This is a genomic window from Acinetobacter sp. ANC_7682 (assembly GCF_056779795.1).
The window spans coordinates 113,816-161,261 of sequence record NZ_JBWYIQ010000002.1 but is presented as its reverse complement, the minus strand read 5'-3'; the positions used below and the strand labels follow the sequence as shown (position 1 = coordinate 161,261).

Annotated in this window: 44 protein-coding genes and 1 pseudogene (1 of these 45 only partly in view); 14 read left to right on the top strand and 31 right to left on the bottom strand. The window is 40.0% G+C overall.

From position 1 onward, the window contains the following. The first annotated feature begins 309 nt into the window (after positions 1 to 309). Positions 310 to 783: pseudogene (locus AC1M9D_RS01605) on the top strand (tetratricopeptide repeat protein). A gap of 219 nt (positions 784 to 1,002) precedes the next feature. On the opposite strand, the gene gspE reads toward AC1M9D_RS01605, so the two are convergent. Further along, positions 1,003 to 2,490: a type II secretion system ATPase GspE gene (gene gspE, locus AC1M9D_RS01600; protein ID WP_035268540.1), complete on the bottom strand. Its 1,488-nt coding sequence runs from the start codon at positions 2,488 to 2,490 to the stop codon at positions 1,003 to 1,005. A 99-nt stretch (positions 2,491 to 2,589) separates the two neighbouring features. On the opposite strand from gspE, the gene AC1M9D_RS01595 reads away from it, so the two are divergent. Then, on the top strand, positions 2,590 to 3,408 hold the full coding sequence (locus AC1M9D_RS01595) for a hypothetical protein (protein ID WP_092768367.1): 819 nt from the start codon (positions 2,590 to 2,592) through the stop codon (positions 3,406 to 3,408). A gap of 9 nt (positions 3,409 to 3,417) precedes the next feature. Next, positions 3,418 to 4,335, top strand: a complete 918-nt coding sequence (locus AC1M9D_RS01590; RefSeq protein WP_180028502.1) for a mechanosensitive ion channel family protein — start codon at positions 3,418 to 3,420, stop codon at positions 4,333 to 4,335. Between the two features lie 29 nt (positions 4,336 to 4,364). On the opposite strand, the gene AC1M9D_RS01585 is transcribed toward AC1M9D_RS01590, so the two are convergent. Further along, complete coding sequence (locus AC1M9D_RS01585; protein ID WP_481611362.1) at positions 4,365 to 7,076, bottom strand: DUF2339 domain-containing protein; 2,712 nt, start codon at positions 7,074 to 7,076, stop codon at positions 4,365 to 4,367. Positions 7,077 to 7,236: 160 nt separating this feature from the next. On the opposite strand from AC1M9D_RS01585, the gene polA reads away from it, so the two are divergent. Further along, a complete protein-coding gene (polA, locus tag AC1M9D_RS01580; protein WP_481611361.1) occupies positions 7,237 to 9,996 on the top strand; it encodes a DNA polymerase I in 2,760 nt (919 codons plus the stop codon). Positions 9,997 to 10,074: 78 nt separating this feature from the next. Here the strand turns inward: polA and AC1M9D_RS01575 are convergent, their stop codons facing one another. The 5 genes from AC1M9D_RS01575 to ppx all read right to left on the bottom strand — a co-directional run bounded on the left by AC1M9D_RS01575 (position 10,075) and on the right by ppx (position 15,200). After that, a complete protein-coding gene (locus tag AC1M9D_RS01575; RefSeq protein ID WP_481588726.1) occupies positions 10,075 to 10,623 on the bottom strand; it encodes a YggT family protein in 549 nt (182 codons plus the stop codon). Between the two features lie 23 nt (positions 10,624 to 10,646). Beyond that, a complete protein-coding gene (proC, locus tag AC1M9D_RS01570) occupies positions 10,647 to 11,477 on the bottom strand; it encodes a pyrroline-5-carboxylate reductase (protein ID WP_035268555.1) in 831 nt (276 codons plus the stop codon). A 21-nt stretch (positions 11,478 to 11,498) separates the two neighbouring features. Next, positions 11,499 to 12,851 (bottom strand): tRNA lysidine(34) synthetase TilS, encoded by a 1,353-nt coding sequence (gene tilS, locus AC1M9D_RS01565; RefSeq protein WP_481611360.1) that lies wholly within the window; start codon positions 12,849 to 12,851, stop codon positions 11,499 to 11,501. Beyond that, positions 12,788 to 13,612, bottom strand: a complete 825-nt coding sequence (locus AC1M9D_RS01560; RefSeq protein ID WP_092768357.1) for an acetyl-CoA carboxylase carboxyltransferase subunit alpha — start codon at positions 13,610 to 13,612, stop codon at positions 12,788 to 12,790. The genes tilS and AC1M9D_RS01560 overlap by 64 nt, the downstream gene beginning before the upstream one ends. Before the next feature lie 67 nt (positions 13,613 to 13,679). Then, the gene (ppx, locus tag AC1M9D_RS01555) at positions 13,680 to 15,200 is read right to left on the bottom strand and encodes an exopolyphosphatase (RefSeq protein ID WP_481611359.1); all 1,521 of its coding nucleotides are present in this window, start codon (positions 15,198 to 15,200) and stop codon (positions 13,680 to 13,682) included. A 269-nt stretch (positions 15,201 to 15,469) separates the two neighbouring features. Here ppx and trxA point away from each other — a divergent pair, with 269 nt between their 5' ends. The 3 genes from trxA (at position 15,470) to AC1M9D_RS01540 (ending at position 18,070) form a co-directional block, all read left to right on the top strand. Next, the gene (trxA, locus tag AC1M9D_RS01550) at positions 15,470 to 15,796 is read left to right on the top strand and encodes a thioredoxin (RefSeq protein ID WP_035268564.1); all 327 of its coding nucleotides are present in this window, start codon (positions 15,470 to 15,472) and stop codon (positions 15,794 to 15,796) included. Positions 15,797 to 16,115: 319 nt separating this feature from the next. Then, positions 16,116 to 17,384: a transcription termination factor Rho gene (gene rho / locus AC1M9D_RS01545; RefSeq protein WP_035268567.1), complete on the top strand. Its 1,269-nt coding sequence runs from the start codon at positions 16,116 to 16,118 to the stop codon at positions 17,382 to 17,384. A gap of 401 nt (positions 17,385 to 17,785) precedes the next feature. After that, entirely contained in the window at positions 17,786 to 18,070 is a 285-nt protein-coding gene (locus tag AC1M9D_RS01540) for a hypothetical protein (protein WP_035268570.1), read from the top strand. A 144-nt stretch (positions 18,071 to 18,214) separates the two neighbouring features. Here AC1M9D_RS01540 and AC1M9D_RS01535 read toward each other — a convergent pair whose 3' ends face one another. The 3 genes from AC1M9D_RS01535 to pheS all read right to left on the bottom strand — a co-directional run bounded on the left by AC1M9D_RS01535 (position 18,215) and on the right by pheS (position 21,990). Continuing rightward, a complete protein-coding gene (locus AC1M9D_RS01535; RefSeq protein ID WP_035265376.1) occupies positions 18,215 to 18,511 on the bottom strand; it encodes an integration host factor subunit alpha in 297 nt (98 codons plus the stop codon). Beyond that, positions 18,508 to 20,889: a phenylalanine--tRNA ligase subunit beta gene (gene pheT, locus AC1M9D_RS01530; protein ID WP_481611358.1), complete on the bottom strand. Its 2,382-nt coding sequence runs from the start codon at positions 20,887 to 20,889 to the stop codon at positions 18,508 to 18,510. The genes AC1M9D_RS01535 and pheT overlap by 4 nt, the downstream gene beginning before the upstream one ends. A 120-nt stretch (positions 20,890 to 21,009) precedes the next feature. Next, the gene (gene pheS / locus AC1M9D_RS01525) at positions 21,010 to 21,990 is read right to left on the bottom strand and encodes a phenylalanine--tRNA ligase subunit alpha (RefSeq protein WP_035265373.1); all 981 of its coding nucleotides are present in this window, start codon (positions 21,988 to 21,990) and stop codon (positions 21,010 to 21,012) included. Between the two features lie 169 nt (positions 21,991 to 22,159). Between pheS and AC1M9D_RS01520 the strand changes: the two genes are divergently transcribed. After that, positions 22,160 to 23,185 carry a hypothetical protein gene (locus AC1M9D_RS01520; protein ID WP_481611357.1) on the top strand — a complete coding sequence of 342 codons (1,026 nt, stop codon included), beginning with the start codon at positions 22,160 to 22,162 and terminating at the stop codon, positions 23,183 to 23,185. On the opposite strand, the gene AC1M9D_RS01515 is transcribed toward AC1M9D_RS01520, so the two are convergent. From AC1M9D_RS01515 to AC1M9D_RS01490, 6 genes are all read right to left on the bottom strand, one after another. Then, on the bottom strand, positions 23,170 to 23,709 hold the full coding sequence (locus AC1M9D_RS01515; RefSeq protein WP_481611356.1) for an AAA family ATPase: 540 nt from the start codon (positions 23,707 to 23,709) through the stop codon (positions 23,170 to 23,172). The genes AC1M9D_RS01520 and AC1M9D_RS01515 overlap by 16 nt on opposite strands. A gap of 83 nt (positions 23,710 to 23,792) precedes the next feature. Next, positions 23,793 to 24,152: a 50S ribosomal protein L20 gene (rplT, locus tag AC1M9D_RS01510; RefSeq protein WP_004867327.1), complete on the bottom strand. Its 360-nt coding sequence runs from the start codon at positions 24,150 to 24,152 to the stop codon at positions 23,793 to 23,795. Between the two features lie 11 nt (positions 24,153 to 24,163). Next, complete coding sequence (gene rpmI / locus AC1M9D_RS01505) at positions 24,164 to 24,358, bottom strand: 50S ribosomal protein L35 (RefSeq protein WP_004278281.1); 195 nt, start codon at positions 24,356 to 24,358, stop codon at positions 24,164 to 24,166. A gap of 158 nt (positions 24,359 to 24,516) precedes the next feature. Then, entirely contained in the window at positions 24,517 to 24,942 is a 426-nt protein-coding gene (locus tag AC1M9D_RS01500; RefSeq protein WP_035265367.1) for a YqaA family protein, read from the bottom strand. After that, positions 24,939 to 25,238, bottom strand: coding sequence for a hypothetical protein (locus AC1M9D_RS01495; protein ID WP_481611355.1), 300 nt, complete (start codon positions 25,236 to 25,238; stop codon positions 24,939 to 24,941). The genes AC1M9D_RS01500 and AC1M9D_RS01495 overlap by 4 nt, the downstream gene beginning before the upstream one ends. A 72-nt stretch (positions 25,239 to 25,310) precedes the next feature. Further along, positions 25,311 to 25,928, bottom strand: a complete 618-nt coding sequence (locus tag AC1M9D_RS01490) for a glutathione S-transferase family protein (protein ID WP_035265364.1) — start codon at positions 25,926 to 25,928, stop codon at positions 25,311 to 25,313. Positions 25,929 to 26,209: 281 nt separating this feature from the next. Between AC1M9D_RS01490 and AC1M9D_RS01485 the strand changes: the two genes are divergently transcribed. Next, positions 26,210 to 26,680 (top strand): Hsp20 family protein, encoded by a 471-nt coding sequence (locus tag AC1M9D_RS01485; protein ID WP_481595065.1) that lies wholly within the window; start codon positions 26,210 to 26,212, stop codon positions 26,678 to 26,680. 507 nt (positions 26,681 to 27,187) lie between these two features. Here the strand turns inward: AC1M9D_RS01485 and infC are convergent. Next, complete coding sequence (infC, locus tag AC1M9D_RS01480) at positions 27,188 to 27,739, bottom strand: translation initiation factor IF-3 (protein ID WP_081403231.1); 552 nt, start codon at positions 27,737 to 27,739, stop codon at positions 27,188 to 27,190. 5 nt (positions 27,740 to 27,744) lie between these two features. Next, on the bottom strand, positions 27,745 to 29,667 hold the full coding sequence (gene thrS / locus AC1M9D_RS01475) for a threonine--tRNA ligase (protein WP_092768341.1): 1,923 nt from the start codon (positions 29,665 to 29,667) through the stop codon (positions 27,745 to 27,747). 325 nt (positions 29,668 to 29,992) lie between these two features. Here thrS and AC1M9D_RS01470 point away from each other — a divergent pair, with 325 nt between their 5' ends. Together AC1M9D_RS01470 and AC1M9D_RS01465 are read left to right on the top strand one after the other, a co-directional pair. Continuing rightward, the gene (locus tag AC1M9D_RS01470) at positions 29,993 to 30,583 is read left to right on the top strand and encodes a Rieske (2Fe-2S) protein (RefSeq protein WP_481593333.1); all 591 of its coding nucleotides are present in this window, start codon (positions 29,993 to 29,995) and stop codon (positions 30,581 to 30,583) included. Continuing rightward, positions 30,580 to 31,611 (top strand): FMN-binding glutamate synthase family protein, encoded by a 1,032-nt coding sequence (locus AC1M9D_RS01465; RefSeq protein ID WP_481611354.1) that lies wholly within the window; start codon positions 30,580 to 30,582, stop codon positions 31,609 to 31,611. Before AC1M9D_RS01470 ends, AC1M9D_RS01465 begins: the two co-directional genes overlap by 4 nt. 58 nt (positions 31,612 to 31,669) lie before the next feature. Here AC1M9D_RS01465 and AC1M9D_RS01460 read toward each other — a convergent pair whose 3' ends face one another. The 3 genes from AC1M9D_RS01460 to AC1M9D_RS01450 are packed head-to-tail and all read right to left on the bottom strand — an operon-like array spanning position 31,670 to position 35,901. Continuing rightward, positions 31,670 to 32,869, bottom strand: a complete 1,200-nt coding sequence (locus AC1M9D_RS01460; RefSeq protein ID WP_481611353.1) for an alanine racemase — start codon at positions 32,867 to 32,869, stop codon at positions 31,670 to 31,672. Positions 32,870 to 32,872: 3 nt separating this feature from the next. Beyond that, the gene (locus AC1M9D_RS01455; protein ID WP_481611352.1) at positions 32,873 to 34,162 is read right to left on the bottom strand and encodes a D-arabinono-1,4-lactone oxidase; all 1,290 of its coding nucleotides are present in this window, start codon (positions 34,160 to 34,162) and stop codon (positions 32,873 to 32,875) included. After that, positions 34,159 to 35,901, bottom strand: a complete 1,743-nt coding sequence (locus tag AC1M9D_RS01450; RefSeq protein WP_481611351.1) for a neutral/alkaline non-lysosomal ceramidase N-terminal domain-containing protein — start codon at positions 35,899 to 35,901, stop codon at positions 34,159 to 34,161. Before AC1M9D_RS01450 ends, AC1M9D_RS01455 begins: the two co-directional genes overlap by 4 nt. A gap of 264 nt (positions 35,902 to 36,165) precedes the next feature. Between AC1M9D_RS01450 and AC1M9D_RS01445 the strand changes: the two genes are divergently transcribed. Then, entirely contained in the window at positions 36,166 to 37,806 is a 1,641-nt protein-coding gene (locus AC1M9D_RS01445) for an acyl-CoA synthetase (RefSeq protein WP_481611350.1), read from the top strand. Positions 37,807 to 37,864: 58 nt separating this feature from the next. On the opposite strand, the gene yjgA is transcribed toward AC1M9D_RS01445, so the two are convergent. The 9 genes from yjgA to mazG form a co-directional block, all read right to left on the bottom strand. After that, positions 37,865 to 38,398 (bottom strand): ribosome biogenesis factor YjgA, encoded by a 534-nt coding sequence (yjgA, locus tag AC1M9D_RS01440; protein ID WP_035265351.1) that lies wholly within the window; start codon positions 38,396 to 38,398, stop codon positions 37,865 to 37,867. A 2-nt stretch (positions 38,399 to 38,400) separates the two neighbouring features. Then, positions 38,401 to 38,670, bottom strand: a complete 270-nt coding sequence (locus tag AC1M9D_RS01435) for an HPr family phosphocarrier protein (protein ID WP_035265349.1) — start codon at positions 38,668 to 38,670, stop codon at positions 38,401 to 38,403. Continuing rightward, entirely contained in the window at positions 38,667 to 39,518 is an 852-nt protein-coding gene (gene rapZ, locus AC1M9D_RS01430) for an RNase adapter RapZ (protein ID WP_035265345.1), read from the bottom strand. Before rapZ ends, AC1M9D_RS01435 begins: the two co-directional genes overlap by 4 nt. Positions 39,519 to 39,557: 39 nt before the next feature. Next, entirely contained in the window at positions 39,558 to 40,397 is an 840-nt protein-coding gene (gene panC / locus AC1M9D_RS01425; protein WP_179998617.1) for a pantoate--beta-alanine ligase, read from the bottom strand. A gap of 2 nt (positions 40,398 to 40,399) precedes the next feature. Then, positions 40,400 to 41,209 carry a 3-methyl-2-oxobutanoate hydroxymethyltransferase gene (panB, locus tag AC1M9D_RS01420; protein ID WP_481611349.1) on the bottom strand — a complete coding sequence of 270 codons (810 nt, stop codon included), beginning with the start codon at positions 41,207 to 41,209 and terminating at the stop codon, positions 40,400 to 40,402. Positions 41,210 to 41,249: 40 nt separating this feature from the next. Then, positions 41,250 to 41,738: a 2-amino-4-hydroxy-6-hydroxymethyldihydropteridine diphosphokinase gene (gene folK / locus AC1M9D_RS01415; protein ID WP_481611348.1), complete on the bottom strand. Its 489-nt coding sequence runs from the start codon at positions 41,736 to 41,738 to the stop codon at positions 41,250 to 41,252. After that, positions 41,735 to 43,192, bottom strand: coding sequence for a polynucleotide adenylyltransferase PcnB (gene pcnB, locus AC1M9D_RS01410; RefSeq protein ID WP_481611347.1), 1,458 nt, complete (start codon positions 43,190 to 43,192; stop codon positions 41,735 to 41,737). Before pcnB ends, folK begins: the two co-directional genes overlap by 4 nt. Before the next feature lie 154 nt (positions 43,193 to 43,346). After that, complete coding sequence (locus AC1M9D_RS01405; protein WP_481611346.1) at positions 43,347 to 43,760, bottom strand: helix-hairpin-helix domain-containing protein; 414 nt, start codon at positions 43,758 to 43,760, stop codon at positions 43,347 to 43,349. Then, entirely contained in the window at positions 43,753 to 44,547 is a 795-nt protein-coding gene (gene mazG / locus AC1M9D_RS01400) for a nucleoside triphosphate pyrophosphohydrolase (RefSeq protein WP_481591536.1), read from the bottom strand. The genes AC1M9D_RS01405 and mazG overlap by 8 nt, the downstream gene beginning before the upstream one ends. 107 nt (positions 44,548 to 44,654) lie before the next feature. Between mazG and AC1M9D_RS01395 the strand changes: the two genes are divergently transcribed. After that, complete coding sequence (locus AC1M9D_RS01395; protein WP_035265333.1) at positions 44,655 to 45,431, top strand: SDR family oxidoreductase; 777 nt, start codon at positions 44,655 to 44,657, stop codon at positions 45,429 to 45,431. A gap of 79 nt (positions 45,432 to 45,510) precedes the next feature. Further along, a complete protein-coding gene (locus AC1M9D_RS01390; RefSeq protein WP_092768319.1) occupies positions 45,511 to 45,942 on the top strand; it encodes a hypothetical protein in 432 nt (143 codons plus the stop codon). Between the two features lie 55 nt (positions 45,943 to 45,997). Here AC1M9D_RS01390 and AC1M9D_RS01385 read toward each other — a convergent pair whose 3' ends face one another. Beyond that, positions 45,998 to 47,446, bottom strand: partial view of a RelA/SpoT family protein gene (locus AC1M9D_RS01385; RefSeq protein ID WP_179998623.1) — the 3' portion only. Its footprint extends 858 nt past the window's final position; only the last 1,449 of its 2,307 coding nucleotides appear in the window; its start codon lies beyond the right edge, outside the window — the gene reads right to left on this strand; it ends in the stop codon at positions 45,998 to 46,000.

Sequence of the window (47,446 nt, the reverse complement as noted above, 5' to 3'; positions counted from 1 at the left end):
GAACGTCTTGCAGAACTGCAAGACGTTGAATTTCTTTGTCAGACATAGTGATCAGCATCTATATTTTATATCCAGTCCATGGTGATAAAAATCATCATAAACCAGACATTTTTATTGGTGAGAATATAGACACTTTAAATGGGTTCTAACAGTTCAACTTCGCATAACTACAATTATGTTCAATGGGATTAAAAATATACTCTAATCTTAGAATTTTGTTTTAGATGAGATATAAAAGCCTAACAGCTTAATTTAAAGTTAAAAATTGAATAAATTAAAAATATTGATGGCTTTAGAGCTTGCCTTTCAATGGAAAAATTTGCAGAACCTGTTTTTTCTAATGACTTACTAGAGAAAGCAGAAAGTAGAGATACTTCTGCCCAGCTAGAATTAGCTTAGATTTATCTAGATGGTTATGGTATTGATTCAGATGAAAATCAAGCTGAAAATGGAAATAGAGCAGCAATGTTTTGGTTAGCTGATGGATATGTTACCTACGCTCGATTAATGGAAGATGATGACAAAAATGATTCTTTAGAACATTTTCAAAAAGCTTTTCACTGGTTTTAAAAAGCCTCAGAAAATGGCCGCTCTGAATCAATGGTTGAATTAGCTGATCTATATAGTCGCGCAGATAGCGGAATAGAATTAAATATTAATAAAGCTTTTGAACTACGTAAAAAGGCTGCAAAGCTAGGTAATAAGAAAGCAATACGAAGACTTTCCGTTATGTATCGTGATGGTATAGGTATGCCTAAACATACTGATTTAGCTCAAAGCTAGCGGAATAAGTCTGAAAATTAGTTTTAATATTTCCTAAAATTAACATCATACAGCTTATGCGTAATAAAGTTGCCTTTCCAATTTAAAATCAGTTGTTTAACCATAAAAAAAAAGCCCTTTCATCTCCGATTGGGCTCTTTTGTTGAATCCTCAGCTTTCGGGCTTAATTTCAAATCAGCGCTTCTTCGTTTTATCGAGAATTATTAAATAATCTCTAAATCACTCCGCCGCTTCATTTGTAACTCGAAGCACTTCCTCTAAAGTACTCTTACCTTCAAGCACCTTTCGTAACCCATCATCACGTATCGAACCTGACTGCTGACGAGCATAGTTTTCAACTTCAAACTCTGCAGCATTCCCGTGAATCAGACGGCGCATTCCATCATCAACAGGGACGATTTCATAAATGGCGGTACGACCACTAAAACCTGTATGCGCACAATGTTCACATCCCTCTGGTTGAGGCAGATTGAGTGCAGTACCATCATGGACATTCTTAAAAATTTCTTTTTCAAAATCATCCGCGGCACGCCAACTATGACAATGCGAACACAAAGTACGAACCAATCGTTGCGCAATCACACCAATTAAAGAACTCGATAGAAGGAATGGCTCAATTCCCATGTCTTTTAAACGCGTCACTGCACCAATCGCAGTATTGGTATGCAACGTCGACAATACCAAGTGACCCGTCAAAGATGCTTGCACAGCAATTTCTGCAGTTTCTAAATCTCGGATCTCCCCCACCATCACCACATCTGGATCTTGACGAAGCATCGCTTTCAATGCACGCGCAAATGTCATATCCACTTTAGTGTTAACCTGAGTTTGTCCAATACCTTCAAGTTGATATTCAATTGGATCTTCCGCGGTCAAAATATTCTTAGATCCGTCATTTAAATCCGAGAGTGCAGCATAAAGTGTCGTCGTTTTACCAGAACCTGTCGGCCCGGTAACGAGAATGATACCGTGTGGACGATGTACTAATTGAGTTAATCGCTCGTAATCATCTTTCATCAGACCCAAATGGGTCATATTTAAACGACCTGCTTGCTTGTCTAAAAGACGCATTACTACGCGCTCACCATGTGAAGAGGGTAAAGTCGAAACACGGACATCCACCTCACGACCTGCCAGTCGTAAAGAGATACGACCATCCTGAGGAATTCGCTTTTCAGCAATATCAAGTTTTGCCATTACTTTAATACGTGAAACTAACAATGGGGCAAGTTCACGACGTGGTTGCACGATTTCTCGAAGTTGCCCATCAACACGTAAACGAACCGATAACTTTTTTTCAAAAGCTTCAATATGTATATCTGATGCACTCACTCGAATGGCTTCGGACAATAATGCGTTAATCAATCTAACAATCGGAGCATCATCTTCCTGATCCATTAGATCTTCTGCTTCAGGTACTTGATCAGCTAAACTTAACAAGTCAGGATGATCTTCTAAACCAGCAGCCACTTGCTGAGACTCGCCTGTTTCACCAGCATAACTTGAACTGAGTAACTGACTAAAATCTTGTTCAGTCGCCAATTGATATTGGGCTGTACGCCCCACGTAACGGCGTGCTTCTTGCAAAGCAACCAAAGCAGTATCTTGACGACGGACAATAAAAACTTGATCCCCTTCATAACGCAACAAAACGCCATGCTTTTTTGCAAAACTATACGGTATTTGTATTTGTTTAAGTACTTGCATAAGGGATGATAATCATGATTAAAATTACCTCGAGTGTACTCTAAGCATTTGACAGCGTGAAGACAGTTTTTTAATGAATTTATTTAAGGATATTCCCTATTGTCACTAGATCAGAAACTTGAGCAAAACCCTTCGACTTTAAGATGGTGGGGTGAGCAGCATTTTGAACTCAATCAAGTGCGTGCTTGGCAATTTGGTTCATTGCTCTTTCGACTCACTCGTGGCTTACAAGAATGGCGCATGGAGTACTACCGTCCTCAAATTCAATACGACTACGAACAAAAGTGGCAGGAAATGGATGACCCCCATTTTTCATTTCCTCGTCCAGTGCATGTAGAACGTTACATGTTCAGGGAAACTCACCCTAAAATTCAATTGATACCACGTCTTGCAGATCGATCTGTGGTGATCCGTCCTGTAGACCCAATTTACATTCCAGCTGGTCAACGTGGCACGCTTTATATTAGTACCCCTCTGTGGCTTTCAGGTTATGTCGAAAGTCAAAAGACCCCATTATTCGATATACCGGTCATTATGCCTAAAGATACATGGTTCGGACCTGATCAACGCAGTGGTGAAATGTGTTACGCCACTTCAGTTGATGGTCGAACAGAACTCAAACAACTTCGTCCACGTGCATTTCGTGCAGTCACTCCAATTGACTTTCACAATGTCAGTGGACATCAACTCCGTTTCGATCGAATGAATGTACCTGTTCCTGCCCTGCCTTTGTTTTATAGTGAAAGTACAGAGCGATTATGGACGTCACAAATTAAAGTCATTCACGAAGGGATGGATCGACCAGCACGTATTCGTATTGAAAATCGCACCCCACCATTGGCTGGTGATGTAATTTATGTCAATCCAGCACGTGCCCCAGGTAGTACTTTATTTAACATGTTTGATTCATTCTTCTAAGGGGGGCATATGGCAGATAGTCTTACCGGCACCATTGCTGATAGCCTCAAAAGTATATTTACCAATATCAATACGGATCGCCTAACTGAAATTATTATTGCGATTGTGCTTTGCTTTATTGGATTCCTTTTTGCTCGAGTCGTTTCCAATACTTTTGTGAGAACGATCGGCGCCAAATTTAATGCTCATCAGCGTTTGGTATGGCGGCGCGGTATTTTTTATTTTATTTTCCTCATCTTTGTGATGGCTAGTTTAAAAGAAGCAGGTTTTAAATTAAGTGTATTTCTAGGTGCCGCTGGTATTTTGACCGTAGCGCTGGGTTTTGCATCTCAAACCTCTGCGACGAACTTGATCAGCGGTTTATTCTTGATTGGTGAAGGTTCTTTTGAAATTGGTGACACCATTCAAATTACGTTAATTCGTGGACATACCATCGAAGGTGAAGTGATCTCCATTGATTTACTGTCTGTCAAATTACTGACTCAAGATAATGTCTATGTCCGTTTACCTAATGAGCAATTAATTCGTGCTCCCGTACACAACCTTTCTAAATTCCCGATACGGCGCATTCCTATTACACTTGCAATCAACTTTCATGAAGACATCATTAAAGTACGAGAAGTTTTATTAAAGGTGGCAAACAGCTATCCTTTGGTGTTAGCAGATCCTAAACCTGCTGTGACGGTAACCGCATTCCGTGAATCTTCAATCGAATTGTTATTCGCCATTTGGTGCCAACAGGAAAACTTTTTGAAAGTGCGTGATGAAATGCAAGAACGCATTCGAAATGGTTTTGTTGATCACCATATTGAAATTCCTGTACCTAAAATGGGCTTTGTTGATCGCCCTCCACAACCCTCGTTGACAGATGAGGAAATAGACCAATACGCCAATGATAAGGAAATCAAAAGAGAGCCTAAATTATAATGAATTAAGGTTAATGCTTGATCTCAGGATCAAGCATTAGTCTCTTCTACTCGTTTTTGCTCTGGCGCTGGAGCGATGTACGCAATAATCAACATTAATCCTCCCGCGCCTAAAAATGATAAAACTCGACTTAGAGTGCCGATATGGGATAAATCTAACAACACCAACTTAAAAGTCACGATCGCCAAAATACTTGCACCAAACATCCATACCACTCGATTATGGATGATAGCGGCATATTTCATCACAATGAATGCCATGACCACCCACAATAATGTCAACGCCAATTGCACTGCAGAATCTTGCCAAATGATCCACTGGTTATAAGGTGTAGCAAAATAAAAATGTAAGGCTCTAAGAAGTACATAACTACTTACCCATAGCACAGCGAGTAAGATCAAGAATGCGCCAAGTGTTCGCTCTAGCCCCATTCTGATTTGACTGCGAAGCACCTGAATAAGCACCCACAAACCAGTCAGACTGACGAAATCAATAGGGTTTAAGATTGGGATAAAATATTTCCAAAAGGGTTCTATCACCCAAATTTGTGAGCTGACAATCCAGCACAACAATAAAATGAGGCTAGTCTTAGTTAACCAAAGCTTATTCAAGTCTGTTGTTTTAGAAACACTATAGCCATAAAGTATCAACGGTAAAAGAACAGCTCCCATCATAGGTGACATTGAAACTACACCCACACTGGCACAAGCTAAAGAAGCGAGTCCACCAAAGGCGATCCATTCATTTTCGTACTGAGCATTTGAAATTGGTTTTAACCACAGATAGCTCAGGCCCAAGCAAGCCAAGATAAACAAGCCTTGCTCACCAAATGACTGCCAGACGATGACTCCTTGAGTGTATTGATCGATCAGCATAATAGTTGCGAACACTACAATAGGAATCAGCCCCAACCATTTTGGTAATAACCATGACCATGAGACTACTTGGCGCGGTTGCAACACAAAATTGGCAGCAAAATAAATCGCAGTTGTGAATGCAAGTGTGTAGATTAATCTCATCGGTTCACTAAAACTTTCCACACCTTGATAAAGCAGTAAAAGACTCGCAAAAAAAGAAAAAATAGACAGGAAAATTTTATCTGACAGTGTCAGCTGTTTTTGATAATGCATCACAACATTGGAGACCACAATCGCAAGGATATAACTTAGACCTAGTAACCATGGGATGATATTTGGAATTGATGCTAACTCGATCAAATAGTATAAATACGAAAATAATCCAACTGTTAACAACGCATAACCTAATGTTCGCCCTACCCTTAACTCACGATGCAAACCCCACATTAAAATAAGAAGTCCTTCAATGATCCACCCGATCACACTCCATACTTGTTGGATCAAGATCGGCGGGACAAAACTTAGAAAAATAAAACCTAACATTAAATAATTTTGTTTAATCGCCGTATCAAATTTCGCATGCTGCACAACTTTAAAAATCGCAAAGTGAGTCAATGCAAAACCCAAACACAAGGCAATTTGAACCGATGTTTGATCTAAATACATGAGATGTAAAAATGCATATGCGACCAAGGGACTGACATACATCAATGCGGAGTCAATAATACGCTGACCTAAATGAGCTTGATTTTGATGTGTAGCGAGCTGGTTAAATCTGAAACCCGACCAAATAAATACACTCGCATGTGCAATAACTAGACAGGATAAAACGAATCTCTCTGCAACACCGCCATTCAAAAAGGCATAACCACCACCGATAACAATAATGAGCAGCAACGCTATTTGAGTGAGTATTTTCCATGGATGTAATGTACAAATTACACCTACAACACAATTGACCGCTAGATAATAAGACAGTAATTGAGCTGAGGAAAAATCTGCATGAGGTAATGTGAACGGTGCAATATAAGCAACCAAAACTCCCATCAGGGAAAGCTCCACTGACCGCTGTTTTAAAATCAGCATGACCAACGACAGCATGCTCAAGCTGTAAAGCGTAATCGTATTAATGAGATTTAACAGATTATAGTGATAAGCAAATAGAATACTTAATAACAATCCCGCAAAACCCAGTCCTTGTAAAGCAAGACCAAAGCCGCGGTTTTTTTTCTGTATATGATAACCAAAGGCAACACATATGATCGCGATGACAGCAACAGCCAAAAGTTTGATTGAAAGACTTAAGGTCCAATGTTCAACCATATATCTCAATAATAAGACGACCCCAATCACTAGGACGGTAATCGCAACTTTGAGAACAGGATTCCCATGAAAGATCCATCGTCTGATTTGCATCCCAAAACCCAAATCATGCTGCTGATTTGTCTGGATTCCCTCTGAATCTTGTAAAATACCTGTGGTGCTGGTCTGATCGTCTCGATCTAGTTTTATTAGCTTTTCCTGCAAAGCACCGATTTGAATTAATCGTCCCTCAAGTTGTCGCAACCAGTTTAGAAAAAAATAAATCCAGAGTGTTAAACCTAATCCAACCAACCATGTCCAATCGAACAAGCTGCCAATTAGTGCAAGAAATGACGAAATATATAAGGGCAATCGTGATGTATTCTGCTTCGAATAATGAGTCTGTTGCTCAATGTTGGTAAGCGGTTTTTCAACATGATGGGCATATTGCATAACACTTATGATCAATGCAGCAACACATAAAAACGTAATGATCGGCAACGCTAGAACCCAAGCACTGATCGCTACTATGATGAGTAGCATCAACCAAATCATTTTTATTTCACTATGTTGCTTCAGCATACACATCATTCCTTTTTAACTAGATTGATGATACCTCAGCAAGAATTGGAATTTTGCGTTTTTCATCGCATATTCTGTACACTTGATTGCAAATCTTGTATCAGCGCAACTGCTGAAAATCACGTACAATAAAAAAGTTAATTGGATTAGGAACGTTTCAATGCCACCATTTGTCTTGGTCGATGGGTCATATTTTTTATTTCGTGCTTATCACGCACTACCACCGCTAACGACGTCAACAGGTTTACAAACCAACGCAATTCGCGGAGCTATTTCTGCTATCCAAAAATTAATGCGCCGTGTTCAACCTACACACATGGCTGTCATTTTTGACACACCTGAACCAACTTTCCGTCATCAACTTTCCCCAATATATAAAGGGGATCGACCGAGCATGCCTGACGAACTCGCTCAACAAATTCCATATTTACATAATTTAATACGCGCTTTAGGTATCCCACTCCATGCCATTCCAGGCGCGGAAGCCGATGATATCATCGGTACGCTGGCAAAACGTGCAGAAAAAGAAGGCTATCAAGTCTTGATTTCCACAGGCGATAAAGACATGGCTCAATTGGTCACGGACAAAGTGACACTTGAAGACAGTTTTAAAGACAAGCCCATGGATGTGAATGGCGTTTTTGAAAAGTTTGGTGTTTGGCCGAACCAAATTATTGATTATTTAACCCTCATGGGAGATGCCTCTGACGGCATCATGGGCGTTCCTGGTATCGGGGCAAAGACTGCGGCTAAACTGCTGAATGAATATGGTTCAATAGGCGGAATTCTTGAAAATGTCGATAAAATTAAAGGCAAAGTAGGCCAAAATATTAAAGACAATGCAGATGGTATTGCGCTAGATCATCAGCTAGCAAGTATTGTTTGTGACTTAGACATGAATCTGACCTACGATGATCTTAAACTCCGAGATCCAAATGTTGCAGAGTTACGTCAGCTTTACACCGAACTTGAGTTTAGAAATCAACTTCAGTCTCTAGATCATCCCAACAATCCAAATAGTGCTGCGTATAAACAATCAAGTCAAGTTATCGCAAAACCGAGTACTGCAACATCGAAAATCGAAGACCAAGCGGTTCAAACTAGTGTAGATGATCAGCTTGGCGAGGCAACTTACCATACCGTTTTAACACCAGCGGATTGGGAAAAACTCTTTCAAAGATTGACTACTGAGAAACGCTTTGCTTTCGATACTGAAACCACAAGTTTAGATTATCGTGTTGCAGAGATGGTAGGCTTCTCTGTGGCATTTGATGCCCAAGATGCATATTACGTTCCGCTTGCTCACGACTATGAAGGTGCTCCAGAGCAATTGGATCGCGACGCTATTCTTGCGCAAATCAAACCAATTTTAGAAAACGCTGAGATTGAGAAGATTGGTCATCATTTAAAATATGATGCTCATATTCTCGAAAATCATGGAATTCATTTACAAGGCTGGTACTTTGACACCATGCTTGCCTCGTACGTGCTCAATGCTGTGGCGACGCGCCATGGTATGGATGACGTTGCGCGCGTTTATCTTAGCCACTTAACCACCACTTACGAACAAGTGGCTGGCAAAGGTGCTAAACAAAAAACCTTTAATCAAATTGAAATCGAAACAGCAGCGCATTATGCCGCTGAAGATGCCCATGTAACCTATCGTTTGTATGAGGTATTGGAGCGTAAGCTTAAAGAAATCCCAGAGCTTCTCAATATTCTTCATCAAATCGAAATGCCGACAGCTGCAGTTCTGACGACGATGGAAGAAAATGGAATTCAGCTCGATTTGAGTTTCCTCGATCAATTGGGTCAAGAATTTTCTAATACAATTCTAGAGTTAGAAAATCAGATTATCGAAATCGCGGGTCAACCCTTCAATGTCAGCTCACCTAAGCAGGTGGGTGATATTCTTTTTGATAAGTTAGGTTTAAAAGGTGGTAAGAAAACTTCAACAGGTCAATACAGTACCAGCGAAAGCATTCTTGAGAAAATTGATCACCCGATCGCTGCACTTATTTTAGAATATCGTGGCTTGTCTAAGTTAAAAAGTACCTATACTGATGGTTTAATTAAACAAGCCAATAATGAAAGTCATCGTGTTCATACCAGCTACCATCAAGCTTTAACCGCAACTGGACGATTATCTTCTACTGATCCTAATCTTCAGAATATTCCAATTCGTGAAGAGATCGGTCGTCAAATCCGAAAAGCTTTTGTTGCACCTGAAGGTCGGGTTTTACTTGCTGCCGATTACTCACAAATTGAACTACGTCTTATGGCACATTTTTCACAAGATGAGGCTTTAGTTGACGCGTTTAATCACGGCCAAGATGTTCATCGCCGTACTGCAGCAGAAGTATTAAATATTGCTTTGGATGATGTAACCAATGATCAACGTCGCCAAGCCAAGGCAGTCAACTTTGGATTACTTTATGGCATGTCTGAGTTTGGTTTAACACGTCAGTTGGGATTCACACGCGAAGAATCTCAAAATTACATTAAACAATATTTCCATCGCTATCCTGGCATTTATGAATATATGCAACGCACACGACAAGTCGCATTAGAACAAGGCTTTGTTGAAACCATTACAGGGCGACGCTTATACACCCCAGATATCGATGCGCGCAATATGATGATTCGAAAGGCAGCTGAACGCGCTGCAATTAATGCGCCTCTTCAAGGTTCTGCTGCGGAGATTATAAAAATGGCAATGATCGAAGTAGATAAAATTTTACCTAAAGCTCAGGCCAAATTATTATTGCAAGTTCACGATGAATTAGTGTTTGAGGTAGATGAAGCGATTGCTGACGAGATCGCTATTAAAATCGCAGATGCAATGCAAGGTGTTGTTCAACTCTCTGTGCCACTTGTTGTTGAAGTCGGCAAAGGGAAAAACTGGGGCGAAGCGCACTAATTTCTAAGATTCTTAAATTGTAAAAAAGGACTCAAATGAGTCCTTTTTTATAAAATTGTTAAAATCCGTAATCTAGATTTAACCAATTGATTTCAACATGATTTCAGCAATATAAAGTGTAAAGAATGCAAGGATTGGAGATAGATCAATCATCCCTAAATTTGGCATTACTTTACGGAATGGTGCCAACATCGGTTCAGCTAATTCTTGAATCACTTCAATATAAGGTGAACGTGTTTGTGAAAACATCAAAATCCAACTACATATGATGTAAGCGAACAGTAAATATTTAAGAATTGAAATTAATGCCTGCAACATTGAAAGTACTGTTGAACCAATAAAGTACAATACATCGCCTGTTGGTAAGGCATTTAAATATTTATAGCCAAATACCTTAAGAAAATACAACAACACGATCAGCACTAAAGCTGCTAGATTTACACGCCCCTGTGCCACAGTTGGCAAGATTCGTCCAAACACATCTACAATTTTAGTTGCTTTCACTGTCGATAGCACAACAGGGTTATATGGACTGACTGCCGCCAATTGCATTAAAAAACGGAAAAATACCAATAAAATCGCAACATTAATGATAATGTCAAAAAATAGCGCAGAGTTCGCACCCATACTTCAATTTTCCTAAAATTTAGTTATTTAGAACTATCACTTAATTCCTGAGCGAGCTCCTGACTGCGTTTTTTTGCAGCCGCAAGAGCAGCTTGAATATTCTGTGAAATTTGCGCTCGATCAAAAACTTCCAAGGCCGCTTGAGTTGTACCATTTGGTGATGTCACATTTCTACGCAGTTCAGATGGCGTATTAGAACTGGTGATCGCCATTTGTGCAGCACCGAGAGCTGTTTGTAGCGTTAATGCTGTTGCAGTTTTCTCATCCAAGCCTAAATTTTTCCCAGCACGAATCATACTTTCCATCATATAGAAAAAGTACGCTGGACCTGACCCCGATACCGCAGTTACTGCATCAATTTGCTCTTCTGAGTTTACCCAAAGTGTTAAGCCTGTTGCAGCTAAAATCTGACTTGCCAATTCACGCTTTGCTTGGTCAACAACGTCATGAGCATATAAACCATGGGCACCTGTTTGAACCAATGCAGGTGTATTAGGCATGACACGAACGATAAACTCCGTCCCCGTTAATGCAGCAATCGTTGCAATTTCAGCTCCTGCTACAATCGAAACAATTAACTTATTCTCAAATTTATCTTTTAACGGTTTAAGAACTTGTGCCAGTACTTGTGGTTTCACCGCCAGAACAACAACATCAGCATTTTGGATCGCGTCTTCATTATTGTCTGTAACTTGAATTTCTTTTTCTTTTAATAACTCTCTCACACGTTCTACAGGATCGGAAACTGTAATACGCGTTGTTGGTAAACCACGACTAATCAACCCTCCAATTAGGGCTTGAGCCATATTACCACCACCAATGAAACAAATATTACAGTTTAACGCAACACTCATGAACGACTCTCAACCTTGATTTTATAGCGATGAAACTAACTTTGGCTGCCAACCACCGACTTCACAATATTCTGATTCAGCCAGCCAAAACCCTTTTGGCGTGAAAACACCAAGCATAACATTATCTAAGCTTAAAATTTGAATAGTATGACGCTTCCATGGAAAAATTTGTGCCTCTTGAATTGCTTTTTTTAATGGCCATTTCCCCACACGTCCATGCAAATGGACTTTTTCCCCACCTTGACGATAATGCAATGTCAGAGACTGATTTAAAAGTTCTGTACGCAGACCACACTCTTCATGATGTTGGCAGATCTTAAATTGACCCGAAGCTAAATTAACAACTTGCTGGATTTCAAATTTTATTTCCGAATCAGTTGTGTTTGATTCTGCTAAGTATTCATCCTTAGGAACTCGATATAAGATATTTTGGAAACGAACATAATATTGTCCATTCCAATGCAATGCTGCTTGTGCATCAGGTTTCGCCAAAATAACTTCTTCAGTCAATCGCTCTACCATCTTAAATGCAGGACGGTATTGATCCTTACCTTTCATCCAATTGGATAAAAGTTGTCTTCTTCTTGCTAAACTTAATTGATTGAGTTGTCGTAAATCTAGATGATCATCATCGCCACAGAACGCCAAATCCTGTTGTAAAATCTCTTGCAAAATTTCATCCGCATCTTGCATCAACACACTGGTTCTCACAATCGCATGTTGCATTTTAGGGAATCGGCTTTGCAAAATATTCCAAAGCTCATGACGGCACCAAGCTCGATCATAGTGCGTATCAAAATTGGTCGGGTCATCCACGTAGGGCAATTTGAGTTGTTCTACCCATTGGCAAATCTGCTCACGACTTAGACTCAATAATGGTCGCCAAATAATGATGTCTTCACGTGAATCTAATAATTTCATCGCGGACAACCCCTGTATTCCAGCACCAGAGAACAAACGTAATAATACGGTCTCAGCTTGATCCTGCTGATGATGTGCCAGTACTAAAATATCTGTGTCGGATAAATGATGTTTAAAAGCTTGATAACGTGCTGCTCGAGCTTGCTGTTCCAAATTCCCCTCAGCAACTTGAACTGTCTCGAGAACCACAGGGATGTGCGCTGCTATACAAAATTGATGGACGAATTCAGCCCATTCCTGATTTGCAGATTGCAACTGGTGGTTAATATTAATCGCACGGATTTTTTGGGGAATTAATTGAGACATGAGATACAGCAACAGCATGGAATCCATGCCGCCACTACATCCCACTAAGAACGTGTGTTCATCACCAAATTTGGCAATTTGTTTTAAGAAGCTAGACCTGAATTGTCGCTGCCAAACTTCATTAAACGTTGGTAACGTGCTTCGCATCTTGCATTTGCATCCATTGGAACAAGCTCATCAAGTGCAGCTTGTAACACATGTTTTAATTTATCCATGACTACGTCTGGCTGAAGATGAGCACCCTCACCTTCATCTACAACATACTCAACAATACCAAGTTCTTTCAGTTTATCTGCAGTGAGTGCAAGTGCTTCACTCGCTTGCTCTGCTTTTTCAGCAGTTTTCCAAAGAATTGAGGCACAACCTTCAGGTGAAATCACAGAGTAAATACTGTGAGAGAGCATAATCACACGATCTGCAACGCCAATGCCTAATGCGCCGCCAGAACCACCCTCGCCTAGAACAGTCGCGATGACAGGTACTTTTAAACTTGAGAGTTGAGCTAGACTCGTAGCAATTGCTTCTGCTTGTCCACGCTCTTCAGCACCTACGCCAGGGTATGCACCCATGGTGTCAATAAATGTGAAAACTGGAAGATTAAAGCGTTCAGCCATATTAAGTAAACGCTGAGACTTGCGATAGCCTTCTGGATTACTCATCCCAAAATTATGCTGTAACTTTTCACGTGTACTACGACCACGATGTTGACCAACCACCATCACAGCCTGACCATTAAAACGTGCTAAACCGCCAACCATTGCACCATCATCACCATATAAACGGTCACCATGAAGTGCATCAAATTCTGTAAAAATTTCGCTCACATAATCTAAAAATTGTGGGCGATCTGGATGACGCGCAATTTGAACCGTTTTCCATGCTTTAGATTGAGCAGCTTTATTTTTCATAAGTCGATGAATATCCCTAAATTAACTATGACGTAGTTAACTAATAAAATTCGCTTATCAGCTTCTGTTAGCCAATAAATTGTTCCGACTGAATATTCAAAACGATATCCCAATGTTTAAATTGCACCTGCTCATCATGCAGCTCTGCAACCAACAAAGGCCATTGTTTTGCATCACCAGAAACTTTCAGTTGCCATTGTTGCTCATCTAATATCTTTAATTCAATGGCAGGAAGCATCTCATCGCTTCGGCTGTGATTCAGCAAAATTGCGAGACGAAGGAGCAAACATAGATAGACAAGTTTAATTCCACCGACTTTCGTCACATCATTTTTTGCTTCAGCACGCAATTTACGGCGATGATGAGCGACCAAATGTGACAAATGATTTTGATCAATTTGTGAAAAACCAGCAATGTCAGAATGCTGAAGCAAATATGCGCCATGACGATGATAACCACTATGACTAATGGCTAAACCTATTTCATGAAGATAAGCTGCTCGACGTAGCAAATCACTATCGTCATTATTTAGACCAAGCGTTCCTGCCACGCTATCAAATAAATGTTGAGCCGTTTCAACAACACGTTCTGCTTGTTTTTGATCAGCACCATAACGCCCCATCAAGGCTTGTACGCTACGATCTCGAATATCTTCATGCTGGAAACGCCCGAGTAAATCATACATTACACCTTCTCGTAAGGCGCCATCTGAATAGACCAGCTTATCAACTTGAAGAACTTCAAATACAGCGTATAAAATCGCAATACCCGCAGGTAGGACTGCACGACGATCTTCCTTAAGACCCTCAAATTCCATGTCTGAAATATGTTTATATTTGAGTAATTTATCTTTAAGTTTTTCCAAGCCTTCACGAGTCAAGTTTTCCTGATCATCGCTCCAGCCCATATTTACCGCAATTTGACGACAGGCTTTAATGGTTCCACTTGAACCGACAACAGTATCCCATCCTGCCGCACGATAAGTTGTCGCGATACCCGAGATTTCTTTGCGTGCAGCAGTCACCGCACGATCGAAAGCTTTTGGATTAATATCGCCGTCTGCAAAATAGGCCTTCGTAAATGCAACGCATCCCATTTGCACGGATTCAGTATGAATCGGCTCAAACTCTTCACCAATGATTAACTCAGTCGAGCCACCACCAATATCAATCACCAAACGGCGACCGCTGTTCGCCATAGTATGTGATACACCTAAATAAATTAAGCGTGCTTCTTCACGACCAGCAATAATTTCAATAGGTTTAGGCAGAATTTCAGCTGCTTTTTGAATGAATTCATGCCCATTTTTAGCTTGGCGTAAAGCATTGGTGGCGACAATTCTTAAACGATTCGATTGGACTGAACTTAGGCGCCCTACAAATCGAGCCAAGCATGCTAAACCACGTTGTTGAGCAGCTTCTGTCAAATTTTTATTTTCATCTAAACCTGCGGCCAATTGGACCTTTTCAGACATCGATGCGACTTTTTTTACCTCACCATGATCAACTCGAGCAATCGCCAAGTGGAAGCTGTTTGAGCCCATATCAATGGCTGCAAGGAGTTCTTCATCAATCAAAAAATCAGACATTGTTGCGCTAAGTTCAACCAGAATTGTGCCTAGATTAATTCACATAACTGTAATTTAAAAGCCATTTATTTAGTCAATTTAACGACTATTTAAAAAATCATCATATATGACAATTGTGTTACACCGATCATGGAAATCGTGAGCATCAATTAGACATTTACAGAATTTAGTCCGAAAATAAACCCTATCCCCTACTTTGTTAAAGTGGTCTATGTAATACTTATATACATAGATAGACCGTTTTCAAAAAATTATTCGGAGCAAATTCCATGTCTGCTAATATTGTTAATACAACTGATGCTAATTTTGAAGCTGACGTTTTAAATTCTGACACGCCAGTTCTTGTTGATTTTTGGGCAGGCTGGTGTGCGCCATGTAAAGCTATTGCTCCTGTACTTGAAGTTTTAGCAACTGAATACGAAGGTAAGGTTAAAATCGTAAAAGTTGACGTAACTTCATGCGAACAAACTGCTGTAAATTACAATATTCGTAATATCCCAGCTTTATTGATGTTCAAAAATGGTGAAGTTGTTGCTCAACAAGTTGGTGCAGCTCCTAAATCTAAACTTGCAGCTTTTATTGAAGAAAATATCTAATTCTTTCAATTTTAATTGCCTTGAAAGCGTCAAATTTTTGGCGCTTTTTTTGACGGTAAAATTGACAAAGAGCCATATCTCACTTATATTGCATGATCAAGAAACACTTGGACAATTTCTCCTCGTTTCTTACAATACACAAAACATAAGATCGCCGCTCGGCTAAAGAAATTGTTTACACATTTCTCCTCGAAAGAACTTACTAGATTCTGAGTTTGTTATTGTGCAAATCAATTGCTGCTCTTTTCTTGCACTGCGGATGTCTTTTGCTTCTATTCTATCTGTGTTCCACACTTCCTTTTAATTCAATCGACCATTTATGAACTTAACTGAACTCAAGAAAAAACCGATAGGCGAACTCATCAAAATTGCTGAGTTCATGGGCCTTGAAGGAATGGCACGTAACCGTAAGCAAGACATTATTTTTGCCATTTTGAAACGCCATGCTATGAATGGTGAAGAAATTTTCGGCGATGGTGTTCTTGAAATTCTGTCTGATGGTTTCGGTTTTTTACGTTCTGCAGCAGGGTCTTACCTTGCGGGTCCAGATGACATTTATGTCAGCCCTTCTCAAATTCGCCGCTTCAATTTGCGCACTGGGGATACGATTACAGGTACGATTCGTCCACCAAAAGAAGGCGAACGTTATTTTGCACTTTTAAAAGTGAATCAAATTAACTACGACACGCCAGAAAACTCTCGCAATAAGATTCTTTTCGAAAACTTAACGCCTTTATTCCCAACTGAACAATTAGTGATGGAGTTAGGAAATGGTTCGACTGAAGATTTAACTGCGCGTGTTGTCGATTTAGTTGCTCCAATTGGTAAAGGTCAACGTTCAATTATTGTTGCACCACCTAAAGCTGGTAAGACAATGTTGATCCAAAACATTGCTCAATCTATTGTTCGTAATAATCCTGAATGCTTCCTAATCGTTCTTCTCATTGATGAGCGCCCAGAAGAAGTAACAGAAATGGAACGTACCGTTCGTGGTGAAGTTGTTGCTTCAACATTTGACGAATCACCTGCACGTCACGTTCAAGTCGCTGAAATGGTGATTGAAAAAGCGAAACGTCTGGTAGAACACAAAAAAGACGTTGTTATTTTGCTTGACTCAATTACACGTTTAGCACGTGCATATAACACTGTTATTCCATCATCAGGTAAAGTTTTAACTGGTGGTGTTGATGCCCACGCTTTAGAACGTCCAAAACGTTTCTTCGGTGCTGCACGTAATATCGAAGAAGGTGGTTCACTTACGATCATTTCTACTGCTTTAATTGAAACTGGCAGTAAAATGGATGAAGTCATCTACGAAGAATTCAAAGGTACAGGTAACCAAGAAATTACGCTTGATCGCCGTATTGCAGAGAAGCGCGTATTCCCTGCGATGAATATTAAGAAATCTGGTACACGTCGTGAAGAACGTCTCATGGATGAAGATAAACTACGTAAGGTTTGGATTTTACGTAAGCTTCTCCATCCTATGGACGAACTTGCTGCGATGGAATTCTTACTTGATCGCATGAAGGAAACCAAGACCAATGATGATTTCTTCGATCAAATGAAACGCAAAGCTGCCAACTAATACGCAAAAGGCCATCATTTATTGATGGCCTTTTATTTGGGTTGACACCATTTACATAAATACACAATACCGACTTTTGAATGTAACTTTTCTTGCAAGTATGTGATTTTTATCATCTTGTATTTTAATTCCCTTTATTTTTTAAGTATTTACTTAGTATTTCTCCAATTCAAAATGCAAAAATGATTGTAATTTTCTGTTAAAAATAGGGTCAAATTTCTCATTTTTTAAGCATTTTTTCATTTCGCCTAGTAGTAATTCAAAATACTCAGTGATAGCATGTCGGCATACCAGTTAGGCTGCTCCATGCGTTATTAACCTTACTAACGTTAGGAATAATAAAAGCACACAACAGACTAACCGGGTTTTTTGTCTCAATTTATTTTAATGAGAGTGATGCCATGTTATTCAAAAAAATTGCTATTGCTGCTGCCGTTGCTACTACTTTAGCTTTCGTTGGTTGTGCTAAAAAAACTGAAGAAGCTGCTGCTGACGCAAACGCTGCTGCATCTGAAGCTGTAGAAGCTGCTTCTGAAGCTGTTGTAGCTGCTGACGCTGCTGCTGTTGAAGCTTCTTCTGAAGTTGCTGCTCAAGCTGACGCTGCTGCTGCTGAAGCTACTGATGCTGCTGCTGAAGCTACTGACGCTGCTGCTGACGCTACTGCTGCTGCTTCTGCTGCTCAATAATCTAAAGTTTAGATTATTCGAAAAAAAGAGAACCTTTGGTTCTCTTTTTTTATGCGCTGAATTTTATGAATACGCATAAAGTTAAGAGCATAAAAAAACCTGAGCTGAGCTCAGGTTTTTTTATAATGTTATTTGATCAAGCGATTAATCGACTTGCTCTGTCCCTACACGCTGTCTAAACTTTTGACCAGCACGGAAGGTCACTACACGGCGAGCAGAAATAGGAATCTCCTCACCTGTTTTTGGATTACGCCCTGGACGCTGACGCTTGTCACGCAGTTCGAAATTACCAAAACCCGATAATTTGACATGTTCACCTGCAATTAATGCCTGGCTAATTTCATCAAAAAACAACTCAACCATTTGTTTAGCTTCACGACGATTTAAACTCGTCAGCTCACTCAAATGATCAGCCATTTCTGCTTTTGTTAATGCTGTCATGAGGCCCTCAATGTCGCTTGGTAAGTGTTTTCTAACACTTGTAAAATATTATCCATACCAGATTTAATTTCAGCATCCTCAAGCGTGCGACTCGGATGCTGCCATAAAAGTGCAAACGCCAATGAACGTTTACCCTCTTCTACACCTTGACCCGTATACACATCGAATAACCAAGAAGAATCAAGTAACTCTCCTCCAGTTTTTTCGATAAGTTGCTGAATTTCACTAACATTAATCTTATCACTAATTAAAACTGCAATATCACGTCTCACTGAAGGAAATCGTGATAATTCTGTAAAATTAGATACATAAGTTTGCAAAACAGACGATTGATCGAGTTCTGCTACCCATGTCGTTGCGAGATCAAGCTCATCTTCAAGCGATGGATGTAAACGACCAATATAACCAATCGATTGCCCGTTCACTAAAATTTCAGCAGATTGACCTGGATGTAACCATGAACGCTCTGAACGCACATATTCTACTTGAACTCGCCCAGCCGCCAATACGGCCTCAATTTCACCTTTAAAATCGAAGAAATCCATTGGCTGAGGTTTAGCATGCCAAGATTCCTGATTTTTCGCACCTGTTGCCACAATCGCAAGTGTAGGTATTTGCTTAAGATCATGAATACTGGTTGCTTCTTGATAATCAAAACGTAAGCCAAGCTCAAAGAAGCGTACGCGACTTTGTTGACGATTAACGTTGTATTGGACACAAGGAATTAAGCTTGAAAGTAAAGTCGAACGCATTACCGCTAAATCGCTTGAAATTGGATTTGCTAATGCCAGAGGGTTTACACTCGGGTTTAACTGTTTTTCAAGTTTTAAATCAGCAAAACTAAAGCTGATTGCCTCTTGGTAACCAAGTGCAACCAAAGTTTGACGTAATTGTGCAACTTCAAATTGATCTTGGTATTTTGCAAGTTTCACATCAATCACAGGCAAGCTGATTTGAATGTTGTCATAACCATGAATACGCGCAACCTCTTCAATTAAGTCTTGGTAGATTGCCATATCATAACGATGTGATGGCGGTACGACAGACCATTGACCTTGTGCTTTAATTGTTACCTGACAACCTAGACGTGTTAATGCATTAGTAATAAAGTCAGATTCAACTTTATAACCAAGAAGTTGATCAACTTGCGCCTGCTCAAGCTCGATTGCTTCGCGTGTTGGTAATACTGCTGGATTTTCTGCTACAGTAATTGGACCAAATTCACCACCTGCAAGCTCAGAAATCAACTGAGATGCACGGTGCATTGCGATCATTGGAAGTTCGAAATCTACTCCACGCTCATAGCGCTGAGACGCATCTGTATGTAAACCGAAGCTACGCGCACGACCTGCGATATGAAGCGGTGCAAAGAATGCTGATTCAAGGAAGATTTCAGTCGTTGCGTCTGTTACCGATGAAGACAGACCACCCATGATGCCCGCAATTGCTAATGCTTTTTCGTCATCTGCAATCACCATCACGTTGTCTTGCATTTCAACTTCTTGCTCATTCAATAGAACAAGTTTTTCACCTGCAGTTGCTTGACGAACGTGTACCGCACCTTGAACTTTACCACCATCAAATGCGTGAAGCGGTTGACCCAACTCCATTAATACATAGTTGGTAATATCAACCAAGATACTGTGCTGACGGATACCAGAACGAGCCAGTGCGCGTTCCATCCATTCAGGAGTTGGCGCTTTGGTGTTGACATTTTTGATAACACGACCTAAGTAACGTGGGCAACCTTCAGTAGATACAACGACCTTCTTTTCATCAGCAATCGTTGCAGCCACTTCTTTAATTTCAGGCGCAGTCACAGGAAGTTGGTTAATCACACCAATTTCACGTGCAATCCCACGAATACTGAAACAGTCACCACGGTTTGGTGTGATACTAATATCAATCACGTTGTCATCAAGGTCTAGATATTCACGTACGTTTACACCGACTGGCGCGTCCGCAGGAAGCTCGAGTAGACCGTCGATTTTATCTTCTAAATCAATTTCAGATGCACCGCACAGCATACCTTGTGATTCAACACCACGAAGCTTACCTTTTTTGATTTTAAAATCACCTGGCAATACTGCACCGATGGTTGCTACGGGTGCTTTCATTCCTGCACGTACATTAGGTGCACCACAGACAATTTGTAATGGTTCACCCACACCAATGTTGACAGTCGTTACACGTAAACGATCTGCATCTGGGTGCTGTTCTACCGTAAGTACTTCACCTACAACCACACCTGTAAATGGTTTTGCAGCAGGAGACAAATCATCTACCTCAAGACCAAGCATGGTCAGTTGGTCAGATAAAGTATCGCTATCGATGGCTGGGTTAACCCATGTGCGTAGCCAATTTTCGCTAATTTTCATTGATATAAAACCTGTAATTCAAATCTCTAGAATCCTCCCTCTAACCCCCTTTGCTAAGGGAGAGAACCCCAAATGATTCTGTGGAGTTCCTCAAGTTAGGAGAGGATTTAATAAAAAGTTTTAAGCAAACTGGCGTAAGAAACGCACATCATTTTGGTAGAACATACGCAAGTCGTTTATGCCATAACGAAGCATTGCAAAACGTTCAACACCTAAACCAAATGCAAAGCCTTTGTACTTATCTGGATCAATACCCGCTGAACGAAGAACATTTGGATGCACCATGCCACAACCTAATACTTCTAACCATTTTCCTCGCTCATCCATGATGTCGACTTCAGCACTTGGTTCTGTGAATGGGAAGTAAGATGGGCGGAAACGTACTTTCAAGTCTTTTTCAAAGAACTCATTCAGCAAATTAACCAATAATCCTTTTAACTCAGCAAAGCTCGTATTTTCTGCAACGTACAAACCCTCAATTTGGTGGAACATCGGAGAATGTGTTTGGTCTGAGTCACAACGATACACACGACCTGGACATACAATACGAATTGGTGGTTGCTGTGTTTCCATCGTACGAATCTGTACACCAGAGGTATGCGTACGAAGCAAATGGTTTACATCGAAGTAAAAGGTATCATGCATTGCACGCGCAGGGTGATGACCCGGAATATTCAATGCCTCAAAGTTGTGATAGTCATCTTCAACCTCTGGACCAGTCGCAACAGAAAAACCTGCTTTCGTGAAGAATTGACAAATACGCTCTTGTACTTGGGTCACTGGGTGGATACTGCCCACCTGTTGACCACGACCAGGCAACGTGATATCGATCTGTTCACTTGCTAATTTTTGTTCTAGTGCAGCTTTTTGTAATGCAGTTTGACGCTCAGTTAATGCGCCATTAATCGCTTCTCGAACTGAATGAATCTGCGCACCAAAAACCTTACGCTCTTCCGGATCCATTTTACCCAGTGCTTTCGATTGTTCAGCAAGCTGGCTTTTCTTACCCGTAAATTGCACTCGAACCTGATCGAGTGTTGCAAGGTCTTGAGCTGCTGCAATGGCAGCGAGCGCTTCAGTGGTCAGGGCTTCCAGTGACATAGTAACTCTCAAAGCAACAAATATAAAAAATAATATAACTGCGCATTCTAACAGCTTTTATAGCTCCGTATGAAGATCAGCAAGTGTTAAAATTGGATGTGGAATTAAATTGGAAATTACATTTATAAAAAGTTTAAGATATGCGCAATGATCATTGAGAAGATATGTCATGGCATTAGATCAAATTTGGAAACAACAGCTCACACTCGTGACTTACGGCAATGAGTTTTTAAATCAGGATTTAAGTTTTCAACACTGGAGAAATCATGCGATTTTTAATCAGCATCATTTCCTTTTTCGAGATTTAAATACGCAACACTTATTGGCACAACATTTCCAAGTTTGGTTAGAAAGCTTAAAACGTCAGGGTGTCACGCGCTTAAGCCTACATAACTCAAGTTTATTAATCGATGAAAAAAATCCCAATCCAAATGTTGAGCTTTTACCATATTCCCATTTCATTGTCAGTCATCACCGTAATGTAAAAACAGCATGGATCTGTGGTAAAGAACTTGCCGAATGGTATAGCTCTGAACAAGACTTCGACATACCAAACAACCAAACACTCCCTGCACGAATTGAAACATTTTGGCGTTTTGATCTATCCACCCAACATATCAAACGTGTTGAGGCAGATCTTCAAGCACCTAATTGGAATGATATTCACGACTACACAGAGAATGAGCTGTTCGATCGCGCATTAGCACAAGGGGTGGAATCCGTTAAACGTGGCGCAATCTTTTATGGTACTGACGATCAATCACCCTCCAACGCTGGAGCTGCCTTACCATTACTGCCACAAGATTATGCAGCACCTTATGCCAATGAAACCTTAGTGCGTTTCATGCATCTAGAACAACATTTAAAGATTCAAAAACGAAAGCTTTTGGAGCAAGATCATCAAGAATCTCTTGATGAAGAAAAACAACTGAAGGTATTTCAACAAAAGTTAGATGACCTGAGTGCAAAATTCATTACTAAAGTAGCAAATCACTATAAAACTGCTCATTTAAAAAGCCCCGAAATTCACTCCCCTTTGGATGAAGCCTCAACACATACTCAACATGGAAAACGCTTTTTCAACAATGATTCCAGTTCTCACCAACCCACACCTAAAACAGGTAAATCAAATGTTTTTGCCCTCATTTTAGTCACTGCAATAATCTGTTTCTGCGCTTACTATTTTGGACTGTGATGTTTTAAAAATTCATCTAATTGTTCAGTTTTATGAAAATGTAGCCACTTTATATGATGATATTGAGTGGCATTCATCATCTGCAAATATTTAAGTCTATTTTTCCCATGTGTTTGGACTACCCACAATATTATTGAGTCTTTACTTAATAATTTCGCCCAATGTTTTCTATTGTTAGAATTTTTCCATATTTTCTTTTGGCTAATCACACGGTATAGCGACCTCTTAATCACACGATAAAGATTTACGCGTAGTGAAAAATCCAACCACATCACAGTGTCGATCTCATTTAAGATTAAATTTTGAATCAGGGAATAATTACCATCAATCACGAAGCCCTTATTCATAGACCTAACACGATTTATAAATTTTTCTTGAAATTGTATTGAAGCTGACTCGGTCCAGTTATCCAACCAAAAGAGATTATCAAGTTCAATATGATCGACTTGCAGTTGAGCAGCCAACTTACGTGCAAAGGTTGTTTTCCCAGATGCTGCTGTACCGACGACCATAATTTTATTCATACTAATCTCTTGGCTTTATTTGGTCGTAAACAATGAAAATAAAAAAGACCGCTAAAAAGCGGTCTTTTTCTCATCTACGATGATTAAGCAGCTAATGCGCCTTTAGCTTTTTCAGCTAAAGCAGCAAATGCAACTGCGTCATGCATAGCGATGTCAGCAAGTACGCGACGGTCGATGATCACTTGAGCTTTTTTCAAGCCATCGATCATACGGCTGTACGACAAACCATTTTGACGTGCACCAGCATTGATACGCGCAATCCATAAAGCACGGAATTGACGTTTCTTTTGACGACGGTCACGGTAAGCATATTGACCTGCTTTGATTACCGCTTGGAACGCTACGCGGTAAACGCGTGAACGAGCACCATAGTAACCTTTAGCACGAGCAAGAATTTTTTTGTGACGGCGATGAGCCTGTACACCACGTTTTACACGAGCCATTTATAATCTCCTTAGATGTACGGGCACATACGACGAACTGAAGCAACGTCACTTACGTGAACCATTACACAGCCGCGCAATTGACGAATACGCTTAGCAGATTTTTTGGTCAAAATGTGGCGTTTGAACGCTTGTTTACGCTTAAAACCATTAGCAGTCGCTTTGAAGCGTTTTGCTGCACCACGGCGAGTTTTCATCTTAGGCATAACAACCTCTTTTGAACACCTGTTCGGCTCGTTTGCACCATTACAATACGACCTGCAGGTAAGGGAGCGAGTATTCTATAGCATCTTTGCGCAAAACAAAAGCACCGTTAATCTTGATTCAGACAAATTAATCTTGATGAGTTTTACTCTACGAAAATTTAGAACAAACCAAGATACACCCAGTAGATAAATAGATATCGACCTGTTTTCGCTATACCCACCACGAAGATAAATTTCCAGAATTTTTCTTTCAAAATTCCTGCAATTAAGGTGATTGGATCACCAATGATAGGCACCCAACTTAAAAGAAGGGACCATGTACCATACTGCTGATAAGCTCGTTGAGCACGAATCATTTGATCTGACTTAAATGGAAACCACTTTTTGGTTTTAAACTGCTCTATTTTTAAGCCCAACCACCAATTAACGCATGAACCCATCACATTCGCTACACTTGCAACAAAAATAAGCATCCACGGCGAAAATTGTTTTAGAGCAAATGACCCCAACAATATTGCTTCGGACTGTAAGGGCAATAAAGTGGCGGCTCCAAAGGCACTTAAGAACAATAAAATCAGATTCATTTACTGGATTTATTCACCGCTAGAAGTTTCTGAGTTTTACGATATTCTTTTATCGACCACGCAATTGCCAACACTACTATGATGACACGTAGCACCGTATATTTACTCGTAATTGCTGGAATCACCTGTTTTAATTGATCCCTAGAATCTGGTTCGATTGCTGCATTGATATTTTGCACATGAAATATTTCGACGATATAAGAAGCAACACAGAGTAAAATACCAGCAATAATTGCCCAGTATACTTTTGAATTAGATTCAACAATTTTGCTAAAATTTAAAAAAAAATCCTTCATGGCAGTTCTCCATAAAAAAACCACCAAATGGTGGTTTAGATGTATAGAGTTTAGCACACTTAAATCCGTGATCTACTTTAGTAGTGCAAGCGCCTTTTGTACCGCTGGTCTCTGTTGGATACGTTGAATATAAGCTTCCACTTCAGGAAACTCTGCTAAATGAATACTTTGCCACTCGTGCCGCATCAACCAAGGGAAAATTGCCATATCCGCAATAGAGTACTCACCTGCCACATAGTCTTGCCCAACTAACTGCTTATTGAGCACTCCATATAATCTTTTGGTTTCTGTAATGTAGCGCTCGATCGCATAAGGGATTTTCTCTTTAGCAAATTTAGCGAAATGATGATTTTGACCTAACATCGGTCCTAGACCACCCATTTGCCACATCAACCATTGTTCAACCTGAATCCTCGCGATTTCGTGCTGAGGATAGAATTGTCCCGTTTTACGTCCTAAATATTGCAGTATTGCACCAGACTCGAAAATCGAAATCGATTGATTATTCGGTCCATTTTGATCAACTATCGCAGGAATTTTATTATTAGGAGAGATCGCAAGAAAGTCAGTTTGGAACTGATCATTTTCTAATATATTGATTGGATAGATTTGATAATCTAAAGCCATTTCTTCGAGTGCAATTGTTATTTTTAATCCGTTGGGTGTTCCCCAATAATATAAATCGATCATTACAGTTCAGGCTCCATATGCCCTTTGTTGATTGATTTATCCACCATAAATCATTTCAAACCAAACAACAAGGATAGAAATTTTTTATTTATAAACTATAAAAAATCAATTATTTATAAAATATTTTTAAATTTTTTTTGAATTTATTATTGAAAAATTTCGGTCTGAACCTATATAAAAAATTGCCAGATTAATGATGATCATCTGGTTCTGTTGATGATAGTCATGACAGAACAACATTCTTATTTTTATGACTTTGCTGACCTCAGGAGGTTTTAATCATGAGTAACTTAAATCTTCATCCATTGTTTCGTCGTAGTATTGGTTTTGATCGTTTAAACGATTTTATTGATTATGCAATGCAAAGTGATGCTCCAAACTACCCACCTTATAACATTGAAAAAAAAGGTGAGAACAGATATCGCATCGTGGTCGCTACTGCAGGATTTAGTCAAGATGAGTTAAATATCAGTCTTGAAAATCAACTTCTCTCAATCACAGGAAAACCGGAAGCTATTCAATCTGAACAAACCGAATATCTTCATAAAGGAATTGCGCGTCGTTCATTTAAATTATCGCTTCGCTTAGATGAACATATTGAAGTTCAACAAGCAGATTATGAAAACGGCTTATTAGTGATCGATTTAGAGCGTATCATTCCAGAAGAGAAATTACCTCGACAAATTCCAATTGGCAAAAAACTTCTGTTAGAAAATACAGAGTCTACTGAAAAAACAGTTCATGTCGAATAAAACATCGAAGTTGATGAGTCACAAAAAAGCCGATGCAAAAGTATCGGCTTTTTTTATAGATCAAATCTACAGTTACTTTGAGCAACGAATTTCCTGATGTGCTGATGTGCTGATGTGCTGATGTGCTGATGTGCTGATGTGCTGATGTGCTGATGTGCTGATGTGCTGATGTGCAATATTAAAAATCCTTTTTGGGTCATTTTTCAAGACAGTAAACACTCTAAACCTATTCAGTTTTACCATCCATCTAGAATTTTCTATGCATAAGTACGAATTTACCTGTCGAAATTATTACATTTTTTACTCAAGCCACAAAATGATTCGAGAAGTTTAAAATATACGTTTATTAGACTTCACTAAAGTACTGCCTGATGGAAATATTCAACTGATGATTTATACCCCAACTACAGTCGTTCCTCTCTTTACTAACTCAGGATGTACCTATATTCCTTCAATCAACATATAAAAAAAGCCCTGCATGTGCAGGGCTTTTTCTCTAAATCGGTTTTACTTTTTCTTTTTAGGACCAAGTAACATACCCATTTGACGGCCTTCCATTTTTGGTGCTTGTTCCACTACACCGATTTCAGCCACATCAGCTTCAATCTTTTGTAATTGAGCAAGACCCAATTGTTGGTGAGCCATCTCACGACCACGGAAACGTAGAGTAATTTTAACTTTGTTGCCTTCTTCAAGGAATTTCAGAATAGCACGCAACTTAACATTGTAATCACCAACGTCTGTACCAGGACGTAACTTGATCTCTTTAACCTGAACTTGATGCTGCTTTTTCTTAGCATCTTTTTGCTTTTGCTTCAGATCAAATAAATGCTTGTTGTAATCCATGATTTTACAAACAGGCGGCTCTGCATTCGCAACGATCTCAACGAGGTCAAGATCAACTTCTTCTGCAGCACGCAACGCTTCAGCAAGTGAAACGATGCCTTTTTGTTCTCCGTCAGCGCCAACGAGACGTACTTCTTTCGCACGAATCTCATCATTTAATGCAGGACGATTGCTTTTAGCACCTTGTTGTTGGTTACGGTCAGGCTGTTTAATCTTTCTTACTCCACAATATACCGGCCGCGTTCGGCTACGGCTACTTTCACTAAGTCAACGAATGCATCGATAGACATAGTACCTAAATTTGTTCCAGAGCGAGTACGTACATTCACTGTACCTTCCTCTACTTCTCGATCCCCAAGCACCAATAGGTATGGAATACGCTCTAAAGTACGCTCACGAATCTTAAAGCCGATTTTCTCATTTCTCAAGTCTGAAATCGCTCGAATGCCATTTTCTTGCAATTTAGCGACGACTGACTGACAAGCATCTGCTTGAGAATCGGTAATATTCATCACGCATGCTTGAATTGGTGCCAACCATGGTGGCATAAATCCAGCGTAGTGTTCAATAAGTATACCAATAAAACGTTCAAAACTGCCAAGAATTGCACGATGAAGCATCACAGGATGATCACGATCGTTGTCTTCAGTGACATAAGATGCATCTAAACGTAATGGCAAGTTAAAATCGCATTGGATTGTACCGCACTGCCAGATACGACCTAAACAATCTTTCAAAGAAAATTCAATTTTAGGACCGTAGAACGCACCCTCACCAGGTTGTAAATCCCAAGCGAGACCTGCTGCATCCAGTGCGTCAGCTAAAGATTTTTCAGCAACATCCCAAAGCTTATCATCCCCTACACGCTTTTCTGGACGTGTTGAGAGTTTCATTTGCACTTCTTCAAAACCGAAATCTTTATAAACATCTAAAGTCAGTTTAATAAAGTCAGCAACTTCTTGACCAATTTGCTCAGTTGTACAGAAAATGTGTGCGTCATCTTGGGTGAAGCCACGAACACGCATAATCCCATGTAATGAACCCGATGGTTCGTTACGGTGACATGAACCAAATTCAGCGAGACGAATTGGTAAATCACGGTAAGATTTTAAACCTTGGTTAAACACTTGAACATGACATGGGCAGTTCATTGGTTTAACGGCATAGTTACGGTTTTCAGAATGTGTAGTAAACATGTTTTCTGCATAGTTTGCAGCATGTCCTGATTTTTCCCAAAGACTAAAATCGACCACCTGAGGTGTGCGAATCTCTTGATAACCATTGTCCTGCTGAACTTTACGCATGTATTGTTCTAAAACTTGATAGATCGTCCAGCCATTTGGATGCCAGAACACCATGCCTGGTGCTTCTTCTTGCATGTGGAACAGATCAAGCGCTTTACCAATTTTACGGTGGTCACGCTTTTCAGCTTCTTCAATACGTTTGATATAAGCAGCCAACTGCTTCTTATCCGCCCAAGCTGTACCATAAATACGTTGAAGTTGTTCGTTTTTCGCATCACCACGCCAGTAAGCACCTGACATCTTCGTCAACTTGAATGACTTTAAGAATTTGGTATTTGGTACGTGTGGACCACGACACATATCCACATATTCTTGATGATAATAAAGACCCATTTGAGTCTCATCTGGCATATCTTCGATGAGACGTAATTTATAATCTTCACCACGCTCAGTGAATACTTTGATCACTTCATCACGGGGTGTCATCTTTTTAATGACATCATAATCTTGATCGATGAGCTTTTTCATACGCTCTTCGATGGCAGCCATATCATCTGGTGTAAATGGTTTTTCACTGTAGATATCGTAGTAGAAACCATCTTCAATGACTGGTCCAATCACCATCTTTGCTTCAGGGAAAAGCTGCTTCACTGCGTGACCAACTAAATGGGCACAAGAGTGACGAATAATTTCAACACCTTCATCATCTTTAGGCGTAATGATCTGCAACGTGGCATCATCAGTGATTAAGTCACATGCATCAACTAGATGGCCGTTTACACGACCTGCAACCGTATTTTTTGCAAGACCTGGACCGATGCTTTGAGCAACTTCCATGACAGAGACAGCTTGATCAAATTGTTTTTGATCGCCGTTTGGCAAAGTAATAATTGGCATAAAAAATCCTTAAGGAGTGATGCCCCGTACAATGGAGCATGTCACCGCGAGATTATGATCGAGGCGAACCTCAAAAGATAAAAACGGTGGATAAATAAAATCGCTAGAGATTTTACACGTGTCACGTTGTTTAATAAACTGTTAATCGAGCATTAGGCGATAGCAGTTTTAATTATGACAAAAATAGTTAAAATATATTCCCAATTTGATATTTAAATTACTATTATCCCAATTATAGAAAAATAATCTTTTATGCTTTCTATTAGATGATCAACATACTTTTAAACAAATAAATATAACCCACTGAAATCATTAGGCAGGTCATATGAAATCTCACCCACTAATTGCTTGGTCTACACTCCAGCCGCTTAAACCCGCATATGCTTTAGCAGCCAATGTGGATCTTGTTGTTCTTCGTCTTGAAGATCATGATGAAGAAAAAGTCGTAGTCATGTATGGTCGTTGTCAGCATCGCGGAGCACTCATGTCCGATGCCCATATTCAAGGCGACAAAATTGTATGTGGCCTTCACGGCTCTCATTACATTTATAAAACTGGCATTAATCCAAGATATCTCAATAAAAATCTGCAAAAAATTAAAGCTTGGATTCAAGATGATCATGTCTATGTTGACTTAGAAGAAATTGAAGCTTGGGAAAAAAGAAATCCACAGCAATTCAACCGTGATCGTTATCAAGGACTCTATGCAGATTCACAGCCTGCTCCTGAAGAGCCACACAATAGATTCATCTTAGAATTAGCTCGAAATGGTCTAAAAAATTTCGGTCATCATGGTCCTACCGCAGCCATGGGTGTGCCTTTTACAAACTTCCAAAATGGGAAGATATCCAACTGGTCACAGCTCAACTTCGGAAAGTTCCTCTACTGGATGATGCTCCCGTTGCAAGCGAAGTGATTATTGGACCAAATGCAAAGAAACCATTGAAACTCAATATTCCATTATTTGTTTCCGACATGAGTTTTGGTGCTTTATCACAAGAAGCAAAAACTGCACTGGCAATGGGTGCAGAAATGGCAGGTACTGGCATCTGTTCTGGTGAAGGCGGAATGTTAGATGATGAACAAGCCTCAAATTCACGATATTTTTACGAGTTGGCCTCTGGTCGTTTTGGCTATGACATTGAAAAAGTAAAAAAATGCCAAGCTTTTCACTTTAAAGGTGGACAGGCAGCAAAAACAGGAACAGGCGGACATCTACCCGGCCATAAAGTAGTTGGAAAAATTGCAGAAGTCCGTGGTTTAGAAGAAGGACAATCTGCGATTTCTCCCGCAACCTTCCCGGATTGGACTGAGCTTTCACAATATAAGGAGTTTGCAAACTATATCCGCGAGCAGACAGGTGGTATTCCGATTGGCTTTAAACTGTCTGCACAGCATATCGAAAAAGACATTGATGCTGCGATTGCGATAGGTGTGGACTACATTATTCTAGATGGTCGTGGTGGTGGTACAGGTGCAGCACCAACATTATTCCGTGACAATATTTCAGTGCCGACCATTCCTGCCTTGGCACGGGCACGTCGTCATTTAGATCGTTTAAGACGTCGTGACATTAGTTTGGTCATTACAGGTGGCTTACGTGTCCCTGCTGATTTTATTAAAGCCTTAGCGCTGGGTGCAGATGCCATTGCCGTGTCTAACTCTGCCATGCAGGCAATTGGTTGTTTAGGAATGCGCGCGTGTAATACAAATGAATGCTCTGTCGGCATTGCAACACAAAAAGATCATTTGCGTCGAAGACTCGAAATTGAAAAATCAGCACAACAACTCGCCAACTTCTTCAATGCTTCAGTCGAGTTGATGCAGGTAATGGCACGTGCTTGTGGGCATGACCATTTAAGTAAATTTAATTTGGATGATTTAACCACTTGGAAAAAAGAAATCAGTGAATTAACGGGCATCCATTACGGCGGCGTCCAATAAATTTCAAACCAATGCTAAAAAGGGATGATTAACTTCATCCTTTTTTTTCTTTTAATCACTACTCTCTAAAATTTTCCCAAGGTTCAAATTTATTCGATTCCGAAATAGAGGAATTCCACGCTTTTTCTTTTCGATAAAGGTACGTGCGATTGAACTGCGGGATGACCACTTCACTTTGACTCGGTCGAATAAATATGTAGTCATCAGGATGGATATCAATTTTACGATCGACACAAATCATTTCCTGATTGGTGCTTCGTCCATACAATAGATGAGGATGAGATTTTGCTGGATAAACATATTGACCCATCCAATAGCCACCATAGATAAAAACCGCTTGATGCTTCTTAAAAAATTTTATTTTTTTAAATGAAGGCATCCCAGGCAATGAAACTTGGTCTAATACTTTCAGTACGGGACTCGCAATATATAAAGCGGGTTTAAGCAAAGAAAGATATTCAGAATCAAAATCGCTGGGCTTAAGCAACATTGAGCCAAATGACAGATCATTACACACACTATGTTTCACGTGAAAACTAAAAGTTGGACTTCCTCCTCCGTTAAAACACAGCTGAGCATGATTTAAATCTGGGAATTGGTGCTTTAAGATGTGCTGATAATTTTGATAAATTTGTTGAGATTCAGCATAAGCTGTTTCTGCACGCTTCACCACCTTAGGTAGTTTAGTGACATGCGCATCGTAGCCCATTAAGCCACTCAAATTTAGCGTTTTTTTATGCTGCTGAATATAATTGAGCATTTGTATAAATTCAGCAGAATTTTGAACGCCTCCTCGATGTAATCCCACATTGATTTCAAGATTGATATTGAAGCTAAGTCCCAGTTGATCAGCCAAGGCATGATATCGTTGCAAACGAGCAAAGGAATCAATTAACCAATGTATCTTGCATTTGATTGGCGTATGATGGTTTTGATAAAACCTTTCTACTGCACGAATTGGCATCGGCTTACCAAAGAGTAAATCAGCTTGATCAAAATGATTGAACATCAATTCTAAGTGATCAATATGGAACACCATAAAGTGTCGGGTGTCTAAATCGAAACTTAGCTTTTTTAACAAAGGCAAACAAGCCAAAGATTTAACGACCAACCGCGGTTTTAAGTGCTTTGCCGAAGCTAGCTGCTGTTTTACATAAGCAATATTAAAGTTTAATGCATCGTCATCGATCAAGAGCATAGGTTGACCTAAACCATGTGCCCGCAAATCATCATTCATTTGATTAAAAAAACTATTCATCTCTCATCCTTGTTGCCCAAGTAATAGTTTTTCAAGATAGGGATTGAGAAACTTTCGATGAGGATCGAGCGCTTCTCTGATTTGCATAAATTCATTCCATTTCGGATAAAGAGCTCGAATCTCTTGGTGAGACAGTTGATGCATCTTAGCCCAGTGTGGACGGCCTCGATATTTTTGAAAAATCGGCTCAATAAGATCAAATACTTTTTGAGGTGACTGCTTATAATATTGATGGATAGAAATCGAAATACTGTCTTGCTGATAGAAAGGACTTAGCCAAATATCATCCCCTTTGACCACGCGGAATTCGATAGGGAAAAAAGAATTTATTTGATATTTTCTAAACGTTGCAATCACTTCTTTGATGCATTGAATGCCATTCTCAATTGGAATTTGATATTCCATTTCATTGAATTTGGTATTCCGAGGTGTTGCAAAAATATCACCCGACCAATCAATGAATTCTGTTGGCTTCACAAAAACACCGACTAATTTTTGAAGATATTTCGTCAAAAAAGGGGCTTTTTTAGAAATTTCACAACACCATGTTAAAAGTTGATCCTCAGATGGCCAAGAAGTTTCTCTTGGCTTCACCTCACCCTCTGTAACATCAAGTGTTTTAAAAATTAATTGATCTGTAAAAGGGAAAATAAAATACTCCAAATGCCGATGTTGGTGCATCAATTGGAGAAATTGATCAAGGCTTTCTTCTACAGGGGCTAAATGAATTTTCTCTTTCAATTTATATCTAGGGCGGTTTTGCATGGTTATTTTCGTTAATATCCCGAGCGATCCCAACGATACTCTTCCTGCCTGAAAAATTTCAGGGTTCTCCGTCTTGGAGCACTGGATCAACTCTCCATTTGCCTGTAATAGCTCAAAATCTTCTACATAACCTGAAATAGAATATAGCGCTGCACCTGTCCCGTGTGTTCCTGTAGACACAGCACCAGCTAAACTTTGTTGATCAATATCACCCTGATTCATAAGCGACTGTTCAAAAGGCGCAAGATGCTGCCCTAAATTGAATAGTCGAGTACCTGCCCATAACGTCGCTTGGCATTTAGCCTGATCAGCATTTAAGACACTTGAAAATCGGTCTAAAGAAATAATAGACGCATCCGTTTTTACCAACGGAGTAAATGAATGCCCTGCACCAACCACACGAACTTTAGAATGTTGAATCACAATATCCTGTAATTCATGTAGTTGGTCTGGATATAAGATGTGTTGCGGGTTTGAGTGGCAATATCCCGACCAGTTAGACCAATAATGATGTGTCAGATTACTCATGTTGCCAACTCCTTTTGTGCAACGGCGGTTTGAACATTTCCCCGATTGGTTCTTTTCTCTAATTCTTTTTGAGGTACTGCTTTAGGTACGCAATTTGATAATTGACGTTGTTCAGGTGGCAAACAAATCTGTTTAGCCAAATGTTTAAAATAGGTTTGAAAAGCTGCCAAAGTCCATTGACCAAATAAAGTGTGTCCACCTTCATAGGCTTGTTCTTGATATTCTTCGAATGTCGTGACATAGCCCATATAGTCATTACAATAAGATGCAAACCAAATTTTTGCGTTAGGAAATGTCGGTAATACACTTTTCTGAATGGTATTTAATACGCGCTTACCTGAAGTTGTTGTAAACTCTCCGGGAACACATACCAAAAAAAGTTGACCGATTCGAATCAGCTGAATTGGCACAATATGTGGCACTAAATCGCTTTCTTGAATTGCGCCAGCGTGAACTTGAGCATTCATTTCAGCAATGAGTGGATCTAAAACACCAGGAAGTGAACCTAATTTTTTTCCTAATATCCGATGCTGACCCGATTCAAAAATAATATTTTTGGGTCCTTGAGCATGATAAAGCTTCTCATAATAAGCACTTTCCACTGGATCTTTTGAATTCAATTTACTTCGTTTGAATTGTCTTGAAAGTAAATTCATAGCCATGATCAATGGCTTTGCAGCACCCACACCATCGACTGGTGTGCCCGCAATAAATGCTGTCCCATGACAAGCTTGGCTTGTTATCGCATTGCTATATCCACCTGAAAACTCTGGATCAGCCACAGTATTTGCCATATCCACATACTCGAGTACTGCATCCAAATCTTGATATTGGATGTTTTGATTCTGTTGCTCAAGTAAAGCGGCTAAAGCATACTCACTCTGTATACGACCATTGTTTCTCGCATAGATGTACTCTGCTTCTCCTTTTATCTTTTTTCTGATCTTAGTCTGATTCTTTCCATGGAAGTGTGGTGACACATCGCCTGCTGTTGCTTGCGCAAATATACAAACTGGTCCATCCACCCCAGCAGCACTTAAGGTCTCTTCCGAAAGTGTTGCGGCATAGCCTTTATTATCACCATCATGAGCATCTAATTGATTGCCCAAACATGTCGCATGCACACCAAACAGTGACAACAGAGAATGCAGCTTTTCCCCACGATAAAAGCCGAGGACTTGCATTTGTCGATTGATCGCTTTGTAAGTTTCAGATTCATCGACAAATGCAGTATCGAGATTTCGATTATACGCTTTTATCGAGCGATTCCATGCCACAGGAACTTGCTCAGGAATGTCAATTGTCGCTAACCGAATCTCTGTAAAATCGCGATTGGATAATGCCTGTTGAATACTGGATTGCACAGCATCCACAACTGCATCAAGGTGCTCAGGCACAAATCCTGGTGTCGGCATATTATAAAGAGCTTCATAACCACAACCGCCCGGACCTGAATGGGTATGCGTTGCCATTAGAACCAAACGATGTGGATCGAAACAATCCCTCAACGTTTCATTCAAGCGTTGGATTACATTGATTCGAATTGCTGAAGTAATACAGCCAAAATCTAGACAACATAATATCAATGGGGCATCTTGATCTTTTTGAATGGTCACTGTTCTCGCATACAGCGCAGTTCTTTTTTTATAGGCACGGTGATGCCACATCCCATAGCCAAACATGGCATAGCCTTTGGGTTCGATGTTAATTTCATCTTTCCCCCACCCAACAATATACATATGCAAAATCCTTTTGCTTTTATTATTCGATTTTGAAACTTAAAATCTGTTTAAAATTTACCCTATTTCTAGATCAATTACATTATTCAGCACAAATAAATATCACCAACTTCACGAATAAATCGCAATAAAATGAAGTTAAAAAATATGAATTTTCGCCTAATTGACAAAATGTCACGTTTGCTCGACTAAAGGATAAATGTATTCCGTTTATTTTTTGCTTATCTTTTACTCAGGATTATAAAAATGAAGATGGATACTAAAATGAATTTAAGTCCGTATGACGAACTACCTAGAACGCCAGCAAATTTTGTTGCCCTTTCTCCACTCAGATATTTAGAGCGTGCGGCCTACATCTACCCTCAGCAAGATGCAATTATTCATGGTACACGCCGGATTAGCTGGAAAGAAAAATACAAACGTTGCCGTCAATTTGCCAATCAGTTGCAAAAGCTTGGTATTCAAAAAAATGATACTGTGTCGGTATTACTTCCAAATATTCCAGCCATGATCGAAGCGCATTTTGCAGTGCCTATGGCAGGCGCTGTACTCAATACATTAAATACGCGCCTAGATGCAAAAACACTCGCATTTATGCTTGAACATGCTGAATCAAAAGTACTTTTAGTTGACCCTGAATTCTCAGAATTAGCACAGGAAGCTTTAGCACAAGTTCCTCAGGACATTTATGTTATCGATGTTGCAGATACTGAATATGAATTCAATGATCAAGCGCCCCGTATTGGAAAAATTGAGTATGAATCTTGGCTTTCACAAGGTAATCCTGAGTTTGAGTGGCAATTACCACAGGATGAATGGGATGCCATCAGCTTAAACTACACCTCAGGCACAACTGGGAATCCAAAAGGTGTGGTCTATCATCATCGTGGGGCTTATATTAATGCAGCAAGTAATATCATTGCTTGTGGTATGACACCCCGTGCCACCTATTTATGGACTTTGCCTCTGTTCCATTGTAATGGATGGTGTTTCGCTTGGACCATGGCCGCCAACGGTGGCACAAATGTTTGTCTTCGAAAAGTTGATCCAGCACAGATCTATCAATTGATCGCGGATCATCAAGTCGATTACTTCTGTGGTGCACCAATTGTATTGTCCATGTTGATCAACACACCAAAAGAGCAACAACGCGAAATTAATCATCGAGTCGAAGTGATGGTTGCTGGTGCAGCGCCACCAGCTGCCATTATTGAAGGTATGCGAAATCTAGGAATCAATGTTACCCACGTCTATGGTCTCACTGAAACCTATGGACCATCAGCGCTATGTGCTTCGCAAGCAGGCTGGAGTGATTTAAGCATCCAAGAACAAGCTCAACTACATTCACGCCAAGGTGTACCTTATCCACTTCAAGATGGGATGAAAGTATTGGATCCTGAAACGATGCTGCCTGTACCGAACGATGGTCAGACCATGGGGGAAATTATGTTCCGTGGCAACATTGTCATGAAAGGTTACTTGAAGAACCCTGAAGCCACCGCTGAAGCATTTGCTGGTGGATGGTTCCATACTGGCGATCTTGCCGTATGCCAGCCTGATGGTTATGCCAAAATTACAGATCGCTCGAAAGATGTGATTATTTCTGGTGGTGAAAATATTTCTTCACTTGAAGTGGAAGAAGTACTTTATCAACACCCTGCCGTGCTGACAGCTGCAGTTGTTGCAAAACCTGATCCACGTTGGCAAGAAGTTCCATGCGCATTTATTGAATTGAAGCAAGGGCAACAAGCTACACCTGAAGAAATCATTGAATACTGCAAACAACATCTTGCTCGATTCAAGGTACCCAAAGACGTAGTGATTACTGAAATTCCTAAAACCTCAACAGGCAAACTGCAAAAGTTTGTATTACGAGATTGGGCAAAAGATCGTGCTGCACTCTAAATATTAAGCATCTAAGAAATAAAAAAAGGTCTGAAACATCAGACCTTTTTTATGACCATTAACGATCAGAGATGAGCGCAACTTGCTGAACGTAATTCAGCAAATTTAACTTAGATTGTGCAACAGCATCCTCACCTAAGTTTTTTTGAATATCACGTTCAATACGAAGTAAATGCTGACGTATTGCATGATGCTCTGCAGCATTGTAAGTCTTCATAAATTCTTTAATAACAGGCTCACCTTGTGCAATCATACGATCGACCCAGCGATGCAATTGCGCTGTCTTTTTCGCCCCTTGTTGAGGTGTCAAATAAGATAAGATCATGCTCTCGTCTTCATTGCGTAATAATTTACCAATACGCAAAAATTGACGACGACGAGCCTCACCTGATGTTATCAATTGAACATCCAATAAAGCTTCAATTAAGCGCTCTTCCACAGGAAGGCTTTCAATCTTTTTTTTGGGTAACTCAGCAAGTTGAGCCCCTAAAGCAGCCATACGTTGTACAGCTTTCTTTTGTTCAGTTTTACTTGCACGTCCTTCTAAAGACTCAAAATCATCTTCAGTAAAACGTTGCGATCGACGTGCCACGATTATTCAGCCTCGTAAAATTTTGCTGCGAATAATGCTTGAACTTCAGACAAAGCTTTCTCTTCATCTGCCCCTTCAATCACTAGTCTTAATGTAGTTCCTTTGCCTGCACCGAGCATGAGCAAAGACATAATATTTTTGGCATCGACTAATTTATCGCCCTTACCAATTTTAATCGAACTTCGAAATTTGGTAGTGACCTCAATGAGCTTGCCTGACGCACGCGCATGTAATCCTAATTTGTTAATTACGTCAACAGTTGTGTCAATCATGACCAGTGCTTCATTTCTCTATGCAAGACCTGAATAGACCATTGTGCCTCAAGCGCCTTTTTGAGTCTATCCACAATAAATACAGAGCGGTGCTGACCACCTGTACATCCAATCGAAACCGTAATGTAATGGCGATGCCCTTCTGCAAAGGCAGGCAACCACTTCTCTAAAAATTGCTTTAAATCCTCAAACATCATATTCACTTGGTCAAATGATGTCAGGAATTTTTCAATGGGCTCATCTAAGCCCGAATATTTTCTAAGCTCTAAATCCCAATGTGGATTGGGTAAATGCCGCACATCAAAAATAAAATCAGCATCCAACGGAATACCATGCTTATATCCAAAAGACTGTAAAATAACAATTAAGTTATCTACCTGCCCTAAGCGGGATAATAATGTATCTTTAAGATCATGGACACTTTTATCTGATGTATCAATCTGTACAGTTGCTCTTAATTGAATCGGCAACAGTAATTGTTTCTCTTCCTGAATGCACTCATTCAGACTTTTAAACCGATTCGCCAGTGGATGAGGTCGACGCGAGGCACTAAAACGAGCAATTAGCTCTTGATCTTTGGTGGTGAGATAAATGACCTCGACCTCACCATGTTTTTCCAGTTGCTGATAAACTTGCTCAAATTCTTGCAAATCAGCGCGTGTACTCCGAACATCAACCCCTAAAGCCAATTGTTCTAAATTATTTTCTTGATCTAACTTTCCAACGATCTCAGGAAGTAATGCTAGCGGCAAATTATCGATACAGTAATAACCTAAATCTTCGAGAACCTGCAATGCAGATGACTTCCCTGAACCGGATTGTCCTGTAACAATAAGAATTCGCTTCATGCACCACACCTGACGATCATTATCGAGTTTAATCCTGTTTTAATGACTGATTTGTAAATTGTCGATCAAGCGTGTCGAACCAATTTTCGCAGCAACAAATAACACAATATCTTGGTCAAATTGCTCTACTGCCTGCAACATTGGATTACGTGCTTCAACATAATCCACGACAAAGCCAGCATCACTTAAAGTTGATTTTATCTCAGCAAGAACCTCTGTAAGCGCTTGACCTTGTTTTAAATTTGTTTCAGCAGTTTTTAAAGATTGATAAATGACTGGTGCAATTTGACGATGTTCAGCCGAAAGATAACCATTACGTGAACTTAATGCCAAACCATCTTCAGCACGTGCAATTGGCACACCAATAATTTCAATCGGCATGTTCAAGTCACGTACCATTGTCTTAATCACAGCCAACTGCTGGTAGTCTTTTTGACCAAAAAATGCAAAATGTGGTTGTACGATATTAAATAACTTCGTTACCACTACCGCAACACCATCAAAGTGCCCCGGACGTTGAGCACCACATAAATCATTGGTAATTTGACCGACACTAATGTTCGTTAAGCGAGGTTGACTGCCATACATTTGCTCAACTGAAGGTGCAAAAATAATGTCACAACCCTCTTCAGCCAACAATTGACTGTCTTGATCAAGTGTGCGTGGGTAACTGTCATAATCCTCATTTGGGCCAAATTGAATCGGATTCACAAAAATACTGACCACAACCACATCACATAATTTACGTGCTTCACGTACTAAATTTAAATGACCTTGATGTAGATTTCCCATGGTCGGGACAAAACCAATAGTCTTTCGTGCTTGACGTGCAGCATGAAGTGATGCGGTTAAACCATGGATTGTTGTTTCAGTTTTCATGATTAAAGCTCAACTTGGAACGTATGTTCTTTAGCAGGGAAAGATTGATCTAGTACAGCAGCATGATACGATTTGATTGCATCAAGAATGGCTGTTTCACCAGACTGTTCTTTCATAAAATTACGTACAAAACGTGCAACACGACCGAAGTTTAATCCCAGCATATCTTGAACAACCAGAACTTGCCCATCGGTTTGTGCCCCAGCACCAATACCAATCACAGGTACATGCGGAAATAATTCTGAAATTTCTTGACCCAATTGTGCAGGTACACACTCTAGCAATAACACTGCTGCCCCAGCCTCAACAACAGCTTTACAATCAGCAATCAGTTGATCCGCAGCTTCACGCGTTTTGGCTTGTAATTTATAGCCACCAAATACATGAACGGATTGTGGCGTTAATCCAAGATGGACACACACTGGAATACCATTGCGAGTCAACACTTCTACCGTTTCAGCAAGCCAAGCTCCACCTTCAAGCTTGACCATTTGTGCGCCAGCTTGCATCACTTTTTTCGAGTTTACTAATGCATCATTGAGTGTGGCATAACTCATAAAAGGAAGATCAGTTAAGATGAAAGCATGGTTATTTCCACGACGTACAACTGAGGTGTGATAGACCATATCTTCCACATTCACAGGCAACGTTGAATCATGGCCCTGAATGGTCATCCCAAGCGAATCACCAATTAAAATGGTATCTATTTCAGCAATTTCCATTGCCTTCGCCATACTGGCGTCATAACAAGTCAGACAAGAAAATTTTCGACCTTGCTGTTTGAATTGTCTTAAATCGCTCAGACTGATCATAAGATGTCCTCTAACACAGTTCCTTAGAACATTTTAAAGTTTAAATACTGATCCAAGATGAATCTGCTAAAACATCCAATTGGCTGTGTTTTGCAATATTCGTTTCTCGAATTTTCTGTCCATGAATTTCTAATTCGACATCCAGATCTAATAACGGCAGTATGACAAAATCTCGCTCAAATATCCCGATATGCGGAACAGTTAAGCGATCATTTTGAATCGTTTGATCACCATATAACAATAGATCTAAATCGAGTGTGCGTTCACCCCAACGACGTAAACGCACCCGCCCTGCTTCATTTTCTATTTTTTGTAATTCATCTAATAATTCAAGCGCCGTTAGACTCGTATCTAAACGAACGACCGCATTGTGGTAATGTGGTTGATCTTGAGGACCCATAGGTGGACTATGATAAAGCCTTGATGCTTTCACCACACCCAGCATTGCCAGTTTCGTATAGGCTTCTGCCATCAACTGCTGAGAATCACCTAAATTACTTCCCAGTCCAATATATGTTCGTACTGTCATTGGATAGGACCAAACACCACTGTATTTAAATCGCGTTTGACACGTTTACGCTTCAAAATAGGATGATCAGCTGCAATACCATTATCCAAAGCGATACTCGCATTTTGCTCTGTTCTTCGCTCATTCGCTGAAGCGGCCTTACGACTGCGGCGGCTACGTGACTCCGTTTCTTTAACTAGCGGTTCAATCTGCTGAGGTTTTGTTTCCACAACATCTTCGGTCACGGCGACTTTACGTCGTGATTTAGTCCTTTGACGATTGTACTGCGCAATCACACGCTCTTTTTCGTCCAAAGACATCATCTGATAAGCATCCCACCATTGACCCATGCCATTGGTCGTCTGATCTCCAGACTTTTCACGCAGCAACATAAAGTCAAAGCCTGCTCTAAAACGAGCATGACCTGAGAGTGCTTCAATTTGCTGAGGTTTTGGGTTCAACAAACGGGTTTGCATTTCCCAAACTTCACGAATAAAGGTTTCTGCAAAACGCGGGATAATCGTACGTGTCGCTTGGCGCTTCAGCACATCTAAGCCGGCTTGAGCACGTGCTTCAGCTGCCACAACACCTTTGTGCATATAAAAATCACAACGCTCAAGGAACGGTTTCCACAATAATACCGCATAGAAAAATGCAGGGTTGATCGTTTTACCAATTTGAATTCGCTGATCTGTATTTTTCGCTGCACGTTCAATAAATGCATCAATATGAGGAGGGATATCTGCAAATAATTGTTTCCAGATTCCAAACTCAATCAACATTGGGAGCACACGATTCAAATGCCCCATTGTGAATAACTTTTGAGATTCATCATATAAACGATGCGGTGATACATCACGTAAAAGCAAGGTTGCTTCAGGTGTAAATACATCTAAAATTGCAGGATCAATTTTAAAGTTAAGTTTCGCAGCAAATCTCAGTGTTCGTAACATACGAACTGGATCTTCTTCAAAACGTAACTTTGGATCCCCCAATAAACGCAATGTTTTTGTTTTTATATCATCTATAGCGTTACAGAAATCAAGAACGATACCCTTACGCGGTTGGTAATACATCGCATTGATTGAGAAATCTCGACGAGCAAAATCTTCTTCAATTGAGCCCCAATTATTATCTCTTAGAATCATACCTGCAGCAGAAGTCACTGCTTTTTTAGGAGGTGCTCGGAAAGTGGCCACTTCAATTAATTCACGACCAGAATAGACATGAGCCAACTCAAAACGACGACCAATAATTCGGCAACGACGACCAAATACTTCTTTAATTTGTGAAGGTGTCGCATTGGTTACAGCATCGAAATCTTTAGGCGCAAGTCCAAGCATCAAATCACGGACACCACCACCGACGATATAAGCTTCATAGCCGGCTTTAGTTAAAGAATCAATAACATCTAGAATGGAAGAAGGTAATTGTGCAGTGGATAAACCGCACTTTGACGCGTGCAAAGTTTGCAAAAGACGCTGTCTCCTACGTCAGAACGTAAAATCATAATTGTGCTAATCATAGCTCTAACACAATCAAAGGGCAATTTTATTCTCCAAGATTCACCGTCAAAATTGATTAAATTTCAACACCCCTTAGCGCCATTTGATCTCTATAAAATCATCATTAGAGGGCTAACTGGTTGCGATTCTTTTCGATAAACTTGGGGCCTATTCCTTTGACATTTTGAAGTTCATCTACTGACTTAAAACTGCCATGCTTTTGCCGATACTCAATAATTGCAGCAGCTTTCTTCTCACCCACTCCTTTAATCATTTGTAATTCAACCATTGAAGCCGTATTAAGACGTACTTTGGCTGATTGCCCGACACCACCACCTGTTGCTTGCTTTGATGATGTATTTCCAGCTGGTCGAGATAAATAATGGTTCGCACTTTGTCGGTTAAGTCGTTGATCATGTGCTTCTTGCTCTGCTTTCCATTTTAAGTAAGATTGATCAAACTGTTGTGCATACGCCGAACTGATTAAACTCACACATGCAGTAAATATCAGAAGAAGAAAAGAAATGATGCTATTCATGTTGAACCTGAATTTTATTGTTATGTTGCTTTAGATACACTTTTGCTTGATCCCACAATTGGTCCATTTCTTTGAGACTCATATTTTCAATGGGCGTATTTCTATTTTTTGCCTGCAACTCAATGTATGAAAAACGTTGTTTAAATTTGTGGATGGTTCCAAGTAGAGCCATCTCACTTGAAATGCCGATTTTACGTCCAACATTGATTAAAGAAAATAAACAATCTCCAAACTCTTCTTGTATTTCGTCGGAATTTTGATGGTTGAGGGCTTCTCTTAATTCAGATAACTCTTCATCTAACTTTTCATACGCCTGCTCAACATTTTCGAAATCAAATCCAATCTGAGCTACATTTTTTTGAATTTGCTCGGCTTGATCTAAGGCTGGACCCGCTTTAATTTCATCTAAACGTGATTTAGTTTTGTCTTTGTTCTCTTCAGCCTTAATTTTTTGCCAAAGTTCACTCACCTGCTGTTCATTCAGTTGTTCAAATTGAGCTGATTGAAAGACATGAGGATGTCTTCGAATCAACTTGTCGCACAACGTTTCCACCACATCATGAAAATTAAATGCTCCTTGCTCACTATACATTTGCGCTTGAAATACAACTTGCAGCAGAAGATCTCCTAATTCCTCTTTTACATGCGCTGTATTTTGTGATCGAACTGCTTCTTCAACCTCATAAGCTTCTTCAATCGCATAGCGAGTCAAGCTTTCAGGCGTTTGTTTTTGATCCCATGGACATTTCGCACGAAGCTCTTGCATGATATTTAAAAGTTTTTCCATGAAAGTTGATCTCTAGTGAATGATGAGTTTAAAGATATTGTTGATTCAATGAACAATCTTATGCTCAACTAGGAACATAAAATGATGTAAAACAACAAGGATTTTCGATGACATCTAGCATTTTTATCAGTGGCGCAGCACAAGGGATTGGCGCAGCTACCGCAAAACTATTCTATCAGCAAGGTTATAAAGTCGGTATTTATGACATCAATCTCGAACAAGCTGAACAATTGGCTCAATCTTTAGGGCCAAATGCTAAAGCGGGTTTGCTAGATGTTTCCCAATACGACCAATGGCAAAGTGCTTTAACTGAGTTCAACGAATGGGCTGGTGAAATAAATATATTATTAAATAATGCTGGCATCTTATATTCAGGGGCATTCGAAAATACAGATATCTCATCGCATCATCGAACATTTAATATCAATGTTAACGGCGTTCTCAATGGCTGTCACGCTGCGCTCCCTTTCTTAAAACAGGCCTCCCACGCACGTATCATCAATATGTCCTCTGCTTCTGCTATCTATGGTCAAGCTGATTTAGTGTCCTATTCAGCAAGTAAATTTGCTGTTCGCGGCATTACAGAAGGTCTTGATGTTGAATGGCAAAAATATGGAATACGCGTATTAGACATCATGCCATTATTTGTTCAGACTGCCATGGTAAAAGGCATGGATGCGGGTACGATTCAAAATATGGGAGTCAGTCTCAGCGCCCAAGACGTTGCTCAGGAAATTTACCGTGTCGCACGTTTAAAAAACCATCACTTAACCGTGACTCACCATACTGTTGGCATCAAAACTGAACTGATGTATCACCTGTCAAGATTCAGTCCCCAATTGATCAATAGGGTGACAAATTTATTGTTAAGTAAAAAGAAATGATAAATTTGTCTCATTTTTGTAATATTCTCTCGCCCCAACAGGGGCATTTATAACAATGCGTTACAAATGAGAATATATAATGAAAAAAATTTTAACTTTAGCTATCGCTACTGCTTTAACAACGACTCTTGCTCAAGCTGCGGGTGAACTACCAACGAAACAACACTCAACTGCTGAACTCAAGGCAATGGATTGTGCAACACTAGCTGTTGAAAAAGCCAATGCTAAGCGTAACTTAGAAAATGCTGATAAAAATATTGCAGCTGCTGCAACCCAAACGCCAGCTAAATCATTGAGCAAATGGGCGGGTATGGCAGGTAATGCATTATCTACTTTCGGTGGCAACTCAGAAAAAGCAACAAAAATGGGGCAAGTTGCAAACTCTGTAGCGGGTGAAAGCGATACTTCTGATGCTGCAAATATTCCATTACAGCAACAGATCAAAGCTGCATCGCAAGCAAACATCGATAATATTGGAATCTATCAAGGTTCTAAAAAATGCAAAATCTGATTTAACGCTATTTGAGTGATCAGTCATAAAAAAGCCTGCTAAAGCAGGCTTTTTTTTAATTTCCTTGAACCAAACGTCTTGCGCTAATGATGCCTGGTTGCTGTTCCAATCGAGCCAACAAACGAGACAATTGAGCCAAACCTTTGACCTCAATCAATAGTTTCATATTGGCAATACCATCCGCTTCCGAAATGGTATTCACTTGGCGAATATTAATCTGATCTGCAAAAATCACTTGGGTTAGATCTTTCAGCAGTCCTCGACGATCATAAGCCTCAACCACAATTTGGACACTCTGCCCTCTTGTCGGTTGCATTTCCCAATCTGCTTCAACAGCGCGTTCAGGTTCTTGGCTGATCATACGCACATAATCCGGACAAGCCACCTTATGAATACTCACCCCACGATTGAGTGTGATATATCCAGCAATCGACTCACCATGAACAGGCTGACAACATTGTGCAATATGTAGTTCAACATTATCCAAACCGTCAATCAGAATCCCATGCGCTGATAATGTATGACTCGCCCGTGGATTTAATGCTGGCTTCAGGACCAACTCAGGCTCATCTTGATCCAAGTGCATATGACGATTGACTTGATTGATCAATGCATGAAGACTGATATCTCCACTCACCAAAGATACAAGAATATCCTCACCCGTTTTAACGTTAAAATGAGCACAATAATCACTCAAATCAATACTTTTTGGGTGAATTGCAAGACGTGATAATTCCTTAGTGAGAATCTCTCGACCAACTTCTAAGTTCTTACTACGGTCTTGCTGTCTGAACCAATGGCGTAATTTATCTCTTGCACGCGCTGTCTTGATATAACCTAAAGAGTTCACCAACCAATCACGATTTGGCTCACGATCTTTCTTGGTCAAAATCTCGACTTGTTCACCTGTTTTTAATGTATAAGTCAGTGGAACATAACGTTGGTTCACACGTGCTGCATAACACTTGTTGCCAACCTCCGTATGCACATGGTATGCAAAATCTAAAACGGTTGAATTACGCGGTAATTCTTTGATGTCACCATCACGACTAAAAACATAAATTTTTTCAAAATCTTCAAAATCTTGAAGCTGATTGAAATTTTCAGTTTCGTCTTCATTCGGATGCGCACCTGCTTCATTTCGTTCTTGATAATGCTCAAGCACCGAACGTAAAGAGTGTAAACGATGATTAAATGAATAATCTGTAGTTTTCGCACCTTCTTTATAATTGAAATGAGAACAAACGCCTAACTCAGCTTCTTCATGCATTTCAGTGGTTCTGATTTGAATCTCTAAAGATTTATTTTCAGCAATCACTGCGGTATGTAAAGAGCGGTAACCATTGGCTTTCGGGTTAGTGATGTAATCATCAAACTGATGGGGAATATGACGCCAGATTTGGTGTACGATCCCCAAAGCGTGATAACACTCAGATACATTCTGAACCAGTACACGAACAGCTCGAATGTCATATAGCTGATCGAAACTTAAGTTCTTGCTTTT

Bases quoted from the DNA above. Each gene is read 5' to 3' on its own strand.
- panB (WP_481611349.1), bottom strand. From the start codon at position 41,209: ATGATCAGTCTGAGCGATTTAAGACAATTCAAACAGCAAGGTCGAAAA.
- tilS (WP_481611360.1), bottom strand. From the start codon at position 12,851: ATGCGAAGCACGTTACCAACGTTTAATGAAGTTTGGCAGCGACAATTC.
- AC1M9D_RS01520 (WP_481611357.1), top strand. From the start codon at position 22,160: ATGGCATTAGATCAAATTTGGAAACAACAGCTCACACTCGTGACTTAC.
- AC1M9D_RS01490 (WP_035265364.1), bottom strand. From the start codon at position 25,928: ATGATCGATTTATATTATTGGGGAACACCCAACGGATTAAAAATAACA.
- AC1M9D_RS01515 (WP_481611356.1), bottom strand. From the start codon at position 23,709: ATGAATAAAATTATGGTCGTCGGTACAGCAGCATCTGGGAAAACAACC.
- AC1M9D_RS01455 (WP_481611352.1), bottom strand. From the start codon at position 34,162: ATGAGTAATCTGACACATCATTATTGGTCTAACTGGTCGGGATATTGC.
- AC1M9D_RS01540 (WP_035268570.1), top strand. From the start codon at position 17,786: ATGTTATTCAAAAAAATTGCTATTGCTGCTGCCGTTGCTACTACTTTA.
- rplT (WP_004867327.1), bottom strand. From the start codon at position 24,152: ATGGCTCGTGTAAAACGTGGTGTACAGGCTCATCGCCGTCACAAAAAA.
- AC1M9D_RS01435 (WP_035265349.1), bottom strand. From the start codon at position 38,670: ATGATTGACACAACTGTTGACGTAATTAACAAATTAGGATTACATGCG.
- pheT (WP_481611358.1), bottom strand. From the start codon at position 20,889: ATGAAAATTAGCGAAAATTGGCTACGCACATGGGTTAACCCAGCCATC.
- AC1M9D_RS01395 (WP_035265333.1), top strand. From the start codon at position 44,655: ATGACATCTAGCATTTTTATCAGTGGCGCAGCACAAGGGATTGGCGCA.
- mazG (WP_481591536.1), bottom strand. From the start codon at position 44,547: ATGGAAAAACTTTTAAATATCATGCAAGAGCTTCGTGCGAAATGTCCA.
- rpmI (WP_004278281.1), bottom strand. From the start codon at position 24,358: ATGCCTAAGATGAAAACTCGCCGTGGTGCAGCAAAACGCTTCAAAGCG.
- folK (WP_481611348.1), bottom strand. From the start codon at position 41,738: ATGACAGTACGAACATATATTGGACTGGGAAGTAATTTAGGTGATTCT.
- AC1M9D_RS01405 (WP_481611346.1), bottom strand. From the start codon at position 43,760: ATGAATAGCATCATTTCTTTTCTTCTTCTGATATTTACTGCATGTGTG.
- trxA (WP_035268564.1), top strand. From the start codon at position 15,470: ATGTCTGCTAATATTGTTAATACAACTGATGCTAATTTTGAAGCTGAC.
- AC1M9D_RS01445 (WP_481611350.1), top strand. From the start codon at position 36,166: ATGAATTTAAGTCCGTATGACGAACTACCTAGAACGCCAGCAAATTTT.
- AC1M9D_RS01590 (WP_180028502.1), top strand. From the start codon at position 3,418: ATGGCAGATAGTCTTACCGGCACCATTGCTGATAGCCTCAAAAGTATA.
- polA (WP_481611361.1), top strand. From the start codon at position 7,237: ATGCCACCATTTGTCTTGGTCGATGGGTCATATTTTTTATTTCGTGCT.
- rapZ (WP_035265345.1), bottom strand. From the start codon at position 39,518: ATGAAGCGAATTCTTATTGTTACAGGACAATCCGGTTCAGGGAAGTCA.
- AC1M9D_RS01495 (WP_481611355.1), bottom strand. From the start codon at position 25,238: ATGAAGGATTTTTTTTTAAATTTTAGCAAAATTGTTGAATCTAATTCA.
- AC1M9D_RS01500 (WP_035265367.1), bottom strand. From the start codon at position 24,942: ATGAATCTGATTTTATTGTTCTTAAGTGCCTTTGGAGCCGCCACTTTA.
- AC1M9D_RS01450 (WP_481611351.1), bottom strand. From the start codon at position 35,901: ATGTATATTGTTGGGTGGGGGAAAGATGAAATTAACATCGAACCCAAA.
- AC1M9D_RS01560 (WP_092768357.1), bottom strand. From the start codon at position 13,612: ATGAAAAATAAAGCTGCTCAATCTAAAGCATGGAAAACGGTTCAAATT.
- AC1M9D_RS01585 (WP_481611362.1), bottom strand. From the start codon at position 7,076: ATGCTGAAGCAACATAGTGAAATAAAAATGATTTGGTTGATGCTACTC.
- proC (WP_035268555.1), bottom strand. From the start codon at position 11,477: ATGAGTGTTGCGTTAAACTGTAATATTTGTTTCATTGGTGGTGGTAAT.
- ppx (WP_481611359.1), bottom strand. From the start codon at position 15,200: ATGTCTGATTTTTTGATTGATGAAGAACTCCTTGCAGCCATTGATATG.
- rho (WP_035268567.1), top strand. From the start codon at position 16,116: ATGAACTTAACTGAACTCAAGAAAAAACCGATAGGCGAACTCATCAAA.
- panC (WP_179998617.1), bottom strand. From the start codon at position 40,397: ATGAAAACTGAAACAACAATCCATGGTTTAACCGCATCACTTCATGCT.
- AC1M9D_RS01575 (WP_481588726.1), bottom strand. From the start codon at position 10,623: ATGGGTGCGAACTCTGCGCTATTTTTTGACATTATCATTAATGTTGCG.
- AC1M9D_RS01485 (WP_481595065.1), top strand. From the start codon at position 26,210: ATGAGTAACTTAAATCTTCATCCATTGTTTCGTCGTAGTATTGGTTTT.
- thrS (WP_092768341.1), bottom strand. From the start codon at position 29,667: ATGCCAATTATTACTTTGCCAAACGGCGATCAAAAACAATTTGATCAA.
- AC1M9D_RS01390 (WP_092768319.1), top strand. From the start codon at position 45,511: ATGAAAAAAATTTTAACTTTAGCTATCGCTACTGCTTTAACAACGACT.
- gspE (WP_035268540.1), bottom strand. From the start codon at position 2,490: ATGCAAGTACTTAAACAAATACAAATACCGTATAGTTTTGCAAAAAAG.
- pheS (WP_035265373.1), bottom strand. From the start codon at position 21,990: ATGTCACTGGAAGCCCTGACCACTGAAGCGCTCGCTGCCATTGCAGCA.
- AC1M9D_RS01535 (WP_035265376.1), bottom strand. From the start codon at position 18,511: ATGACAGCATTAACAAAAGCAGAAATGGCTGATCATTTGAGTGAGCTG.
- AC1M9D_RS01470 (WP_481593333.1), top strand. From the start codon at position 29,993: ATGAAATCTCACCCACTAATTGCTTGGTCTACACTCCAGCCGCTTAAA.
- AC1M9D_RS01460 (WP_481611353.1), bottom strand. From the start codon at position 32,869: ATGAATAGTTTTTTTAATCAAATGAATGATGATTTGCGGGCACATGGT.